At 71.6% G+C, this 57671-nt stretch carries 48 protein-coding genes (1 of these 48 running past the window's edge); 28 read left to right on the top strand and 20 right to left on the bottom strand.

All coding sequences use genetic code 11. The features are described 5' to 3' along the window. A protein-coding gene (locus ACH47X_RS00240; RefSeq protein WP_397400304.1) for an AAA domain-containing protein crosses the window boundary here: on the top strand, positions 1 to 629 show its 3' portion. It extends 2260 nt beyond the left edge of the window; the window shows 629 of its 2889 coding nt (coding positions 2261–2889); its start codon lies beyond the left edge, outside the window; its stop codon occupies positions 627 to 629. A gap of 464 nt (positions 630 to 1093) precedes the next feature. Beyond that, a complete protein-coding gene (locus ACH47X_RS00235) occupies positions 1094 to 2356 on the top strand; it encodes an aminotransferase class I/II-fold pyridoxal phosphate-dependent enzyme (RefSeq protein ID WP_397400302.1) in 1263 nt (420 codons plus the stop codon). A gap of 6 nt (positions 2357 to 2362) precedes the next feature. Here the strand turns inward: ACH47X_RS00235 and ACH47X_RS00230 are convergent, their stop codons facing one another. Then, on the bottom strand, positions 2363 to 2980 hold the full coding sequence (locus ACH47X_RS00230) for a LysE/ArgO family amino acid transporter (RefSeq protein WP_397400300.1): 618 nt from the start codon (positions 2978 to 2980) through the stop codon (positions 2363 to 2365). Between the two features lie 90 nt (positions 2981 to 3070). Between ACH47X_RS00230 and ACH47X_RS00225 the strand changes: the two genes are divergently transcribed. After that, positions 3071 to 3991 carry a LysR family transcriptional regulator ArgP gene (locus tag ACH47X_RS00225; RefSeq protein ID WP_397400298.1) on the top strand — a complete coding sequence of 307 codons (921 nt, stop codon included), beginning with the start codon at positions 3071 to 3073 and terminating at the stop codon, positions 3989 to 3991. A 97-nt stretch (positions 3992 to 4088) separates the two neighbouring features. Beyond that, the gene (locus tag ACH47X_RS00220; protein ID WP_397400296.1) at positions 4089 to 4694 is read left to right on the top strand and encodes a LysE/ArgO family amino acid transporter; all 606 of its coding nucleotides are present in this window, start codon (positions 4089 to 4091) and stop codon (positions 4692 to 4694) included. A 4-nt stretch (positions 4695 to 4698) separates the two neighbouring features. Here the strand turns inward: ACH47X_RS00220 and ACH47X_RS00215 are convergent, their stop codons facing one another. From ACH47X_RS00215 to ACH47X_RS00200, 4 genes are all read right to left on the bottom strand, one after another. Further along, complete coding sequence (locus ACH47X_RS00215) at positions 4699 to 6012, bottom strand: LCP family glycopolymer transferase (RefSeq protein ID WP_397400294.1); 1314 nt, start codon at positions 6010 to 6012, stop codon at positions 4699 to 4701. Positions 6013 to 6203: 191 nt separating this feature from the next. Next, positions 6204 to 7454: an LCP family protein gene (locus ACH47X_RS00210; RefSeq protein ID WP_397400292.1), complete on the bottom strand. Its 1251-nt coding sequence runs from the start codon at positions 7452 to 7454 to the stop codon at positions 6204 to 6206. Between the two features lie 53 nt (positions 7455 to 7507). Then, positions 7508 to 9754, bottom strand: a complete 2247-nt coding sequence (locus ACH47X_RS00205; RefSeq protein WP_397400290.1) for an esterase-like activity of phytase family protein — start codon at positions 9752 to 9754, stop codon at positions 7508 to 7510. A gap of 88 nt (positions 9755 to 9842) precedes the next feature. Continuing rightward, positions 9843 to 11099 carry a multidrug effflux MFS transporter gene (locus tag ACH47X_RS00200; protein WP_397400288.1) on the bottom strand — a complete coding sequence of 419 codons (1257 nt, stop codon included), beginning with the start codon at positions 11097 to 11099 and terminating at the stop codon, positions 9843 to 9845. 139 nt (positions 11100 to 11238) lie between these two features. Between ACH47X_RS00200 and ACH47X_RS00195 the strand changes: the two genes are divergently transcribed. Continuing rightward, on the top strand, positions 11239 to 11994 hold the full coding sequence (locus tag ACH47X_RS00195; RefSeq protein WP_397400286.1) for an SOS response-associated peptidase: 756 nt from the start codon (positions 11239 to 11241) through the stop codon (positions 11992 to 11994). A 139-nt stretch (positions 11995 to 12133) separates the two neighbouring features. Here the strand turns inward: ACH47X_RS00195 and ACH47X_RS00190 are convergent, their stop codons facing one another. Beyond that, the gene (locus ACH47X_RS00190) at positions 12134 to 12805 is read right to left on the bottom strand and encodes an HAD family hydrolase (RefSeq protein ID WP_397400284.1); all 672 of its coding nucleotides are present in this window, start codon (positions 12803 to 12805) and stop codon (positions 12134 to 12136) included. A gap of 140 nt (positions 12806 to 12945) precedes the next feature. Between ACH47X_RS00190 and ACH47X_RS00185 the strand changes: the two genes are divergently transcribed. Beyond that, positions 12946 to 14652 (top strand): lysyl oxidase family protein, encoded by a 1707-nt coding sequence (locus ACH47X_RS00185; RefSeq protein ID WP_397400282.1) that lies wholly within the window; start codon positions 12946 to 12948, stop codon positions 14650 to 14652. Between the two features lie 31 nt (positions 14653 to 14683). After that, positions 14684 to 15481, top strand: coding sequence for a crotonase/enoyl-CoA hydratase family protein (locus ACH47X_RS00180; protein WP_397400280.1), 798 nt, complete (start codon positions 14684 to 14686; stop codon positions 15479 to 15481). A 77-nt stretch (positions 15482 to 15558) separates the two neighbouring features. Here ACH47X_RS00180 and ACH47X_RS00175 read toward each other — a convergent pair whose 3' ends face one another. The 3 genes from ACH47X_RS00175 to ACH47X_RS00165 all read right to left on the bottom strand — a co-directional run bounded on the left by ACH47X_RS00175 (position 15559) and on the right by ACH47X_RS00165 (position 18005). Then, positions 15559 to 16626 (bottom strand): adenylate/guanylate cyclase domain-containing protein, encoded by a 1068-nt coding sequence (locus ACH47X_RS00175; protein WP_397400278.1) that lies wholly within the window; start codon positions 16624 to 16626, stop codon positions 15559 to 15561. Between the two features lie 77 nt (positions 16627 to 16703). Next, on the bottom strand, positions 16704 to 17000 hold the full coding sequence (locus ACH47X_RS00170; RefSeq protein ID WP_020013327.1) for a hypothetical protein: 297 nt from the start codon (positions 16998 to 17000) through the stop codon (positions 16704 to 16706). Between the two features lie 153 nt (positions 17001 to 17153). Then, positions 17154 to 18005: a biotin--[acetyl-CoA-carboxylase] ligase gene (locus ACH47X_RS00165; protein ID WP_397400276.1), complete on the bottom strand. Its 852-nt coding sequence runs from the start codon at positions 18003 to 18005 to the stop codon at positions 17154 to 17156. 120 nt (positions 18006 to 18125) lie between these two features. On the opposite strand from ACH47X_RS00165, the gene ACH47X_RS00160 reads away from it, so the two are divergent. From ACH47X_RS00160 to ACH47X_RS00140, 5 genes are all read left to right on the top strand, one after another. Beyond that, a complete protein-coding gene (locus tag ACH47X_RS00160) occupies positions 18126 to 19724 on the top strand; it encodes an acyl-CoA carboxylase subunit beta (RefSeq protein ID WP_397400274.1) in 1599 nt (532 codons plus the stop codon). Positions 19725 to 19752: 28 nt separating this feature from the next. After that, entirely contained in the window at positions 19753 to 20277 is a 525-nt protein-coding gene (locus ACH47X_RS00155) for a hypothetical protein (protein WP_121385542.1), read from the top strand. Continuing rightward, the gene (locus tag ACH47X_RS00150; protein WP_397400272.1) at positions 20274 to 20513 is read left to right on the top strand and encodes an acyl-CoA carboxylase epsilon subunit; all 240 of its coding nucleotides are present in this window, start codon (positions 20274 to 20276) and stop codon (positions 20511 to 20513) included. The genes ACH47X_RS00155 and ACH47X_RS00150 overlap by 4 nt, the downstream gene beginning before the upstream one ends. Before the next feature lie 53 nt (positions 20514 to 20566). After that, positions 20567 to 22264 (top strand): DUF885 domain-containing protein, encoded by a 1698-nt coding sequence (locus ACH47X_RS00145; protein ID WP_397400270.1) that lies wholly within the window; start codon positions 20567 to 20569, stop codon positions 22262 to 22264. Between the two features lie 145 nt (positions 22265 to 22409). Continuing rightward, a complete protein-coding gene (locus tag ACH47X_RS00140) occupies positions 22410 to 23078 on the top strand; it encodes a Maf family protein (RefSeq protein ID WP_397400268.1) in 669 nt (222 codons plus the stop codon). Between the two features lie 124 nt (positions 23079 to 23202). On the opposite strand, the gene ACH47X_RS00135 is transcribed toward ACH47X_RS00140, so the two are convergent. Beyond that, the gene (locus ACH47X_RS00135) at positions 23203 to 24201 is read right to left on the bottom strand and encodes a hypothetical protein (protein ID WP_397400266.1); all 999 of its coding nucleotides are present in this window, start codon (positions 24199 to 24201) and stop codon (positions 23203 to 23205) included. An 884-nt stretch (positions 24202 to 25085) separates the two neighbouring features. On the opposite strand from ACH47X_RS00135, the gene ACH47X_RS00130 reads away from it, so the two are divergent. The 4 genes from ACH47X_RS00130 (at position 25086) to ACH47X_RS00115 (ending at position 28569) form a co-directional block, all read left to right on the top strand. Then, the gene (locus ACH47X_RS00130; protein WP_449582141.1) at positions 25086 to 26891 is read left to right on the top strand and encodes an acetyl/propionyl/methylcrotonyl-CoA carboxylase subunit alpha; all 1806 of its coding nucleotides are present in this window, start codon (positions 25086 to 25088) and stop codon (positions 26889 to 26891) included. Between the two features lie 112 nt (positions 26892 to 27003). Further along, positions 27004 to 27474: a hypothetical protein gene (locus ACH47X_RS00125; RefSeq protein WP_142033303.1), complete on the top strand. Its 471-nt coding sequence runs from the start codon at positions 27004 to 27006 to the stop codon at positions 27472 to 27474. A gap of 120 nt (positions 27475 to 27594) precedes the next feature. Beyond that, positions 27595 to 28095: an NUDIX domain-containing protein gene (locus ACH47X_RS00120; protein ID WP_397400264.1), complete on the top strand. Its 501-nt coding sequence runs from the start codon at positions 27595 to 27597 to the stop codon at positions 28093 to 28095. Between the two features lie 9 nt (positions 28096 to 28104). After that, positions 28105 to 28569, top strand: a complete 465-nt coding sequence (locus ACH47X_RS00115; protein WP_397400262.1) for a hypothetical protein — start codon at positions 28105 to 28107, stop codon at positions 28567 to 28569. 329 nt (positions 28570 to 28898) lie between these two features. On the opposite strand, the gene ACH47X_RS00110 is transcribed toward ACH47X_RS00115, so the two are convergent. Continuing rightward, on the bottom strand, positions 28899 to 30446 hold the full coding sequence (locus ACH47X_RS00110) for an NAD(P)H-quinone dehydrogenase (protein WP_036965332.1): 1548 nt from the start codon (positions 30444 to 30446) through the stop codon (positions 28899 to 28901). A gap of 89 nt (positions 30447 to 30535) precedes the next feature. Between ACH47X_RS00110 and ACH47X_RS00105 the strand changes: the two genes are divergently transcribed. Both ACH47X_RS00105 and ACH47X_RS00100 read left to right on the top strand, forming a co-directional pair. After that, positions 30536 to 31375, top strand: coding sequence for a purine-nucleoside phosphorylase (locus ACH47X_RS00105; RefSeq protein ID WP_397400260.1), 840 nt, complete (start codon positions 30536 to 30538; stop codon positions 31373 to 31375). A gap of 77 nt (positions 31376 to 31452) precedes the next feature. Further along, complete coding sequence (locus ACH47X_RS00100; protein ID WP_397401490.1) at positions 31453 to 33162, top strand: phospho-sugar mutase; 1710 nt, start codon at positions 31453 to 31455, stop codon at positions 33160 to 33162. A 73-nt stretch (positions 33163 to 33235) separates the two neighbouring features. On the opposite strand, the gene ACH47X_RS00095 is transcribed toward ACH47X_RS00100, so the two are convergent. After that, positions 33236 to 34306, bottom strand: coding sequence for an LCP family protein (locus ACH47X_RS00095; RefSeq protein WP_397400258.1), 1071 nt, complete (start codon positions 34304 to 34306; stop codon positions 33236 to 33238). Between the two features lie 122 nt (positions 34307 to 34428). Here ACH47X_RS00095 and ACH47X_RS00090 point away from each other — a divergent pair, with 122 nt between their 5' ends. From ACH47X_RS00090 to ACH47X_RS00055, 8 genes are all read left to right on the top strand, one after another. Continuing rightward, positions 34429 to 35739, top strand: coding sequence for a glycosyltransferase family 4 protein (locus ACH47X_RS00090; RefSeq protein ID WP_397400256.1), 1311 nt, complete (start codon positions 34429 to 34431; stop codon positions 35737 to 35739). Next, positions 35739 to 37460 (top strand): glycosyltransferase, encoded by a 1722-nt coding sequence (locus tag ACH47X_RS00085; protein WP_397400254.1) that lies wholly within the window; start codon positions 35739 to 35741, stop codon positions 37458 to 37460. The genes ACH47X_RS00090 and ACH47X_RS00085 overlap by 1 nt, the downstream gene beginning before the upstream one ends. Continuing rightward, positions 37457 to 38356, top strand: a complete 900-nt coding sequence (locus ACH47X_RS00080; RefSeq protein ID WP_397400252.1) for an ABC transporter permease — start codon at positions 37457 to 37459, stop codon at positions 38354 to 38356. Before ACH47X_RS00085 ends, ACH47X_RS00080 begins: the two co-directional genes overlap by 4 nt. Next, positions 38346 to 39473, top strand: a complete 1128-nt coding sequence (locus ACH47X_RS00075) for an ABC transporter ATP-binding protein (RefSeq protein ID WP_397400250.1) — start codon at positions 38346 to 38348, stop codon at positions 39471 to 39473. The genes ACH47X_RS00080 and ACH47X_RS00075 overlap by 11 nt, the downstream gene beginning before the upstream one ends. A gap of 17 nt (positions 39474 to 39490) precedes the next feature. Beyond that, the gene (gene wecB, locus ACH47X_RS00070; protein WP_397401488.1) at positions 39491 to 40666 is read left to right on the top strand and encodes a non-hydrolyzing UDP-N-acetylglucosamine 2-epimerase; all 1176 of its coding nucleotides are present in this window, start codon (positions 39491 to 39493) and stop codon (positions 40664 to 40666) included. Further along, on the top strand, positions 40663 to 42048 hold the full coding sequence (locus ACH47X_RS00065) for a DUF6270 domain-containing protein (protein WP_397400248.1): 1386 nt from the start codon (positions 40663 to 40665) through the stop codon (positions 42046 to 42048). Before wecB ends, ACH47X_RS00065 begins: the two co-directional genes overlap by 4 nt. Positions 42049 to 42050: 2 nt before the next feature. Next, the gene (locus tag ACH47X_RS00060) at positions 42051 to 43370 is read left to right on the top strand and encodes a glycosyltransferase (protein ID WP_397400246.1); all 1320 of its coding nucleotides are present in this window, start codon (positions 42051 to 42053) and stop codon (positions 43368 to 43370) included. Positions 43371 to 43450: 80 nt separating this feature from the next. Then, complete coding sequence (locus ACH47X_RS00055; protein WP_397400244.1) at positions 43451 to 44626, top strand: hypothetical protein; 1176 nt, start codon at positions 43451 to 43453, stop codon at positions 44624 to 44626. A gap of 30 nt (positions 44627 to 44656) precedes the next feature. On the opposite strand, the gene ACH47X_RS00050 is transcribed toward ACH47X_RS00055, so the two are convergent. The 5 genes from ACH47X_RS00050 to ACH47X_RS00030 all read right to left on the bottom strand — a co-directional run bounded on the left by ACH47X_RS00050 (position 44657) and on the right by ACH47X_RS00030 (position 53427). Beyond that, positions 44657 to 46648: a glycosyltransferase gene (locus tag ACH47X_RS00050; protein WP_397400242.1), complete on the bottom strand. Its 1992-nt coding sequence runs from the start codon at positions 46646 to 46648 to the stop codon at positions 44657 to 44659. A gap of 6 nt (positions 46649 to 46654) precedes the next feature. Beyond that, complete coding sequence (locus ACH47X_RS00045; RefSeq protein ID WP_397400240.1) at positions 46655 to 48547, bottom strand: CgeB family protein; 1893 nt, start codon at positions 48545 to 48547, stop codon at positions 46655 to 46657. Positions 48548 to 48933: 386 nt separating this feature from the next. Beyond that, positions 48934 to 50184 (bottom strand): UDP-N-acetyl-D-mannosamine dehydrogenase, encoded by a 1251-nt coding sequence (gene wecC, locus ACH47X_RS00040; protein WP_397400238.1) that lies wholly within the window; start codon positions 50182 to 50184, stop codon positions 48934 to 48936. Positions 50185 to 50204: 20 nt separating this feature from the next. Beyond that, positions 50205 to 52028: a glycosyltransferase family protein gene (locus ACH47X_RS00035; protein ID WP_397401486.1), complete on the bottom strand. Its 1824-nt coding sequence runs from the start codon at positions 52026 to 52028 to the stop codon at positions 50205 to 50207. A gap of 325 nt (positions 52029 to 52353) precedes the next feature. Further along, the gene (locus ACH47X_RS00030; RefSeq protein WP_397400236.1) at positions 52354 to 53427 is read right to left on the bottom strand and encodes an LCP family protein; all 1074 of its coding nucleotides are present in this window, start codon (positions 53425 to 53427) and stop codon (positions 52354 to 52356) included. Between the two features lie 240 nt (positions 53428 to 53667). On the opposite strand from ACH47X_RS00030, the gene rfbA reads away from it, so the two are divergent. Next, positions 53668 to 54534, top strand: coding sequence for a glucose-1-phosphate thymidylyltransferase RfbA (gene rfbA, locus ACH47X_RS00025; RefSeq protein WP_397400234.1), 867 nt, complete (start codon positions 53668 to 53670; stop codon positions 54532 to 54534). Positions 54535 to 54559: 25 nt separating this feature from the next. Here the strand turns inward: rfbA and rfbD are convergent, their stop codons facing one another. Continuing rightward, on the bottom strand, positions 54560 to 55432 hold the full coding sequence (rfbD, locus tag ACH47X_RS00020) for a dTDP-4-dehydrorhamnose reductase (protein ID WP_397400232.1): 873 nt from the start codon (positions 55430 to 55432) through the stop codon (positions 54560 to 54562). 54 nt (positions 55433 to 55486) lie between these two features. Between rfbD and ACH47X_RS00015 the strand changes: the two genes are divergently transcribed. Continuing rightward, positions 55487 to 56122, top strand: a complete 636-nt coding sequence (locus ACH47X_RS00015) for a dTDP-4-dehydrorhamnose 3,5-epimerase family protein (RefSeq protein WP_397400230.1) — start codon at positions 55487 to 55489, stop codon at positions 56120 to 56122. 181 nt (positions 56123 to 56303) lie between these two features. Here ACH47X_RS00015 and rfbB read toward each other — a convergent pair whose 3' ends face one another. Both rfbB and ACH47X_RS00005 read right to left on the bottom strand, forming a co-directional pair. Continuing rightward, positions 56304 to 57299, bottom strand: coding sequence for a dTDP-glucose 4,6-dehydratase (gene rfbB, locus ACH47X_RS00010; RefSeq protein WP_397400228.1), 996 nt, complete (start codon positions 57297 to 57299; stop codon positions 56304 to 56306). Between the two features lie 3 nt (positions 57300 to 57302). Next, on the bottom strand, positions 57303 to 57671 hold a 369-nt coding region (locus ACH47X_RS00005), incomplete at its 5' end, for a UDP binding domain-containing protein (RefSeq protein WP_397400226.1).

The following is a 57671-nucleotide window of genomic DNA, read 5'->3' as shown; positions in this document are numbered from 1 at the left end:
ACAGTCCTGAACTGATCAATGTGGCAGTGTCGCGGGCGGAACGGCACCTCGCGCTGCTGATTGATGCCGACGGGCTCCCCTACACAAAGTATCTACGTGACCTGCAGCGATACATCGAGTACCGGGACCCCGACGCTGTCACTCAGAGCGGAATCGTCTCCGCGTTCGACCTGCTGTACCACGACTACTCCGATCGACTGCGCGAACTGGAAAGACGGCTCGTGCGGCGGTCGCGGTTCAAGTCCGAGAACATCATTTGGACCCTGCTTCAGGACATCCTGACGGAGGAGCCCTTCCGGCATCTCGCGTTCCATCACGAGGTTCTGGTAGCGGCGCTGCTGTCCGGCGACGAACCCCTGAACTCCGCGCAGCGAGAGTACGTGGAGCATCGCGCACGAGTCGACTTCGTGGTCTACAACCGCGTCTCGAACCGCAACATACTCGCGATCGAGGTGGACGGCTTCGAGTATCACGCGAACAATCCGAAGCAGCAGGCGCGGGACAAGCTCAAGAACGAGATTCTCGACATGACGCCATTGGGGAGGCCGGTTCGCCTGCTCACCCAGCAGGTGGTGACGACGGACACGCTGCGCGAGGTGCTCGTGCGGGCGCTGGAGCGCGCTGAGTAGCCCTTGAAACATGCAGATCCGCCCAATCGATGTCGCTGGCAACTTCACCCATACGTCGGATCGACCCGGTGCGACCGGTCGTGTTCGATGGGCTATTGCCGTCGACGTGCATTGGGAGTCCATCAACGAGGCGTGGGACGCCGACAACGTCGAGTTCCCTGTCGTGTTCTGCCCCACCGGCCAGCCCGTGGCCTGGCCTAGAACCGACGCCTGACGCGTCGAGGCTGGGCAGACCAGACCCGCGGCGTACTACGACTCGAGGATCCGCGCCCCCTCTTCGCCCATGACCGGCAACGCTAGGTCCAAACGTTCATCTCCGCAGGGCACCCTGTGGATAACCTTCCCCAGGAGCCCTGGTTATCCACCAAATCCACAGGCTTGTCCACAAAGGTGCAGGTAAAGCGGGTTGTCAGGGATGCCCGAGATGAACCCGGGGTGGACCGGCGGTGGCTATCGTCTAGCCCATGAACGCCCTTCATTCATCTGGCCGCGACTCGTCCGACCGGGGCCAGGACCGCTGGCAGGCCACCGCGAGCGCCGCCGGGCTGCTGGCCGAGGACGGCAGCGTCGCCGTCACGATCTTCGCCGAGATGTCCGCCCTGGCGGTCCGCACCGGCGCGATCAACCTCGGCCAGGGCTTCCCCGACGTCGACGGTCCGGAGTACGTCAAGCGGGCCGCGATCCAGGCGATCGAGGCGGGCCGCAACCAGTACGCGCCCGGGGACGGCGTTCCGGAGCTGCGCCACGCCGTGGCCGAGCACCAGAAGCGGCACTACGGCCTGGACGTCGACCCCGACACCGAGGTGCTGGTCACCACGGGCGCCACCGAGGCGCTGACGGCGTCGGTCCTGGCGCTGACCCGGCCCGGTGACGAGGTGCTCACGCTGGAGCCGTTCTACGACTCGCACGCGGCCGCGATCGGTATGTCGGGCGCCACGCACGTCACCGCCCCCCTGGTCCCGGGGCCGGACGGGTTCCGGCTCGACGTCGAGGCCCTGCGGGCGGCGGCCACCGACCGTCTGCGCATGATCCTGCTCAACTCGCCGCACAACCCGACCGGGACGGTGCTCACGCGGGACGAGCTGGCCGCCGTCGCCGCGGTCGCGCGGGAGCACGACGCGATCGTGGTCACGGACGAGGTGTACGAGCACCTCACGTTCGGCGCGGAGCACGTCCCGGTCGCCACGCTGCCGGGGATGGCGGAGCGGACGCTGACCATCTCGTCGTCGGGCAAGACGTTCTCGTTCACCGGCTGGAAGGTGGGGTGGCTGCACGGCCCGGCCGCCCTGGTCACGGCGGTGCGGACCGTCAAGCAGTACCTGACGTACACGTCGGGCGCGCCGTTCCAGCCGGCCATCGCGCAGGCCCTGGCCGACGACGACACGCCCCGCGCGCTGGCCGCGTCCCTGGCCGAGCGCCGCGACCTCCTGTGCGCCGGGCTGGAGACCGCCGGCTTCACGGTCACGCGGCCGGCCGGCACGTACTTCGTGATGGCCGACGCGTCGGCCGTGCTGGCCCGGCTCGGCCTGCGCGACGGCGTCGAGCTGTGCCGGCGGCTGCCGGAGCTGGCGGGCGTCGTGGCGATCCCGGCGTCGGCGTTCTGCCGCCCGGGCTCCCCGACGGCACAGGCCCTGGCGAACCACGTGAGATTTACCTTCGTGAAGAGCGAGAGCGTCCTGCGCGACGCCGCGACCCGGTTGGCCGGCCTGGGGGTCCCGCTGAGCTAGCCGCCCTCAGCCCGCCAGCAGCGAGACCGCGACGGCCAGCATGATCAGCGCGATCACGCCGTCGAGCACCCGCCACGCGTTCGGGCGCCGGAGCACGGGGGCGAGCAGCCGCGCGCCGTACCCGAGGGCGGCGAACCACGCGACGCTGGACACCATCGCGCCGGCGGTGAACCACCAGCGCGTGTCGCCGTACGTGGCCGCGACCGAGCCCTGCAGCACCACCGTGTCGAGGTACACGTGCGGGTTGAGCCAGGTCAGGGCGAGCGCCGTCAGCACGACGGGCTTGAGGCGGCGTCCGGGGCTGTCGCCCAGGGCGCCGTCGGCGGCCGCGGCGAGCGTCGTGTCCCCCTTGATCGCGCGCCACGCGGCCATCGCCCCGTACCCGATGACGACCGCGGCGCCGAGCCAGCGCACGACGACGACGGCGTCGGGCCAGCGCTCCACGAGCGGTCCGAACCCGGCGGCACCCGCCGCGTAGAGGGCGACGTCGGAGGCCGCGCAGATCGCCGCCACGACGCCCACGTGCTCGCGGCGCAGCCCCTGGCGCAGCACGAACGCGTTCTGGGCTCCGATGGCGACGATGAGCGAGAGGCCGAATCCGAGTCCGGCGAGCAGGGCGAGCATGCCGTCAACGCTAGGCAGCGCACTGCCTGAAGACCAGTTCATGTTTCTCACGCGGCATAAGCAGAACTGATGGTGCGCCACACTGGTGCCATGCGATGGGACTCCCGCCAGCTCGAGGCGCTGGCCGCCGTGGTCGCCGAGGGCTCGTTCGACGCCGCGGCACGCGCCCTGCACGTGACCCCCTCCGCGGTGAGCCAGCGCATCCGCGGGCTGGAGAACGCCGCGGGCAGCGTGCTGGTCCGGCGCGCCCGCCCCGTGGTCGCCACGCCGTCGGGCCAGGCGCTGCTGCGCCTCGCCCGGCAGACCGAGCTGCTCGGGGCGGAGGTCGCCGTCGAGCTCGGCGCCCAGGACACCCCCGCACAGAACGTGGAGAGCGGCGCGCCCGCCCGCCTCGTCACCGTGCCCCTGGCGGTGAGCGCCGACTCGCTGGCCACCTGGGTGCTGCCCGCCCTCGCCCAGGTCGAGGGCGTCACCTTCGACCTGCACCGCGCCGACGACAGCCGTACGGCCGACCTGCTTCGCGAGGGTGTGGTCATGGCGGCGGTCACCTCGCAGACCGCGCAGGTGCAGGGCTGCCGCAGCACCCCGCTCGGGATCATGCGCTACCGCCCGGCGTGCACGCGCGCCTTCGCGGAGCGCTGGTTCCCCGACGGCCCGACGCCGGACGCCCTGGCGGCCGCGCCCGTCGTCGTCTTCGACCGGACCGACGACCTGCAGGACGTGTACCTGCGCGCACGCGCGCCGCACGCCCGTCCGCCGCGGTACCACGTGCCGAGCACCGTCGAGTACGAGGACACCATCCGCCTGGGCCTGGGCTGGGGCATGCTCCTGGAGCAGCCCACGATCGGCGGTCTGCAGGCCGGTACCGGTGGCGGCATCACGCTGATGGAGCCCGGCTACGTCCTGGACGTCCCGCTCCACCTGCAGCAGTGGAAGCTGCGGTCGGCGGTGCTCGACCGGGTCACGGCAGCGCTGCGAAAAGAAGCAACACGCAAGTTGCTTCCGGCGTGAAATCTGGACGTACCCCCATCATTAACCCTGTAACAGTCCTTCCGCACTTCCGAATCATGAACCGGACATCCGCTGTCCGACTTCTTACGGTTCAGGAATGCTCTCAGCGCTTGCCGGGATGGCCTTCGGCCTCTCGCTCATCGTCGCCGTCGGTGCACAGAACATCTTCGTCCTCCGCCAGGGCCTGCGCAGAGAGCACGTGGGCCTCGTCGCCGGCATCTGCGCCGTCAGCGACTTCGTGCTCATCTCGCTGGGGGTCGGCGGGCTCGGTTCCCTGATCCAGAGCGCGCCCCTGGTGGTCGAGATCGCGCGGTGGGCGGGCGCCGTCGTCGTGCTGGTCTACGGCGGCATGGCCGCCCGCCGCGCCTGGAAGGGCCAGCAGGTGGTCATGGGGCGGCACAGCATGACCACGCGGACGGTGGGCGCCGCCGTCGCCACCACCCTCGCCCTGACCTGGCTGAACCCCCACGTCTACCTCGACACCGTGGTGCTCGTCGGCGGGCTCGCGGCGACGCACGGCGACGACCGCTGGTGGTTCGGGCTCGGCGCCTGCCTCGCCAGCACCGCCTGGTTCGTCGCCCTGGGCTACGGCGCGCGCTACCTGGCGCCGTTGCTGGAGAAGCCCGGCGCCTGGCGCGTCCTGGACAGCGTGGTCGCGGTCACGATGGTGGTCGTGGCGGGAACGCTGATCCTGGGCGCCTGACGCGTCAGGCGCAGACGCCGTCGAGCAGCACCTCGGGGCTCGGGCTGGGCTTCGGCTTGCTGCCGCCCTCGCTCCCACCCGTCTCGGTGTCCCCGCTGCCCTCCGCGTCGCCGGCGCCGCCCGCGTCACCGGAGCCGGAGTCTCCCCCGTCGGTCTCGCCCGTCCCTGCGTCGCCGCCGGCCTCGCCCGTGTCACCTCCGGCGTCGCCGGAACCCTCCTCGGCCGCGCCGCTCCCGCTCGGCGAGGCGGACGGCTCCGGGGTGTCCAGGACAACGTCCGCGGGCGGCTCGTCGGCCGCGACCCGCGCGAAGATCTCCGCGGCCTCCGGACCCCAGCCGAGCCCGCCCACGCCACCCTCCTCGGTGTCGTAGACCGGGATCTTGGTCATGATGATGTTGCGCTTCTCGATCTCGCGCAGCGACCACGCGAGACCGGCCACGCTACCCGGGTTGGCGATCGCGGGGTCGGCGCTCAGCGAGCCGAGGGCGGCGTTGATCAGGCGGAACGTCTTGGTCGGGTCGGCGAGCGTCTCGGCCGACAGGATCTGCCGGAACGTCGCGTTGATGAACGCCTGCTGACGCTCGATGCGCGTCAGGTCGCTGCCCATCTCGAGCCCCATGCCGGTGCCCTTGCGCACGCGCAGGAACTGGATCGCCGTCTTGCCGTCGAGCCGGTTCTCGCCCGCGGGCAGGTCGATGCGCGCCGACCTCGGGTCACCGTGCAGCGCCTCCGGCAGGCACATCTTCACGCCACCGATCGCGTCGACGACGTCGATCACGCCGTTCATCTTGACCACGGCGTGGTTGGTGATGGTCACACCGGTGATCGCGTTGACGGTGTTGATCGTGCACGCGGCGGCGTACTTCATGTCCGTGCCGCCGCTGCCGACGGTGAACGAGGCGTTGAACTTGTCCCGGTACGGCTGCGACTGGCTGCCGTCGGGCAGCTTGCAGGACGGGATGTCGACGAAGGTGTCGCGGGGCAGCGAGACGATCTCCATCCACTGCCGGTCCGCGGAGATATGCACCAGCATCGTGGTGTCCGAGCGCATGCCGGAGACCGTGCCGCCGATGTCGGCGTTGGAGCCGTCGCGGATGTCCGTGCCCATGAGGAGCAGGTTGACGGCCTGGTCCTTGAACGGGTCGGACGGGTCCTTGGGCTCGACGACCTCGGTCACCAGGCCGTCGAGGTCCTGGACCTCGATCTGCGAGATCGCGTTGTGGTACGCCGTCGCGGCCGCCGCGGACCCGAACGCCATCGCACCCACCACGCTCATGGTGACCGTGCGGACCACGAACTTCTTCCGCCAGCTGCGCACGTGCCGGGGCTGGCGCTCGCCCGTGCGCGCATGTCGGGGAACCCCGGGAATTATCTCGCCGACAGGTCGCACTGCCGTCCAGAAGTCACTCGCCACGCATCGGAGAGTAGGGCCTCATTGCGACAATCGTGTAACTAAGTCGAGCCGTTCCCAGGTTGCTTCCAGGCGACGCCAGGGGTCGGCGGCCCGGATCAGTCCGCGCAGACCCCCGGCAGCAGCGACGGCGACGGCGACGGGCTGGGGCTGCCCGACGGCGTCGCGCCGCCGTCGTCGCCGGCCGATCCTGAGCCGGTGGCGTCGTCCGGGGCGCCGTCGGACGAACCGTCCGAGGAGTCCGCGGTGGGCCTGCCGGACGGCTCGGAGCCCGGGGCGGGGGTCTCGTGCCCCGGCGGCGGCTCGTCGGCGGCGAGGCGCTGCCAGATCGCCGTGGCGTCCGCCGTCCAGACCACCCGGTTGGGGTCGGTCGGGGCGGCCACCACGGGCAGCTCGGTGAACACGATCTCGGACGGGTCGATGTCGCGGATGCTGAACGCCAGGCCTGCGAGCGCCGCGGGGTCGGCCAGGCCGGGGTCGGCCGAGATGGCGCGCAGCACCGCCTCGATGGTGCGGTAGAGGCGCGGCGAGTTGGTCACGACGTTCTGGTCCAGGACCTGGCGCACGAGGGCGTCGACGAACGCCTGCTGCCGGTCGATCCGGGTGAGGTCGCTACCCTGCTCCAGGCCCAGGCCGGTGCCGTGCCGGGCGCGCAGGAAGCCGATCGCCTGCCGGCCGTCGAGGGTCTGCTCGCCGGCCGGGAGCTCGAACCGGCCGTACGCCGGGTTCTGGACGAGCGGCTCGGGCAGGCACATGCGCACCCCGCCGAGCGCCTCGACGACCTCGACCACGCCGTCCATCTTGACGACCATGTGGTTGGTGATCGGCACTCCGGTGAGCGTCTGTACGGTCGAGATGGTGCAGGCCGCGGCGTAGGTGAGGTCCTCGGCCGCGCCGCCGCCTATCGTGAACGCGCTGTTGAACATGCCGTAGGTGGCCCCGGACTCGGAGCCGTCGGGCAGCTTGCACGCCGGGATGTCGACCAGCGAGTCGCGTGGGATCGACACCACCTCCATGCGGGAGCGGTCACCGGAGACGTGCACCAGCATCGTGGTGTCCGACCGCATGCCGCCGTCGCCCGCTCCGGCGATCTCGGTGTTCTCGCCGCCACGCAGGTCGGTGCCCAGCACGAGGATGTTGAGGCTGCGGCCGGTGAACGGGTCGTCGGGGTCAGCGGACGGCGTCGGCCCCTTGACGAGACCCGAGACGTCGCTGACGCCGATCTGCTGCTTCAGGTCGAGATAGGCGGCGGTGCCGCCCGCGGCGACGAGGACGAGCGCGCCGACGACGATGAGCGCCGCGACACGGGCGGCGCGATGACTTTGCTGGTGACGGAGGTGCCGGGGCACATAGGGAGCATAAGCATGTACCCCGGCACGGGGCCTGTTAAGTCACCCGGGGTTCACCTGACCGCGGCGGCCCCGAGGTCCGGGTTGTCCGAGAAGAACCCGTCCAGACCGGCGTCCAGGAAGACGCGGATCTCGCCGACGAGGTCACCGATCCCGTTCGGGTCGGTCGACGAGCGGAACTCGGCCGGAAGGAACTGGTTCTCGCGGCGGAAGGTCCAGGTGTGGACCTCGAGGCCCGCGCGGTGGGCGTCACGGATCACGCTGGTCGGCTCGGCGAGCGTGCCGTCCGCCTCGCGTGGGATCAGCACGTTCTTCTCGGCGCCGATCCCGTCGGCGTAGCGGGCGATCTCGCGCAGGCCCTGCCGGGTGACGAGGTCCGCGTAGGTGCGGGGGTCGCCGGCGGCCATGAGGTCGTAGGGTGCGCCGCTGCTGCTGACGAGCTGGCCCAGGGGCACGTCGGTGAGCTCGTCGAGCTCCTGGAGGTTGCCCACCTCGAAGGACTGCACGATCACCGGGGCGTCCCGGTGGTCGAACCCGTTGCGGCGCAGCTCGGCCACGAGCGGCTCCTCCAGGGACAGGCCCACCGAGTCGAAGTAGGTGGGGTGCTTGGTCTCGGGGTAGACGCCGACGGGCGCGCCGTCGCAGGTGCGGCTGTTGCGGGCCAGGTCGAGCACCTCGTCGAGCGTGGGGACCAGGTAGAGGCCGTCGAACGCCGTGTTCTGGGGCCGGACCTGCGGCAGGCGCTCCTTGGCACGCAGGGTGCGCAGCTCGGCGAGCGTGAAGTCCTCGGTGAACCAGCCGGTGATCCGGGTGCCGTCGATGGTCTTGGTGGTGCGGCGGCCCGCGAACTCGGCATGCGCGGCGACGTCGGTGGTGCCGCTGATCTCGTTCTCGTGCCGGGCGACCAGCACGCCGTCCTTGGTGGAGACCACGTCGGGCTCGATGTAGTCGGCGCACTGGTTGATGGCCGTCTCGTAGGCCGCGAGCGTGTGCTCCGGCCGGTAGCCGGAGGCCCCGCGGTGACCGACGACGGTGACGCCGTCGTCGGTCACGCGCTTGCGCTTCAGGTCGACGAGGGCCATCTCGGTGTCGTCCGGGGTGCCCGTGACGCGCGCGTCGTTGCCCGGGTAGTTGTTGTCGTTGCCGATCAGCAGCGTGTCGCGGTCCACGAACAGGACGGTCTCGAAGGACTGCACGGGCAGGGCGAACGTCTCGCCCAGTCCGTAACCCTCCCCCGCGTCGATGCCGCGCGGGTTGTCGATGCGCAGCGCGTCCACGACGAGCTCCTTGCGGACGAACCCGTCGCGGTCCCTCGTGCCCAGGTCGATCTCGTAGACGCGCTTGGTGACCGCCTGGTCGCCCTCGAAGTCGTCACGCTCGATGAGCAGCATCGTGTCGCGGCCCGTGGCGAAGGCGTCCCCGATGACGTCGGCCGGCTGGTCGGTCTGGTACGCCCAGCGCTTGCCGGTGTACTCGCCCCTGCGGGTGTCGAACTGGTAGATCCAACGGCGGCGCGGGTCGGCGTCGTCGGCCAGCGCGCCCTCGACCACCGGGTAGAGATAACGACCGACACCGGCCATGGCCTCGAAGCCGCGGCTGCTGCCGACGTTCGGCTGCTCGCCGGGCTCCAGGTACGGGTTGCCCGGCGACTTGCCGTCGGGGAACGCGTAGGGCGCCTCCAGCAGCGTGCCGTCGGCGGCGAAGTGCAGCAGGAACGGGCCGAACTCCTCACCCACCCAGAACGTGCCGTCGGCCGCGCGGACGAGGGACTCGATGTCGAAGTCGGCTCCCGTGAGCAGCCGGTCGGCGGTGTCCTCGTTGACGATGTCGAAGTCGAGCACGTGGTCGCGGTCGTTGTACTCGACGAGGTCGAGCACCTCGATCTGGCCGTCGCCCGAGCCGCGGCGGTTCGTGTCCCACTGCGGGCGCACCAGGTAGTTGCGCAGCAGGAAGTCGGCGGAGTTGCCCTTGGCGCCGAAGCCGTTGTCGGGCTGGGCCCAGAACGTGCCGTCGTGGTTGTCGACCATCGCGGAGAAGCCAGGGATCACCTGGCCGTCCCAGGGGCCCTGCCGGCCGTTGCCGGGACTGGCCGCGGCACCCGACGGCGGGCCCTCGGCCAGGTAGTCGGCGGACAGGGTGGCGCGGCCGGCGAGGGTCGCGGTGAGGTGGGTCCCGCCGTGGTGCTCGGTGGCGGGGCCGGGCCGGGGCCCGGCGGTGGCGACGGCCGCGGGCAGCAGCAACGACGTCGCCGCCGCGGCGGCCACCACGCGCGCGACGCGGGTACGCAGGGGTGTGCTCATGCGGCCGAGCCAAGTGGGCGCACCCCACATCCCGGTGAACCTGGCGCTACCTCTTGGTGAACTCTCCCGGCGACCTCTCGGGCGGCGCTCAGACGGGCATGTGCCAGCCGCCGCGCCGGAACGCCGGGGTCGCGATCGCCAGGACGCCGATCGCCAGCACCACCGCCGCGAGCATCACCAGGGCCATGGCCGCGGCGTCCCCGCCCAGGAACCCGCCGAGCGAGCTGACCGAGCCGGCGATCAGGGACTGGACGGCGCCGATCATCGCCGCCGCGGTACCGGCGATCTCGCCGTGCCGGGACAGCGCCAGCGCGGACGCGTTGGCCGGGACGAGCCCCTGGAACGCGAGCACGCACCACAGGGCCACCAGCAGGCCGATCAGCCCGCCCGCCCCCGTCAGGACCACCACGAGGAGCACGACGACGAGCACCGCCTGGGCGACCACGCCGAAGCGGAGCAGCCGGACCGGCGCGACCCTGCGGACCAGTGCGGCGTTGACCTGGGCGGACAGCACGAGTCCCACGCCGTTGACGGCGAACAGCAGGGCGAACTGCCCCTCGCTGAGCCCGTACTCCTGCTGGAAGATGATGGGCGAGCCCACCACGTAGCTCATGAGCACGCCGAAGCCCAGGCCGGGGATCACGGCGAGGGCCATGAAGTGCCGGTCCTTGAGCAGCTTGGCGTAGCCCCCGGCGACCGTGCGGACGCCGCCGGTGAGCCGCTTGACCGGCGGGTGGGTCTCCGGCATCACCCGGAGCACCACGAGGGCCAGCGCGGCGCCCATCACGGCCAGCACCACGAACACCCAGCGCCAGGGGCCGTGCGCCAGCACGAAGGTGCCCAGCGTGGGCGCGAACATCGGTGCGACGCCGATCACCAGCATGAGGCGCGACAGGATGCGGGCGGCCTCGGCGCCGACGAAGCGGTCACGCACGATGGCGACCGAGGCCACGCCGGCCGCGGCGTTGAAGAAGCCCTGCGCGAGGCGGAGGCCGATCAGCAGCGGCATGCTCGTGACGACGGCGCACAGCAGCGAGATGACGACGTGCAGCGCGAGGCCGATCAGCAGCGGGGCGCGGCGTCCGAACCGGTCCGAGAGCGGCCCGATGACGAGCTGGCCCACGCCGCCGCCGATCAGCATGCAGGACACGGTGAGCTGGGCCAGCGCCTCGGTGGAGCCGAGGTCCAGGGCGACCTGCGGCAGGGCCGGCAGGTACATGTCGACGGTGAAGGCGGGCAGGGCGGAGAGGGCCCCGAGCATGAGGACCCACTTGACGGTGGACCGGGAGGACACTCGGCGCGCGGGCACGACTGGGGAGACGCCCGACGGCGCGGAGGTTGGCATGACCCGATGCTATCGAATCGATACGACGATGAGAAGAGTGATCTCGCTCTCCGGTCAGGTGTTCGTCCGGAGTCCACCACGGGAAGGGGTGTGTTCGTGATGTGCCGCGAGTGTCAGTGGCTCGGGGCATGCTGGTCCCATGTGCGGACGCTTCGCCTCCTTCACCCAGACCCAGGACCTCGCCGACGAGCTCGCCATCGCCGAGATCGCCGAGGACGCACGCCTCCTGCCGCCGTCCTGGAACGTGGCGCCGACGGACCCGGTGCGTATCGTCGTCGAACGGGCGGCCAAGGGCTCCACGGAGGTGAGCCGGTCGATGCAGCTCGCCCGCTGGGGCCTCGTGCCGTCCTGGTCCAAGGACCCGAGCGGGGGTGCGCGCATGATCAACGCGCGCTCGGAGTCGCTGGTCGACAAGCCCGCGTTCGCCAAGCCCTTCAAGGCCCGGCGCTGCCTCGTGCTGGCCGACGGCTACTACGAGTGGCGCAAGCTGTCGCTGCCCGCCACCGGCTCCAAGAAGGTCCCCAAGCAGCCGTACTGGATCCACCCGGCCGAGCAGGGCGTGGCGGCGTTGGCGGGCCTCTACGAGTTCTGGCGCAACCCGGCCGCGAGCGAGTCCGACCCCGACCGCTGGCTGGTGTCGACCACCGTGGTGACCCGCCCGGCGTCCGAGAGCATGGCGGCGATCCACGACCGCATGCCGCTCGTGCTGCCGCCCAGCGCCTGGAACCAGTGGCTCGACCCGTCGGTGAGCGACGCGTCCGAGCTGCTGCAGATCGACAACCTGCCGCTGGCCACGCTGCCGGTAGGCGACGCCGTCGGCTCGGTGCAGAACGACGGGCCGTCCCTGATCGAGGCGGACCCGGACCCCCGGGACCCGGAGCCGGTCCGCGTCTGAGCCGCACGCTGAGGTCGGCACATTGCATCGAACTCGGCACAGGCCTGTGCCGAGTTCGATGCAATGTGCCGAACCGGCGGGCTGAGTGCCGAAACTTCGCGGGCTGAGTGCCGAATCTGGCAGCTGCCAGCCGTCGCCGCTAGCCCGCCAGCGGCACCTCGGTCAGGGTGCGGATCCGGTCCGCGACCTCCGGGTACCGGTCGTACCGGTCCAGCAGCACCGCGCCGAGCCCGGCGTCGAGCGGCCCCTGGAAGTCCTTCTCGACGTCGTTGCCCACCATGACCACATCGTCCGGCGTGACCCCGAGGATCTCGCAGGCGGAGCTGTACGCGCGCGGGTCGGGCTTGCCTGCGGGCAGGTCGTCCGAGGCGACGACGACGTCGACGTGCGCGGCGAGCCCGGTACGGTCGAGCTTGAACCGCTGGTGCACGGAGTCGCCGTTGGTGAGCAGGGCGGCGACGAGACCCGCGTCGCGCACCCGCCGCAGCGCCGGGACGGCGTCGTCGAACGCCACCCAGCCCCGCTCGTACCGGGAGAGGTAGCCGGTGAACAGCTCGTCGGCCTCGTCGTCGGTGGTGTCGGCCCCCAGGAACTCGCGCACGCGGACGCGGCGCTGCTCCAGGAAGGTGATCTCGCGACGCTGGTACCGGGCGTAGGCATCCTCGGAGATGCCGCCCCAGGCAGTGACCAGCTCCTCTGGGTCGTCGAGGTCCAGACCCAGCTCGGGGAGCCAGTCCAGGAGCGCCGCGCGAGAGGCGCCCTCCTGGTCCACGAGTGTGTCGTCGAGATCGAAGAGAACGACTTTCAGCACGCTCGCATCGTGTCACACACCGGTCCGTGACCGCCCTTGACAGGACTCGGGGGTGAATCGCGACCCGGACACAACGAACTGCCCGGGCCGCCCGTCCCTAGCGGTGACAGCTTCCTGTCCTCACTCCAGCTGGGGGATCCATGACCGTACTTAGCCTGACCCGTCCTACATCGCGCCTGCTCACCATGGGCGTGGCCGCTGTGCTGGCCCTCGGCCTGCTCGGCGAGGGCGGCGCCACGAACGCCGCGAGCGCGGCCACGACCGAGTCCGCCACGACAACGACGCCGGCCGCGACGGCCGCGGCGACGAAGCCCGGACTGCGCTTCGCCCCGGCGTCGAGCACCGTCCAGGCCTACACCTACGACGGCTTCGTGTACCTCGACTCGGCGGTCTGGCTGGCCGCGTACGGCGAGACCCACGAGTTCTGGGCCAAGCGGACGAAGGCCTCGGCCCCGGCCTCGCTCACCCGGACGGTGATCCGGGACGGCAGGCGCACGACCACGAAGGCGCCGGCGGCGATCGTCGACGGGCTCGACGGCTTCAAGAACGGGCTCACGGTCCAGGTGGCCACGACCAAGGGCAAGGTCCTGGCCAAGGACACGCGCAGCCTGTGCGTGGGCGGGTCGGACCGGCAGCGCGTCGAGCCGACCGGCCGGACCGAGCCGGTCTACCCCGCGTTCTGCGGCGGCGCCTGGTTCACGAGGTCGAGCGTGTCCGGGATCGAGCAGGGCTGGGCCTCGAAGCTCGACACCTATTTCGAGCTCGAGACCAAGCAGAAGAACCTCGTCATGACGGTCACCATCAGCGACCCGGTCGCGAACTTCCTGGGCCTGCCGGCCAAGGGCCGCACGGTGACGCAGCAGGTCGAGGTCGTGGACGAGTGCGAGATCTTCGACTGCGGCGAGGTCGCCGAGGAGCTCCTGGGTACGCCCGCCGAGGGATTCAGCTCCGCGCAGGACGGCGACGCCGCGTCCGCCCGGGCGGAGAGCCTGCGGGCGCGGAGCGGCCACACGGGTCACGAGAGCGGCAGCGCGGGCTCGGGGCACCGCACCAACCTGTTCACCCTCGCCGACGCCGCGCACGCGGGCGGTGACCACCCGGCGCTCGGCCAGCGCGGCACCACGCCGTCGAACCGCAAGCCGGCCAAGAACACGCTCCCCGACCTGGTCTCGGCACCTGCGTGGCAGATCGGCACCGAGGTGGACGAGGCCGGCACCGACCGGCTCACCTTCAACGCCAACGAGTGGAACGCCGGGCCCGCCCCGCTGGTCGTCGAGGGGTACCGCCGCGGCGCCGGCGAGCTGATGGACGCCTACCAGTTCTTCTACAAGGACGGCAAGGAGGTCGGCAGCACGAAGACCGGCACCATGGAGTACCACGAGGCGCCGGAGCACAACCACTGGCACTTCCTGGACTTCGCGAGCTATGAGCTCGTCACGACCAAGGGCAAGCCGGTGGCACCGTCGGGGAAGCAGTCGTGGTGCCTGGCGCCGACCGACCCGGTCGACCTCGCCGTGCCGGGTGCCGTGTGGCGGCCCGAGGCCACCGGCCTCGACAGCACCTGCGGCGACCGCTCCGCCATCTGGCTCCGCGAGGTGCTGCCCGCAGGCTGGGGCGACACCTACAACCAGACCCAGACGCAGGCGTTCGACCTGACGAAGGTCAGGAACGGCACCTACCGGATCAAGATCACCGTGAACCCGAACGGCGCGCTGCACGAGCGGACGAGGTCCAACAACGTCAGCTACCGGACCGTGGTGCTCGGCGGCAAGCCCGGCAAGCGCACGGTCACCGTCCCGCCCTACGAGGGCGTGGACACGGAGGTCGAGGTCGCACCCGAGCGGTGACGGACCGGGGCGCCTGCGTAGGCTGCGCCCCATGAACGCGAGCAGCACGACGGGCGTCCCGTCCGGGAGCGGCATCACCTGCACCCTCTCGGACGGGATCGCCGACGTCCGCCTCGACCGGCCGGACAAGCTCAACGCCCTCTCGCTCGGCATGCTCGCCGAGCTGCGGGCCACCGCACGCCGCCTGGGCCGCGAGCCCGGGCTGCGTGCGGTCGTGCTGTCGGGCAACGGCCGCTCGTTCTGCGCGGGGCTGGACCTGGGTTCCGCGGCCCGCAACCCCGCCGCGGTCGCGCGGGCCTTCGTGCCGACGCCGCGGGGCACCAACCTGTTCCAGGAGGCCTGCTGGGCCTGGCGGCGCCTGCCGGTCCCGGTGATCGCGGCCGTGCACGGGCACGTCATCGGCGCGGGGGTGCAGATCGCCCTCGCCGCCGACCTGCGCCTGACCACACCCGACGCCCGCTGGTCCGTCAAGGAGGTCGAGCGCGGCCTGGTCCCCGACATGTCCGGGATCCGCGCGCTGACGCAGCTCGTGGGCATCGAGACCGCCAAGCGCCTCACCTTCACCGCCGAGGAGTTCACCGGGGCCGACGCCGGACGACTCGGCCTGGCCGGCACCGTCACCGACACGCCCCTGGGCGAGGCGTTCGAGCTGGCCGGCCGCATCGCCGAGCGGCGGCCCGAGGCCGTGGCGGCGGCGAAACGGCTGTTCGACCGGCGGTGGTCGTCGGGCGACCGGCGCACGTTCGCGGCCGAGCGCCGCGAGCAGCTCCGGCTGCTGCCCGGCGCGATGCGGGCACTGCAGAAGATGCGGGGCGGCTCGGCGGGCTGAGACGGCGCTACCGGCTGAGCCGCCTCTACCGGCTGAGGCGGCGCCCCCGGCGCCGTCGGGCGCAGGCCGGCCCGCCGTCAGCCCTGGTAGGCGCGCTGCAGCCGCACCGGCGCCAGTGGCCCGATGCCCGGCACCTCGCGTACGGGCTGGGCGGTGAGCGCGTAGCTCGAGCTCATGGCGAGCAGCGCGGCGGTCTCCTTGTCGACCAGCACGGTCGAGGGGTCGGACTGCTCCGTGAGGCGCGAGGCCAGGTTGACCGTGGGCCCGAAGATGTCGCCGAACCGCGACAGCACCCGCCCCCAGACCAGTCCGACGCGCACCGGGATCTCGGGGTCGCCCGGCGCCGCCGTCCCGAGCTGCGCGCCGGAGGTCTCGGCCAGGCCCAGGGCCACCTCGGCGCCGGTCGCGACGTCGTCGGTCACGAACAGGACGGCGTCGCCGATGGTCTTGACCACGCGGCCGCCCGCGTTGACGATGACGTCGCGCGCGCCGGCCTCGAACCGCTGCACGAACTCGGCCAGCTCCTCCGAGCCGAGCCCCGCGGTCCGCTTGGTGAACGAGACGATGTCGGCGAACCCGACCGCCCGCAGCAGGGGCAGCTGGTGGCCGTCGTTGCTCTCGTCGCCCCGCGCGCCGGCGAACTCGATGGCGGTGCGACCCGTGAGCGCCGCGAGCTGACGTCGCCAGGCGTGCTCGAGCTGCCGGCTGAGCATCTCGGACATCTCCGGGAGCTTGTCCAGCGCGAGCAGCCGCGCCGAGGTCTCGTCGAGCTGGTAGCGCCGGGCCAGGTGCTCGACGAGTGCCTCGACCTGCCAGAGCGCCAGCCGCTCGGTGGTGTGGCCCACCGACCGGATGAAGGTCATCTGGGCGCGCTCGTCCATCTGCTCCGCCTCGAACAGCCCGGCGGCGTCCTTGAGCGCCTCGACGTCCGCGTCGGTGAACCAGGTCTCGGTCGGATGGGTCACGGGCAGGCCGATCCAGCGCCAGTACCGGGTCACGAACTGCTTGTCGAGCCCGGTGAGCTCCACGACCTGCGACAGGGTGTAGCGGCGCGCGCCGCCCAGCAGGGTCTCGTCCAGGCGGGCCGCGGTGTCGGCGCCCGGCGTCTCGTGGTTCGTGGGGGACGTCTCGGAGTTGTGGAGCACGTCACCACTGTAGGCGGGCGCACCTCATGCAACCGCATGCACCGGCCGCAGGGCCTGCGCCGAGGCAGGCCCCCAGGTCAGGCCACGAGCGTCAGCACGAGCGGGATCCCCATGAGCACCAGGAGCATCCCGACCACCGTCACGACGTTCCACAGGGTCAGCCGCACGCCGCGGACGCCGTCGTCCCGGTGGAGCAGCACCCAGACGACCAGGAGCCAGGCGACCCCGGCCGCGACGAGCCCCGCCGTCGGCGTCCCGTCCGTCTGGACGATGCCGCGGTCCAGCCGGACCGTGCTGATGAGGTACACCGTGACCACGGCCGCGGCACACACGATTCCCTTGGCCACACCGACCGTGGCTCGCCCTGCCTCCATGGCGTCTCCTGCCGTCGGCCACCCGTGCTGCGCGTCGTTGCGTGTGGCGGAGATTACCGCAGGTCAGGTGCCGTGCGGCAGGGTCTGCCGTCGAGTTCACCCCGGCCGGGGCACCACTTCACCCGCAGCGGCCGCAGCGCTGGGACCGCCCGGTCAGCGCAGGTGCCAGACGTCGCCCGCGGTCACCGTCCGCTCTTCGCCGGAGTCGTCGCGGATCCGCAGCGCCCCGGACTCGTCGAGGCCCACGGCCTCGCCCTCCAGCACGCCGGCGTCCCCGGCGAGCTCGGCCCGCACCCGGGTGCCGAGCGTCGCGGACACGGCCGCGTACTCGGCCAGCAGGCCGGCGGCCACGACGTCGCCGTCCGCGTCCTCCCAGCGCCGGACGACGGCGTGCACCTCGCCGAGCATCCGGACCAGCACGTCGGTACGTTCGGGACGCGGGTAGCCCGCGAGCGCCAGTGACGTCGCGGTCGGCACGGGAAGCTCCTCGGCCGACTGCGACACGTTGAGCCCGATCCCGAGCACGACGGCGGGGGCGGCGCCCTGGGTGCCGGCCGGGTGGGCGTCCGGCGCCTCCGGGACCACCTCGGCGAGGATGCCGGCGACCTTGCGGTACGGCCCCAGCCCGCCGACCGCGTCGTCGGCGGGCAGCAGCACGTCGTTGGGCCACTTCACGGCGGCGGTGACCCCGCCGTCGGCCACGGCGCGAACCACCGCGAGGCCGGCCAGGAGCGGGAGCCAGCCCAGGGCCTCCGCGGGGACGCGGGGCCGGAGCAGCACGGAGACGGTGAGGCCGGCGCGTGGCGGCGTCTGCCAGGAGCGCCCGGCGCGGCCACGGCCGGCGGTCTGCTCCTCCGCGATCAGGGCCGACGGCGCGGGCCACGCGGCCGGGTCGGAGCGGACGGCGGCGACCAGCTCGGCGTTGGTGGAGGGCGACGTCTCGACCACCTCGACCCGGGCGAACCCGGGGACGGTCAGGCGGTCGAGGGACAGGGAGGGACGCACCTCTTCATCCTCTCCCCTGGGGCGTGCGCCCGCCGTTGGAGGAAACCCACAAGTCGTCGGCGCGACCCGCTGGGGTCTCCCGCATCGAGCCAGAGGCATCCGACAACTACGCTCGGACTTGTGAACGACTCCACCACCACCCTCGCCGGTACGCGCGCCAAGCTGGACGACCTCGACGCCCGCCGGGCAGCCGCCATCGACACGCCAGAGGAGACGGCCAAGGAGAAGCAGCACAAGCGCGGCAAGAAGACCGCCCGCGAGCGCATCGAGGCGCTCCTGGACGAGGGCAGCTTCACCGAGCTGGACGCGCTGGCCAAGCACCGCAGCCGCAACTTCGGCCTGGACAAGAAGCGGATCGCGGGCGACGGCGTCGTGACCGGGTACGGCACGATCGACGGCCGCCAGGTCTGCGTCTACTCCCAGGACTTCACGGTGTTCGGCGGGAGCCTCGGTGAGGTGCACGGCCAGAAGATCACCAAGGTGCAGGACCTCGCGCTGCGTACCGGCGTGCCGCTGATCGGCATCAGCGACGGCGGTGGCGCGCGCATCCAGGAGGGCGTCGCGGCCCTGACGCAGTTCGCGGAGATGTTCCGCCGCAACGTGGCGGCGTCGGGCGTGATCCCGCAGATCTCCCTGATCCTCGGCCCGAGCGCGGGCGGTGCGGTCTACTCCCCCGCCCTGACCGACTTCATCGTCATGGCCGACCAGACGTCCAACATGTTCATCACCGGCCCGGACGTGATCCGCACCGTGACGGGCGAGGACGTCGACTTCGAGACCCTGGGCGGCGCCCGGACGCACAACTCGAAGTCGGGCGTGGCGCACTACATGGGCAGCGACGAGGACGACGCGCTCGACTACGTGCGCCACCTGGTGAGCTACCTGCCGCAGAACAACCTCTCGGACGCGCCGTCGTTCCCGCCCGAGGACGAGACCGTCCTGGAGGTCACGCCCGAGGACGAGGCACTCGACGAGCTGATCCCGGACAGCGACAACCAGCCGTACGACATGCGCGAGGCCGTCGAGGCGGTGCTGGACCCGGAGTCGTTCCTGGAGGTCCAGCCGATGTTCGCGACCAACGTGCTGATCGGGTTCGGGCACGTGGAAGGGCAGTCGGTCGGCATCATCGCCAACCAGCCGCAGTCCATGGCGGGCACGCTCGACATCGACGCCGCCGAGAAGGCGGCGCGGTTCGTGCGCACCTGCGACGCGTTCAACATCCCTGTGCTCACCTTCGTGGACGTGCCGGGCTTCCTGCCCGGTGTGGGCCAGGAGCACCAGGGCATCATCCGCCGCGGCGCCAAGCTGATCTACGCGTACGCCGAGGCCACGGTGCCGCTGGTCACGATCATCACCCGCAAGGCCTACGGCGGCGCGTACATCGTCATGGGCTCCAAGCAGCTCGGCGCCGACGTCAACCTGGCGTGGCCGACGGCGCAGATCGCCGTGATGGGCGCGAGCGGCGCGGTGAACATCCTGCAGCGCGGCGCGCTGAAGACGGTCCAGGAGGCGGGCGGCGACGTCGAGGCCGAGCGGGCCCGGCTGACCGCCGAGTACGAGGACGCCATCGTCAACCCGTGGGACGCCGCCGAGCGCGGCTACGTGGACGCGGTCATCCGCCCGTCCGAGACCCGGGTGCAGGTCGTGCGCGCCCTGCGCGCGCTGCGCACCAAGCGATCTACGCTTCCTCCGAAGAAGCACGGCAACATCCCGCTGTGAGCAGCGGGAAGATCCGGAGGGGAACCAGATGAGCCACGAAGACGCCACCCACGGCCCGGCGCCGATGGGCCGCGTCGACACGGAGCCGATGCACCGCGCCGTCGACGCCCTGGCGGCCGCGCTGCACGACTACGTGGGGACCGCCGTGGGCGTGCGCGCCGAGTTCGGCGCCGCCGAGGCCGACGAGGACCCGCGCGTGCTGGCCCTCGAGTCGAAGGTGGGGCACCTGAACGCCGCCCTGTTCGACACGCTGCACGGCGCGCTGGGCATGCACCCGGACCTCACGTCGTCCGTGTGGGAGCCGGAGCACGAGGGCGAGGAGGACGAGATCCTCGAGGACGAGACGCCCGAGGAGGGCGAGTCGTTCTACCTGGGCTTCGTGGTCGGCGCGCGCGGTGGTGACGCCTCCCTGGACGGCGTGATCGACCTGCTCGACGCCGCCGGCGAGTCCGTGGCCACGCAGCTCACCGAGGGCGGTTACGACATCGCCGAGTGGGCCGCCTCGCGCGGCGAGGCCCCCGGCTTCGGCTTCTACGAGGAGGACGACGAGTGAGCTCCGAGGTGCGGGTCGTCCGCGGCGAGCCCGACGACGTCGAGGTGGCGGCGCTGGTCGCGGGGCTCGCTGCTGTGGCTGCCGCCGGGACGGAACCCGAGGACGCGGCGCCGCTGGAGGAGTGGACCAACCGTTCCCGCGCGCTGCGCGGGAACGGGGCGGCCACGGCGAAGAACTTCGGCGGTAGGGCTGGGCGGCACAACGCTGATGCGTGGCGGTGGAGTCTGCGGTCCTGACCGCCCGGTATTGCGACTGCGTGCGAGGCGACGCGCCCCGTACGCTCCCCCTCATGACCTCTCCCACGCGGCCCCCCACCCCGATCGACGCCGTCGCCGACGCCTACGTCACCCGCCTCACCGAGCTCTCCCCGCTGTCCGCGACGGCCTGGGGCCTGCCCGGTCACGACCACGAGACCGACGACCTCTCCCCGGCCGGCCACGACGCCGTCGCCCAGGCCGGGCGTGAGGTGCTGGCGAAGCTCGACGGCCTGGAGCCCGCCGACGACGTCGACCGCGTGACGCTGTCCGCGATGCGCGAGCGGGTCGGGCTCGACCTGGAGCTGCACGACGCCGGCGAGAACCTGCGCAACCTGAACAACATCGAGTCCCCGGTGCAGGGCCTGCGCGACATCTTCGACATCATGGCCACCGACTCGGTGGAGGCCTGGGAGAACATCGCGTCCCGCCTCAACGGCCTGCCCGGCGCCGTCGACGGGTACATCGAGTCGCTGACGGCGGCGGCCGCCCAGGGGAACGTGGCGGCCATCCGCCAGGTGCGCGAGTGCGTGGACCAGGCCCGTGAGCTGGCCGGGGCGGACTCCTTCTTCACGTCGTTCACGCGCGGCGAGGCGGTCGACGCGGTGCTGGACGAGTCCGCGGCGTGCAGCCTGGTCCGTAAGGAGCTGGAGCACGGCGCCACGGCCGCCCGCGAGGCCTACGGGAAGCTCGCGGAGTTCCTGGAGCGCGACCTGGCGCCGCGGGCCCCCGAGGCCGACGCCGTGGGCCGCGAGCGGTACACCCTGTTCTCCCGCTACTTCCTGGGCGCGAAGGTGGACCTCGACGAGACCTACGAGTGGGGCCTCGAGGAGCTCGCCTCGATCGTCGCCGAGCAGGAGCAGGTCGCCGCGCAGATCGCCGGCCCCGGGGCCACCGTCGAGCAGGCGGTGGCGGCGCTCGACGCCGACCCCTCGCGCAAGCTCGTCGGCACCGCCGCCCTCAAGTCGTGGATGCAGGAGACGTCGGACGCCGCGATCACCGCGCTGAACGGCACGCACTTCGACGTCCCCGAGCCCGTGCTCGACCTGGAGTGCATGATCGCGCCGACGCAGTCGGGCGGCATCTACTACACCCCGCCGAGCGACGACTGGTCCCGCCCGGGCCGCATGTGGTGGTCCGTACCGACCGGCGTCACCGAGTTCAACACCTGGCGCGAGAAGACGACCGTCTACCACGAGGGCGTTCCCGGCCACCACCTGCAGTGCGGTCAGGCGGTGTTCGCGCGCGACACGCTGAACAGCTGGCGCCGGCTCGCCTGCTGGGTCTCCGGCCACGGAGAGGGCTGGGCGCTCTACGCGGAGCGACTCATGGCCGACCTCGGCTACATGGACGACCCGGGCGACCGCCTCGGCATGCTCGACGCGCAGCGCCTGCGCGCGGCCCGCGTGGTGTTCGACATCGGCGTGCACCTCGGCAAGCCCGCCCCCGAGCAGTGGGGCGGCGGCACCTGGACCGCCGAGAAGGGCTGGCCGTTCCTGCTGGCCAACGTGAACATGCCGGAGCAGTTCGTCCGCTTCGAGTTCAACCGGTACCTCGGCTGGCCGGGGCAGGCGCCGTCGTACAAGGTGGGGCAGCGGCTCTGGGAGCAGACGCGGGACGCCGCGAAGACGGCCGTTCCGGCGGGCCAGGAGTTCGACGCCAAGGCCTTCCATGCCCGGGCGCTCAACCTTGGTTCGGTAGGCCTGGACACCCTGCGCGAGGCGCTGGCCTGAGCCACTCGTGTCAGACGTACCGGTCACCCGGGTGACCGGTACGTCTGACACGCGCGTCGCGCTCCGTACGGAGTGACGGGGGTCACTCTCGGCAGATCGCAGAAATCCTGTTTGCCCCGGCCGCATTCTCGTTACTGTGTCGCGCGTGCCACGCCTGGTCCTCGCCTCTCAGTCCCCCGCCCGACTCGCGACGCTGAAGTCCGCCGGAGTCGCCCCGGACGTCGTCGTGTCCGGGGTGGACGAGGACAAGGTCCTCGCCGACGCCGCCGACCGGTTCGGCGACCTCGATCCCGCCGACGCCGTGCTCGTCCTGGCCCAGGCCAAGGCCGAGGAGGTGGCGGCCCGCCTCGAGGCGTCCTGGGACGATGCGGACGACGAGCCGCCCACCGACCTGATCGTCGTCGGCTGCGACTCCATGCTGGAGATCGACGGCACCATCGTCGGCAAGCCGGCCGACGCCGCCACCGCCCGCGAGCGCTGGCGCGCCATGCGCGGCGGCAAGGGCGTGCTGCACTCGGGCCACTGGGTGATCGACCTGCGCGACGACGCCGACGGCGGCACCGGCGGCACCCTCGGCTCGACCAGCTCCACCACGGTCTGGTTCGCGGACATCGACGACGACGAGATCGACGCCTACGTGGCGACCGACGAGCCGCTGCACGTGGCCGGCGCGTTCACGATCGACGGCCTCGGCGGCCCGTACGTCGAGCGCATCGAGGGCGACCACCACGGCGTGGTCGGCATCAGCCTGCCGTTGCTCCGCGAGCTCCTGGGCGAGCTGGACGTCCCGTGGCGATCGCTGCGGGACGCGTGACACCCGGCTGACCGGCAGGCGCGCGGGCGGCGCGCGGGCGGCGCGCGGGCCGCTGCGCGGCAGGCGCGCGGCAGGCGCGCGGCAGGCGCTCCGCCGAACGTAGGGTTCGTCGGCTTCTGAGCGCTCAGAGTGCGACGAACCCTACGTTCGCCAGCCCCGGTGCGGGGCGCCAGGCCAGCGCGCGCAGGCGATCCGCCATCTCCGCGCCCACCGTGGGCGTCTCATCGCTCAGGGCTCGGGTCGCCGGGAACCTGATGACAATCACCCTGCCGCCGGCGACGAGCCGGTTCTGCCGCTCCGCGTCGTCGGCGAGCATCGCCTCCCCGGAGTGGAATGCGCGGCCGTCGATCTCGGCGACGACGTACCGGCCGTCGGGCAGGCACCAGACGAAGTCGACCCGCGCCAGGAACACGCCGTCCAGCGTGAACATGACCTGCTGGCCGTCCGGGGGAACTCCCGAGTCGATGAAGGACAGGCGCGCGAACGACTCGGCGGCCGAACCGTCGAGCGCCCCGGCCAGGTCGAGCAGACCCTGCACCCGCCCGGCCCCTCGGCGCCCGCGCAGCATCGCGCGCACGTCGTCGAGGTCACGCCGGTCGATGCGCTCCTCCCGCAGGCCGCCGCTGAGCACCGCCACGACCTCGCCGCGCAAAAGGTACGGGAGCGCCTGCGCCAGCGCCGGGACGACCGACGCGATCCGGCGCCCCCGGTACTCCTCGTCGGCGAAGTCCCGGTAGCGCCGCAGCGTCACGCCGTCGACCGCCGAGTGCATCCCGCCTGATCGCGCGGCCTCCGGCACCACCTCCTCTACGAGCCCGTCGACGCCGAGCAGTGCGAGCGCGCAGGCTCCGGTCGCGATCCCGTTCCCCACCGCCAGCATCGCGGTCCACGCGGCCCGACGCCGGAGGTGGTCGTGGCGGCCGTCCCGCCGGCGCTGGCCGGACGGCGTCGGGTCGGTGTCGTAGACGCAACGCACGACCCGACGCCAGCGGCCGTGCGCGACGAGCAGGCCCACGGCGTCCTTGTCGAGCCCCGCGGCGGAGCACTGCGCCTTGGTCACCAGTCCCTCCTGCGCGGCGGCGACCGACAGCAGCGGCTGCGGGAGGATCCTCCGAGGTCTCATGCCGTCGATCCCATCCCGGCAGGGCCGCGCGACGGCGCGCCGGGTAGCACCGCTGTGGACGGACAGCCGGGGACGCCCCCTGTGGTCGCGCTCGCTGCCAGCAAGCGTCGTCCGTCGCGCAGGTCGCCCCTGCCGACAACTTTCCGCACCCCGCGCACCCCGCGCCCGGCAATCGGCGCCCGGCAATCGGCGCCCGGCAATCGGCGCCCGGCAGTCGAACGTAGGTTTCGTCGGCGCATGAGCGCTTATGAGCCGACGGAACCTACGTTCACCGCCACCGGCGGCACGGGCAGTCGCCTCACAGAGAACATCCGCGCCGTGCGAGCTGAGCCACGCGGGCCGCGCCACGCGCACCGCGCACCGCGCACCGCGCACCGCGCACCCCGCACCCCGCACCCCGCACCGAAGCCGAACGTAGGTTTCGTCGGCGCCCGAGCGCCCGTGAGCCGACGGAACCTACGTTCGCCACCGTCACCCGGCGTCTGAGCCCGCGGCAGCGGAACCTCGGCAACAAAGGTGCCGGCGCCCATCGGATCGCCACCGGCAGCTGGCAGCCGGCGCCCATCGGCCCACAGCCGGCAGCCCGCAGCCCGCAGCCGGTGCCCGTCGGCCCGCCGGCGCCCGGCACCCCGTCGGCGCCCGGCACCCCGCCGGCACCCCGGCGCCCGGCACCACCGGCACCCCCGGCACCCCGGCACCAGCACCAGCACCACCCCCCGTTTACCCGATACCGACAAGCCCGGGCGGCTCAGTGGACTGCACAGTGCCGACGCCATGTCTGATTCCCACAAACGGCCCGCTCCGGGGTTGGTCTGGCCTCCAGACTTTCCGCCGCCTGCCCGGAGCCGGTACATAGGTCCCGGATACCCGGGTTACGGTGAGCCGTGCCCAGTTCCAGCCTGCCCCGAACCATCTCGAAGGTGCTCATCGCCAACCGTGGTGAGATCGCCGTCCGCGTCGCCCGCGGATGCGCCGATGCGGGGCTGGCGTCCGTCGCCGTCTACGCCGACCAGGACCGCGAGGCCATGCACGTGCGGATCGCCGACGAGGCGTTCGCCCTCGGCGGTGCGCGCGCCGCCGACACGTACCTCGACCCGGCCAAGCTGCTCGACGTCGCCCGCCGCTCCGGCGCCGACGCCGTGCACCCGGGCTACGGGTTCCTGTCGGAGAACGCCGAGTTCGCCCAGGCGGTCATCGACGCGGGGCTCGTCTGGATCGGCCCGCCGCCGTCGGCCATCGACGCGCTCGGCGACAAGGTGAGCGCCCGGCACATCGCGCAGCGCGCCGGCGCGCCCCTGGTGCCCGGCACGCCCGACCCGGTCAAGGACAGCAGCGAGGTGCGGGCCTTCGCCGAGGAGCACGGCCTGCCCATCGCCATCAAGGCGGCGTTCGGCGGCGGCGGCCGCGGCCTCAAGGTCGCGCGCACGTTCGACGAGATCGACGAGCTGTTCGACTCCGCGGTCCGCGAGGCGACGGCCGCTTTCGGCCGCGGCGAGTGCTTCGTGGAGCGCTACCTGGACAAGCCGCGCCACGTGGAGACGCAGTGCCTCGCGGACACCCACGGCAACGTCGTCGTGGTGTCGACCCGCGACTGCTCCCTGCAGCGCCGCCACCAGAAGCTCGTCGAGGAGGCGCCCGCACCGTTCCTCACGCCCGAGCAGGAGAAGTCGCTGTACATGGCCTCGGAGGCCATCCTGCGCGAGGCCGGGTACGTCGGCGCCGGGACCTGCGAGTTCCTCGTGGGCCTGGACGGAACCATCTCGTTCCTCGAGGTGAACACCCGCCTCCAGGTCGAGCACCCGGTGACCGAGGAGGTCACGGGGATCGACCTGGTCCGCGAGCAGCTGCGCATCGCCGCCGGCGAACCGCTCGGCTACGACTCCCCCGCGATCCGCGGGCACTCCCTGGAGTTCCGCATCAACGGCGAGGACCCGGCCGCGGGCTTCCTGCCGGCGCCGGGCCGGCTGAACACGATCACCTGGCCGTCGGGCCCGGGCGTGCGCGTCGACACGGGTGTCGTCGCGGGCGACACCGTCTCGGGCGCGTTCGACTCCATGATCGCCAAGCTCATCGTCACGGGCGCCACGCGCACCCAGGCGGTCGAGCGGGCCCGCCGCGCGCTGCGCGAGCTCGTGGTCGAGGGCATCCCCACGGTGGTCCCGTTCCACAAGGCGGTGCTCGACGCCGAGGCGTTCGTCCCGACGGACGGCTCCCCGTTCCGGGTGCACACGCGCTGGATCGAGACCGAGTTCGCCGACGAGCTCAAGGCGCTGGCCCCCGCTCCCGCGCCGGCCGCCGACGACGAGGTCGAGGAGGTCACGGCCGAGCGCGTCGTCGTCGAGGTCGGCGGACGCCGCCTCGAGGTCGTGCTGCCCGCGGGCCTCGGCGTCGCGGCCGGCCGCGCGCGCACCGCCAACGCGGCGCGCCGCCCGGCCCGCCGCGCGGGTGGCGGCAAGACGTCGAGCGGCTCGACGGGCAACACGCTCGCCTCGCCCATGCAGGGCACCATCGTCAAGGTCGCGGTCGAGGACGGCGCGCAGGTCGCCGAGGGCGACCTCGTCGTCGTGCTGGAGGCCATGAAGATGGAACAGCCGATCCTGGCCCACCGCTCGGGCACCGTGCGCTCGCTGACGGCGGCGCCGGGTGCAGGCGTCTCGGCCGGCGCCGTGCTGTGCGAGATCGTCGACTGAGCCAAACTATCGGGTGATTTCCGACATCAACACGGGTGAAAAGGGCCCGATCGCACCTGATAGGAACCAGGTGCGCTCATCGGGCATCTTCTGATCCGCTAGGTTCTGCGACGTGACCAGCGTCGTAGTACTCAGCCCCGAAGAGGCCATCGCCCTCGTTCGCCCCCGCAAGACCCTTCCGTCGTTCGTCAGCGAGCTGACCTGCGACGACGGCGTCATCGCCGTGACCGCGGACCTGCGCCGCCTCACCTACGCCCCGCTCCCCGTCAAGATCGCGGCCAAGGCCGTCCCGGTCATGCACGCGTCGGCGCGGATCACGTCGGTGTGGCAGAACATCGCGGTGCTCCAGGTCGAGGCCGATGCGGCCGGCCTGCCCGCCACCAAGCTGCTCCCGCTCGCCGCGGGCACCATCGCCAAGATGGCGCGCAAGAGCGGCCTGCCCGAGAACGCCGTGCAGCTCCGCAAGGACGGCACCGTCTCCCTCGACCTCCGCGCGCTGATGCGCGGGGAGTTCACCGAGGTGACGGGCTTCCGCTTCGAGGGCGGCAAGGTTGTCGTCGAGGGCGTCCCCGCGCAGGGCTGAGCTGGACCGAGCAGGAATCACGTCCCGCCGCCCGCCGGGGTGGCGGGACGTCCGTCCCTGGCGGGCGGGACGTGCGCGCCGGCCGCTGACAGCCCGCGTGCGACCTGAGAGACTGACGCCGTGCCGAACCCGACAACGCCCCCGACCGACCTCCACCGGCACGACGGCGACGGCTGGGTGACCTGCGGGGACCACCGGCACTGGGGGCTGTTCGGCGCCGCGGGGCTGCTCCTCGTGCGGCGGGACGACGCCGGGGCGCCGGCGGCGATGGTGCTCCAGCACCGGGCGCTCTGGTCGCACATGGGCGGCACCTGGGGCATCCCCGGCGGGGCGCTGGCCCCGAACGAGAAGCCGGAGGACGGCGCCCTGCGCGAGGCCACGGAGGAGGCCGCGATCGACCCTGCCGCGGTGCACGTGGTGGGCACGCACGTCCTGGAGCACCCGGCCTGGACCTACACGACGGTCGTGGCCGACGTCGCGGCCGGGCACCGGGTCGAGCCGCGCGCGGCCGACCCCGAGAGCCTCGAGGTGCGCTGGGTGGGCCTCGACGAGATCGGCACCCTGACCCTGCTCCCCGCGTTCGGCCATGCGCTGCCTCGCCTGCTCAGCTTGCTGGGTTAGGGTCGAATCGTGCATATCCGGATCGCTCCCGAAGAGGTGCTCAGCCTGGCGCGGATCGCCAAGCAGGCGCCGCCAGTCATCAGCTCCGTCGTCGGCGACGGGGACGTGATCCGTGTGGTCGCGGACCTGCGCCGGGTCGAGGCCCTGCCCGGACCGCTCAAGCTGGCCGTGAAGATCGCACCGATCGTGCGGGCCGACGTGAAGCTGGCCTCGTTCGAGCGCGGCGTCGCGACCCTCGCCGTCGAGGTGAACGCCGCCGGCCTGCCGGCGCACCGGCTGCTGAGCCTGGCCGCCGCGCCCATCGAGCACGAGGTCGCCAAGCAGGGCCTGCCACCGGGCGTCGTCGACGTGCAGCCCGACGCGCGGATCGCCGTCGACGTCGAGCGCCTGCTGGAGGCCAAGTTCCCGGGCGTCACCGTCACGGGCGCCAAGGTCGCGGGCAGCCAGATCGTCCTGGACGCCTCCGTCGCCTGAGCCGGAGGCGTAGCGGAGGGTAGGGGCCGAGGTACGAGGCATCCTGCCCGCAGCGGAGCCGCAGGCTCAGGCGACCGACGAACAGAGCCTGAGCCCCACCCGGCTCCGCGGAGGGTAGAGGCCGAGGTACGAGGCATCCTGCCCGCAGCGGAGCCGCAGGCTCAGGCGACCGACGAACAGAGCCTGAGCCCCACCAGGCTCCCAGGTAGACACCACAAACTGGGGGTGGGTTGCTCTGCGTAGACGTTGTCTACAAGGAGCAACCCACCCCGAATTCGTACGTTCGCCCCGAGACTCTCAGCAGCCGACGTACGGCCGGCGCCCCGGCCCTACTTGCCGACGCGGGCGTCCAGCACCCGCGCGCCCTCCGCGATCGAGCCCGAGAGCGACGGGTAGATCGTGAACGCCGAGGCCACGTTGTCCACCGTCAGGCGGTGCTGCACCGCGAGCGTGATCGGGAAGATCAGCTCGGACGCCCGCGGAGCCACCACGACGCCGCCGAGCACCACACCGGCCTCGGGGTGCGCGAAGAGCTTCACGAACCCGTCCTTGACGCCGAGCATCTTGGCGCGCGGGTTGCGCGCCAGCGGCAGCGTGGTCGTGATGTAGCGGGAGTTCTGCGCGCGCAGCTTCTCCTCGCTGTAGCCGACGGTCGCGATCTCGGGCGCCGTGAAGATGTTGGACGCCACGGTGCGCAGCGCCAGCGGCTGGACGGCGTCGCCCAGGGCGTGCGCCATCGCGATGCGGCCCTGCATGGCGGCCACCGAGGCGAGCGGCAGCACGCCGGTGCAGTCACCGGAGGCGTAGACGCCGCGCACCGAGGTGCGCGAGACGCGGTCGACCACCACGTGCCCGCCGTCGGAGAGCCGCACGCCCGCCTCTTCGAGCCCGATGCCCGAGGTCGCCGGCACACCGCCGACCGCCACGAGCACGTGCGAGCCGTGCACCACGCGCCCGTCGGCCAGGGTGACCTCGACGCCGTCGTCCGTTCGCACGGCGCCCGCCGCGCGCGAGCGGGACAGTACCGTCATGCCGCGGGAGCGGAACACGCCCTCCAGCAGCTCGGCGGCGTCCTCGTCCTCGCCGGGCAGCACCCGGTCACGGCTGGAGACCAGCACCACGTCGGAGCCCAGCGCGTTGTACGCGCCGGCGAACTCGGCGCCCGTCACGCCCGAGCCGACCACGATCAGGCGCTCCGGCAGCTCGCGCAGGTTGTACATCTGCGTCCAGGTGAGGATGCGCTCGCCGTCGGGCACCGCGGTGGGCAGGGTGCGCGGGGTGGCGCCGAGCGCGAGAAGCACGGAGTCGGCCTCGAGCACCTCGGTCGAGCCGTCCGCGAGCTCCGCGACCACGCGCGCGGGGCCGTCCAGGCGGCCCTTGCCGGCGACGATCCGGATGCCCTCGCGCTCCAGGCGACCACGGATGTCGGAGCTCTGCGCCCGCGCCAGCGCGAGCACGCGCTTGTTCACGGCCTGCAGGTCCACGAAGTGCTTGCGTTTCTCCACGGTCCCCGCCGCGGACGCCGCCGCCTGGACACCCGCGCCGGACAGCCCCGGGGCGGCATAGGCGGAGACCACGGGGATGCCGCCGGTCGCCAGCGAGACGTCGACGTCGGACAGCGGGTCCACGACATCGTCGGGCATGCGGATGCCGAGCTCGGGGGCCCGGTCGGCGATCGTCATCCACTCGGCGGTGGCGATGAGCGTCTTGGAGGGGACGACGTCGGTCAGCACGGCGGCGCCGCCCAGCCCCTGCTGCTCCACGACGGTGACCTGTGCGCCCAGGCTGCGCGCCACGAGCGCAGCCTCGTAACCGCCGGGGCCGCCTCCCACGACGACGACACGGTGCGGGACAGCTGCGGGATCGAGGGGGGTCACGGGGTCCATTCTCGCATCGCCCGGGAGCGTCGGGGATCCGTCGCACCCGTGGGCGCGTGCCCGGGGGAAAGTGGCGATAACCTCGGACCATGAGTACGGAGCCAGATCTGGACGACCCGACGACCGACCCGTTCGACGTCGCTGCCGCCGCCGCGGAGTACATCGCGGCCAAGACCGGAGTGCCGAGCCACGACATCGCCCTCGTGCTCGGGTCCGGGTGGGGTGGCGCGGCCGAGCTGATCGGCGACGTCGTCGCGGAGATCCCCACCGCCGAGATCCCCGGCTTCGTGTCGCCCGCGGTCCAGGGGCACCGGTCCACCACGCGCTCGATCCGCGTCGAGCGGCCCGACGGCGCCGTCCGGCACGCGCTGGTCCTCGGCTCGCGCACCCACCTCTACGAGGGTCTCGGACCGCGTCGTGTGGTGCACGGCGTCCGCACCGCCGCGGCCGCCGGCTGCGAGACCGTGATCCTCACGAACGGCTGCGGCAGCGTGCACATCGGCTGGCGTCCCGGTCAGCCGGTCCTGATCAAGGACCACCTGAACCTCACGGGGCAGACCCCGCTGGAGGGTGCCAAGTTCGCCGACATGACCGACGTCTACACCCCGCGGCTGCGGGACATCGCCCGGACCGTCGACCCGGACCTGCCCGAGGGCGTGTACGCGCAGTTCCACGGCCCGCAGTACGAGACGCCGGCCGAGGTGAAGATGGCGTCCCTGATGGGCGCCGACCTGGTCGGCATGTCCACGGCGCTCGAGGCCATCGCCGCGCGGCACTGCCGCATGGACGTGCTCGGTATCTCCCTGGCCACCAACCTGGCCGCCGGGATCAGCCCCCACCCGCTCTCCCACGAGGAGGTGCTGGCGGCGGGCCAGGAGGCCGGGCCGCGGATCAGCGACCTGCTCGCGCGAGTGATCAAGCAGATCTGACGCCCGTGTCCACCGACCTGCCGACCGCTACCGGGGTGCCTTCGGCGCCCGATCTCGTCGCGCGCGCGGAAGCCTGGATGGCCGCCGACGTCGACGACTACGACATCGCGGACCTCCGCGACCTCGTGGCCCGCACCGGTGACGAGCACATGGGCCACCTGGCCGTCGCCGAGCTCGCCGACCGGTTCGCCGGCATGCTCCAGTTCGGCACCGCGGGCCTGCGCGGCGCGATGGCGGCCGGGCCCAACCGGATGAACCGCGCCGTGGTGATCGCGGCCGCGGCCGGGCTGGGCGCGTTCCTCCAGGCGGAGGCCGCCGGCGTCCGGCCGCGCGTCGTGATCGGCTACGACGCCCGCTACCGCTCCGCCGACTTCGCGCGGGACACCGCGGGGGTGCTGGTCGCGGCCGGGGCCGAGGTGCTGCTCATGCCGGCGGCCGGCCCCACCCCGGTGCTCGCCTTCGCCGTGCGCCACCTGGCCGCCGACGCCGGCGTCATGGTCACCGCGAGCCACAACCCGGCGTCGGACAACGGCTACAAGGTCTACCTGGGCGGTCGCGTCGTCGGCGGGCCCGGCCGGGGCGCGCAGATCGTCCCGCCGTACGACGCCCGGATCGCGGGCGAGATCACGCGCGTGGGGCCCGCCAAGGACGTCCCGCGCGCCGAGTCCGGCTGGACCGTCCTGGGCCCTGAGGTCGCCGACGAGTACTACCGGTCCGTGGCCTCGCTGCACGACGGCGAGCCACGGGGCAAGCTGCGCATCGTCACCACCTCGCTGCACGGGGTGGGCGGTGACGCGATCGCCCGCGTGCTGGCGGAGGCTGGCTTCACCGACGTCGTACCGGTGGAGGAGCAGGTCGAGCCCGACCCGGACTTCCCCACCGTGGCGTTCCCCAACCCGGAGGAGCCGGGCGCGATCGACATGGCGCTGGCCCTGGCCCAGGACGCGCACGCGAACCTGGTCATCGCCAACGACCCGGACGCCGACCGCTGCGCCGTGGCGGTCTTCGACCCGCAGTACGGCACCTACCAGGGCGCCGAGACGGCACTGTCGCAGGGCTGGCGCATGCTGCACGGCGACGAGGTCGGCATGCTGCTGGGCTGGGACGCGGCCCAGCGGGCCGTACGTGCCGGCACCGGCGGCACGCTGGCCTGCTCGATCGTGTCGTCACGGGCGCTGGCCGCCATCGCCGGCAGGCTCGGGCTGGAGCACGCCACGACGCTCACGGGCTTCAAGTGGATCTCCCGGACCCCGGGCCTGGTGTTCGGGTACGAGGAGGCGCTGGGCTACTGCGTGGACCCCGCGCACGTGCGGGACAAGGACGGGCTGTCGGCCGCGGTCGCCGTCGCGCAGCTGGCCAACCGGCTCGCGAACGAGGGCCGTACGCTCCTGGACCAGCTCGACGAGATCGCGCGGGCCTGCGGGCTGCACGTCACGGGCCAGGTCTCGGCCCGGTTCGAGGACCTCGCGCGCATCGAGACGACCATGACGTGGCTGCGCAACGCGCCGCCGTCGGAGCTGGCGGGCTCGCCCGTGAACTCCGTGCGCGACCTCGCGGAGGGCCTGAACGGCCTGCCGCCGACCGACGGCGTGGTGCTGCTCACCGCGGACGACACCCGGGTGATCGTGCGCCCCAGCGGCACCGAGCCCAAGATCAAGTGCTACATCGAGGTCGTCGCGGCCGTGGACCCGGACGCGACCGCGGAGGAGCTGTCCACGGCCCGTGTGGCCGCCCGGGAGCGCCTCGCCCTGGTGCAGGCGGACCTGCGCTCGATCCTGGGTCTCTGAGCTCTCCGCGCCACGAGAACGGGCCGTCGTCCCCGAGGGGACGACGGCCCGTTCTGTCTCCGCACGACGGCGGCTACTGCACGACCGCGGGCAGCAGGTCCATGTTCTCCGGGGCCTCGGCCAGGAAGCCCGGCAGGTCGTCCTTCGCGACGGCCTCCATCAGCGGGTCGAACGTGGCGCGGTCCAGCACGACGATCGACTGCCCGTCGGCGCTGCGCCCGGTGCCCGTGTAGGGCGCCGTCATGAACGTGATGTCGTTCGTGGAGATGTCCCCCGCGCTCTGGAAGAGCTCCTGCATCCGGTCGAAGGTGAAGTCCTCGTCCACGGCCACGGAGCTGGTGACGGCCTGCAGGAAGCCCGCCATCTTCAGGGGGTCGCTGCGGTTGTTGTTGGCCTTGGCCACGATGGCGCGCATCCAGGCCTGCTGCCGCTGCACGCGGCCGAAGTCGCCGTTCGCGAGGGCGTGCCGCTCGCGGGCGAAGGCAAGCGCCTCCTCGCCGTTCATCGCCTGGCGCACCGAGCCGCCGGCGCCGTCGGGCACGGTGATCTCGACGCCGTCCAGGGAGTCGGTGAGGGTGGTGAACGACTGGAAGTCGGTCACGGCGAAGTGGTCGACGCGCACGCCGGTGAGCTGCTCGACCGTCTGGATCATCAGCGCGGGGCCGCCGTAGGAGAACGCGGCGTTGATCTTGGCCTCGCCGACGCCGGGGATGTCCACCCAGGAGTCACGCGGGATGGAGATGGCGGCGGCGGTCTGCCGGTCGGCCGACAGGTGCACGAGCATGATCGCGTCGGTGCGCTGGGCGCCGGCCTCCCAGGCGTTCGGGTCGCCGGCGGAGATCCGGCTGTCGGAGCCGAGCACCAGGATGTTCACGGGAGTGTCCGGGCCTTCGGCGGGCGCGGCGCTGGGGCGGGTCGACTCGTCGACGCCCTCGAAGGCGTCGATCCGCTCCAGGTTGTCGTCGAGCGAGGCCCGGTAGCCGAACCAGGCAGCGGTGGCCCCGCCGCCCACGAGCAGGAGGGCACCGACGACGATTCCGGCGACGAACCCCTTGCCCCGCCGGCCGCGACGCGCGTGACGCAGCCCCCCGTCAACGGGGTTGGGTGCGGAGAGATAGTCGTTCATTCGATCGGGTGCGGCCATGGCCGGTGATCTTAGTATCGATTCCGACTACTACCCTTAAGCCTGCACCGCAACCGGAGAATGCCCGTGCGGGTGAATTCCGATAAAGGTCGGCAGGGCGCCGAACAGAGAGGGGATCCAGCGTGGTCGCACGCGTCAGACGGCAGCAGAACCGCGCAGTTCTCCTCGTCACGCACCACTACGCGCCCGAGACCGGAGCACCGCAGAGGCGGTGGGGAGCCCTGTCCGGGCACCTTGTACCAGCGGGTTATCCGGTAACCGTACTGACCCCTCCGCCGCACTACCCCTCGGGAAAGATCACCCATTATTCACCCGATTTCTCACCCGGTGCGGTAACCACGGGAAACCATGGCGAGAAGATCATCCGGGTGAATTTTCGCGAGCATTCTCATGGGCTCGGATCGCGGGTCGCGGACCAGCTCGTCGCGGCCGTGAGCTCGGTGCTGCGCGGGGTGCGCCCCACGGCCGGCCGGCCCGCCGTGGTCATCGCCACGGTGCCCGGGATCCCCAGTGTCGTCGCGGGGTGGGCGCTCGCCCGCTGGCACCGTGCCCGGCTGATCGTCGAGATGCGCGACGCCTGGCCCGACCTCATCGAACCCAGCGGCATCCTGCTGCGCCGGGGTCGCCGCACCGACCTGCGCCGGCTGGTCCGCGACCTCGCCGCGCGCGTGGTGCACCGGACCGTGACCCGGTTGCAGGCCCGGGCCGACCTCGTGGTCACCACCACCGCGGCGTTCGCCGAGGTGCTGCGCTCGCGCGGCGTCCGGAATGTCGCGGTGGTACGTAACGGCACGGCGTTCGAGGCGGTCCGGGAGCACGCCCCCGTGCCCCTGACGGGCCGCCCGCTGCGCGCCGTGTACGCGGGCACCGTGGGCCGTTCGCAGGGTCTGGACGTCGTGGTCCGCGCGGCGGCCCTGGTCCAGGAGCGCGGGTACGCGCTCGACGTGCGGATCGTGGGCCACGGCAACGAGCTGGAGCCGCTGCGCCTGCTGGCGGAGGAGCTCGGCGCGCCCGTCCGGGTCGAGCCGTCCGTGCCGTCGACCCAGGTGCGCGACCTGTACGCGTGGGCCGACACGGCGATCGTCTCGCTGCGCGACTGGGCGCCGTTCGAGTGGACCGTCCCGTCCAAGCTGTACGAGGTCATGGCCTCGGGCGTGGTCGCCTCCGCATGTCTCGCCGGCGAGGCCGCGAGCCTGGTCTCGGCGAACGGTGCGGGCGCCGTGGTGCACCCCGGCGACGTCGAGGGCCTCGCCGATCTGTGGTGCGGCTGGCTGTCGGACGGCGTCGTGCCCGCCGCCTCCCCCGACGCCGCCACGTGGGTGGCCGAGCACGCGAGCGACGAGGTGCTGGGGCACCGGTACACCGAGCTGCTCGACGAGCTGCTCCCCCACCCGCTGCGGCCCGAGCCCGTCGAACGAGGGGCCCGATTCTGATGGCAGGACCGTTCCGGCGTGCGGGCGAGCTCGCGCGCAACCTGCGCTACACCACGTCCTTCGTGGCTCGCACCGTGGTCGAGGACCCCCTGTGGCTCGCCGTGCAGGCGGCGCGCCGGGCGCCCGAGCGGGTGCGCCGGCCGCTGGTGGGCGCCCTGAACCTGGCGCCGGCGCCGTCGGCGCGGCACGCGCTGGGCCGGATGCTCGCGGGCGACGTCACCGGCGCCGCCGGCGAGGCGGAGCGGCTGCTGGGCCGCCCCGGAACCCGGGGGCGGCGTATCGCGGCCGAGGTGGCCGTGGCGGTGGGCCGCCCCGAGCTGGTCGACGGCGTCGCCGGGGCGGGACCCGCGCGGTACCGCGCGGCCTGGCTGCTGGGCGACGTCGAGGCGATCGGGCCGGACGCGCCCGCCGGGCTGCGCGCCCAGGTCGCCGAGCTCCAGCCCGGGTCCCGGGACGAGACCGCCGGTTCCGGCCGCGCCGGTGACCCGCCGTCCGGCGCCGTCACCGTGCTGCACCACCTGACCAACTCCCTGCCGCACACGCAGAGCGGCTACACGCTGCGCTCGCACGCGATCCTGGTGGCGCAGCGCGCCCACGGGCTCGACGCGTCGGCGACGACGCGGCCCGGCTACCCCCTGACCATCGGGTCCCTCGGGGCCCGCGGGACCGACGTCGTGGACGGCGTCGCCTACCGCCGCCTGGTCCCCGCGCGGGCGACGTCCGACGCCGCGCGCCGGGCCGCCCAGGAGACGGACCTGCTGGTCGAGGCTGCCCGCGCTGCGGGCGCTCACGTGCTGCACACGACCACCCCGGCCGCCGTCGGGTCGCTGGCCCGCGCGGCCGCCCGCCGGCTCGGCATCCCGTGGGTGTACGAGGTGCGCGGCCTGCCGGAGGAGACCTGGGTGGCGGCGCAGGGCACGTCCGAGGCCCGGGCGTGCGCGGCGGCGTCGCGCCGTCGCGCACTGATGCAGGCCAAGGAGACCGAGCTGGCACTGGCCGCCGACGCGGTGGTGACGCTCAGCGGGACGATGCGCGACGCGCTGGTGGCACGGGGTGTGCCCGCCGGGCACATCACCGTGGTGCCGAACGCCGTGCCGGACGCCCTGCTCGCCGGGCACCACCCGACGCCGGAGGCGGCGCGGGCGGCCCTGGGCCTGCCCGCCGGTCCCGCGATCGGCACGGTGAGCAGCCTGGTCGACTACGAGGGTCTGGAGACCGTGGTCCGCACCGTGGCGACGCTCCGTGCGCGCGGCCAGGAGGTGACGGGCGTCCTGGTGGGCGACGGCGTCTCCCGGCCGGGGCTGGCGCGGCTCGCGCGCGAGCTCGGCGTGGCGGAGCACGTGGTGCTGCCCGGGCGCGTACCGCCCGACGTGGCGCTGACCTGGCTGGCCGCGCTCGACGTGGTGCTGGTGCCGCGGCGCGACCACGAGGTGACGCGCCTGGTGACGCCGCTCAAGCCGGTCGAGGCGATGGCGGTGGGGCGGCCGGTGGTGGCGAGCGCGCTGCCCGCGCTCGCCGAGGCGGTGGGCGGTGCGGGACTGCACGTCGACGCGGACGACCTGGCGGGCTGGGCGGACGCCGTCGGCGGCCTGCTGGCCGACGCGGGACGACGGGCCGAGCTGGTGGAGCTGGGCCACGGGGTGGCTACCGAGAGGACATGGGTGCGTAACGCGGAGACCTACCTGGGCATCTACCGGAAGTGCCTGGGGGTGAGGGTGTGAGCGCGGGACCCGAGACCGGTTCGTACGCGGCGCTGTTCGACGCCTCGCCGACGACGACGAAGCTGGTGACGCTCGGCAACCTGTCGCGCGTGGGAGCGCGACCGCCGCTGGGGCAGTACGTGCGGCTGCTGTGGGCGCGCCGGCACTTCCTGTGGGCCGACGCCCGCGCGAAGGTGGCCAGCGGCACCCGGCAGAGCCTGCTGGGCAAGGCGTGGCTGGTGCTGAACCCGCTGATCGACGGAACGGTCTACTACCTGGTGTTCGGGCTGCTCATGAAGAGCTCGCACGGCATCGACAACTTCATCGGGTACCTGCTGATCGGCGTGTTCCTCTTCCAGTTCACGACGCAGTCGATCAACGGCGGCGCGCGGTCGGTGCAGTCCGGCAAGAACCTGATCCGGGCGTTCACGTTCCCGCGCGCGGCACTGCCGATCTCCGTGGTGCTGCGCAACCTGCTCAATCTGGGGCCCACGCTGGTCACCCTCGCCGCGCTGATCTACTTCACTGCGCCGGCCGAGGAGTACACCTGGCGCATTGCCCTGGTCCCTGCCGCCCTGGCGCTCCAGGTCATGTTCACCACGGGGCTGGCGCTACTGGTGGGTAGATGGGCGGCCGCGCTGCCCGACATCACCAACCTCATCGGCATGGCGATGCGGGTCTGGCTGTATGCCTCAGCGGTGTTCTTCTCGTTCGACAACCTCATCGACGACCCGGTCCAGCGAATGTGGCTGGAGGCGAACCCGATGTTCATCGTGCTGGACATCGTGCGCGACTGCGTGCTGTACGCCACGACGCCCGACCCGATGCGCTGGGTATGGCTCGGCGGCTGGAGCGTAGGGCTGCTCGTGGTCGGGTTCGTCGTCTTCTGGCGGGCGGAGGAGAGCTATGGCCGCTGATCTCGACTACCCGATGCCCCCGCCGCTCGGCCAGAACGGCCCCGCGTCGATGCCGCTGCCGGCCCAGGCGGCCCAGCGGCCGGCCACCGGTGCGATCCCGATGTCGGTGCAGGCCCCGCCGAACACCGGCCAGCTCGCCGCCGTCCGGCCGAAGTCAGGAAGCACCCCGGTGCTGTGGCCCACGGTGGCCGTGCAGGGGCTGCGGATGTTCTACCGGACACCGTCCACGGACACGAGCCACGGCCGCCGGGCCAAGGTGAAGCGGGCCGTGCTGAACGTCATGGGCCAGGAGCCCAAGGTGACCGTGCGCGCCCTGACGGACATCTCGTTCGTCGCCAACTCCGGCGAGCAGATCGGCCTCGTAGGGCAGAACGGCTCGGGCAAGAGCACGCTGCTGCGCATCATCGCCGGTCTGGAGAAGCCCACGAAAGGCCAGGTGCTGGCGGAGAGCACGCCCGTGCTCATCGGCGTGAACGCCGCCCTGGTCCCGGACCTGCCGGGCGAGGAGAACGTGCGCCTGGGCTGTCTGGCGATGGGCCTCTCCCCCGCCGAGGCGCAGGCCGCGATCCCCGACGTGATCGAGCTGGCCGGTCTGGGCAAGTCCATCTACCTGCCCATGCGCACCTACTCGTCGGGCATGGCGGCGCGCCTGCGCTTCGCCATCGCGACGGCGGCCCGCCCGCACATCCTGCTCATCGACGAGGCCCTGGCCACGGGCGACGCGGCGTTCAAGGAGCGCAGCGAGGCCCGGATGACGAAGCTCCGCGAGCAGGCGGGCACGGTGTTCCTCGTGAGCCACGCGGCGCAGACCATCGAGGAGTCCTGCACCCGCGCCATCTGGCTGCACCACGGCCGGCTGGTGCTCGACGGCGAGGCGCAGGACGTCGCCGTCCGCTACCGCAAGTGGGCGTGGGCCTTCGCGAAGGACAAGCCCGAGGAGGCCAGGCGGATCCTCGAGGAGGCGTTCGCCGAACGCCGCGAGACGCAGGTCCGGATCGACGCGCCGGAACCGCCCAAGGGGCGGGTGCGGGAACGGCACGCGCGGCCGACCGGCAAGGAACTGAAGGCTCTGGAACGAGCCGCACGCACGAGAAGCACAGCCCAGGAGGACATGTGACCACCCGCCCGCTCATCATGACGGTCTACGGCACGCGGCCGGAGGCGATCAAGGTCGCCCCTGTGATCAAGGCGCTCGAGACCAGCGAGGAGTTCAAGTCGGTCACGGTCGTGACCGGGCAGCACCGCGAGATGCTGGACCAGGTGAACGAGATCTTCGGCATCGTGCCGGACTACGACCTCGACATCATGAGCCACGGCCAGACGCTCGCCCAGATCTTCGCGCGCGTCATGGAGCAGCTCGACCCGATCCTCGCGGACCTGAAGCCGGACGCCGTGGTCGTGCAGGGCGACACGTCGACGTCGACGGCCGCGGCACTCGCGGCGTTCTACCGGCAGATTCCCGTGGTGCACCTGGAGGCGGGCCTGCGCAGCGGCGACATCATGTCGCCGTTCCCGGAGGAGGCGAACCGCAAGATCACGTCGCAGATCGCCTCGCTGCACCTCGCCCCGACCCTGCGCAGCCTGGCCAACCTGGTGGCGGGGGGCGTCCAGCTCGAGGACATCGCCGTGACCGGTAACACCGTCATCGACGCGCTGTACATGGCAGTCGAGCGCCGCACGGCCTTCACGGACCAGGCGGTCGAGCGCGTGGCGGCGTCAGGCCGCCGGATCGTCCTCGTGACCACCCACCGGCGGGAGAACTGGGGCGACGCGATGGAGGGTGTAGGCCGCGCCCTGGCGCGCGTCGCCCGCCGCTTCCCCGACACGGAGATCGTGCTGCCGGTGCACCGCAACCCGGTGGTGCGCGAGGCGGTGCTGCCGCACCTCGACGGGCTCGCGAACGTCACGGTGACCGAACCGCTCGCATACGGCGAGTTCACCCACCTGCTGTCACTGTCCACCCTGGTGCTCACCGACTCGGGCGGGCTCCAGGAGGAGGCGCCCAGTCTCGGCAAGCCGGTGCTCGTCATGCGCGACAACACGGAGCGACCGGAGGCGGTCGAGGCCGGCACCGCCCGGCTCATCGGCACCGACGAGGACCGTATCGTGGCCGAGGTAGCCCGGCTCCTGACCAGCGAGATCGCCTACGCCGCAATGGCCCAGTCGGTGAACCCGTACGGCGACGGCCAGAGCGCCGCCCGCACCATCGAGGCGACGGCGCGGATGCTCACGCCCGTGCTGCCCGACCTGCTGCCCGACTTCGACCTGGGCGGGGAGCTGACCGCAGCGAGCGCGAAGGGCGGGGCATGAGCGCCACCAGGGTCTTCGTCTACGGTTCGTGCGTGTCGCGGGACACGTTCAACGCCCTCCCGCAGGACGGGTACGAGCTGGTCGACTACGTCGCTCGCCAGTCGATGATCTCGGCTGCCCGGCCCCCGCTCGCCTACCCGCTGGACCTGTCCGTCATCTCCTCGCGGTTCCAGCAGCGCATGGTGCAGGGTGCCCTGAGCGGCAGCCTCTACGGAACTCTCGACCGCCATGCCACGGACACGGACCTGGTTCTCGTCGACCTGACGGACGAGCGTGCAGGCGTCTTCGAGATGCCGGACGGCTCGTACGTCACGCGATCGATCGAGCTGGACGGCGCCGGCCTCACGCAGCAGATCTCCGACGCGTCGACCCGCTACCTGCGGTTCGGTACGGACGAGCACTTCGAGGTGTTCGGCTGGGCCGCCCAGACCTTGCGCGCGGAGCTCGACCGCCTGCAGCTGACCGAGCGAACGCTCGTCCTGGCGCCGAACTGGGCCGAGCACTCCGTCGACGGTCAGTACAGTGGTGACAGCTACGGTTACGCCCCGGCCGATGCCAACTACTTTCAACAGCGCTACGTCGACCTGCTCGAGAACTATCTCGGCCTGCGGACTGTGCGACTGGCAGACACCAGGTCGGACACCGGCCATCAGTGGGGGCTCGCGCCCTTCCACTTCGCGGGGCCGGTCTACACGTACTTCGCTCAGGCGATCGCCCAGGTCGTTCCACCGCATGCGGGCCCGGCCTCCATCGGAGCACCACAGCAGGCCACGGCGTACCAGGGGCCTTCCAGCGCTGCCGCGCTCACGGCATCTCCAACCGTCGAGCTGGTCCGGAGTGCCTCTGCCGAAGCTCCGACGGTGGTGCTCGTGAAGACGACGAGCCAGCACGCCAGCCTCGCCGCCCTCCTCGACGACATGGTCGCCAATGTCGGTGGCGGGAACCTGAACATCGTCACCGTGACGGTTCAAGGACCCGCGCTCGATGTGGCCGGGGCGGAGTCGACCGCGGCACAGCTCGCGCAGATCACGGCGAGGACCGGGAAGGACCGCACCTACCTGACGGCCGGCGACGGCCTCGTCTGCGCGCTGCTCGTGGCGGCGGCCGACAAGGCTTCCGAGCTGGTCGTGGTCTACCCGGAGTTCCCCGAGTCGGTGACTGTGCCGGGCCTCAAGAAGGTCGACGTGCATGCTTTCGCCGAAGCGGAACATCTCATGGCCCGGCATACCGCGGGGCAGGTGGACCTGACCCTCAAGCTGCTCGGCACGGTCACCCGGACCGGCAGCTTCCTGCTGATGCACGACGGTGACGCGGTGCTCCGCCGAGCCATGGAGCGGATGCACACGACCCTGACCGACGCCCGACGGCACGCAAGGATCTGATGATGCGCATTCTGATGCCGGTGAGCTTGAACGGCGCCCACGGGGACATCCACGATCACTGCGAGGAGATCGCCGTCTCAGGCAGGAAACGCGATGCCGAGGTGGTCGTCGCCACCTCGTCGCGGCCATACCTGGAACGCCTCGCCGCGCGCGGGGTGGACGGGTTCCTCGTCGACTTCGCCGACCTCGAGGCCGCGAGCGAGGCCGCGGCACGGCGTGGCCCCTGGGACCTGGTGCACACCCATCCCTTTGCCGCGCGCAAGTTCGCCACCCGGTTCGCCGCCCAGAACGAGCTCCCCCTCGTCGCGACGTTCCACGGCCCCTACCTGGACGACATCGACACCTGGCAGAACCAGGCCAACGCTCTCGTCGCGGTCACCGGTTCGGTCGCCGACCGTCTGCGGGGTGTGAGCGGTCTCCCGGCCGACCGGGTGCACGTGGTCGAGAACCGACTGCGCGCGGACGCGATGCCGCAGCAGCAGGCGAAGCACGATCCTCGGGCGCTGGTCCTGGCCGTGCACGCGAACCTGACCAAGGACTTCGACCCCGCCCTCGAGCTCCTCAGCGAGTTCATCGAGCGCGCATCCGGTGAGCAGCGGTTTGGGTGGCGCATCGAGCTGGCTGGTTCGGGTGCCAACCGCCCCGACATCACGGCGCAGCTCGCCAAGGCCTGCCTGGCGCCAGGCGCCCCGGACGTCGTCGTCCACGGGCATCTGGACGCCGCCGCCACTCGTGAGCTCTACGGCCGGGCGTATGCAGTGGTCGCTGCGGGTCGCGACGCGATCGACGCCATAGCCGTCGGCCTGCCCGCCGTCGTGGCACAGGGCACAGGCACCTACGCGCTGTCTCCCACGGGCGACACATCAACCCTGCTCTACGGCACGGACGGCGCACGTGTCTCCGGGGCGGCCTTCCACGATCACTGCGTCGAGATCGCCGCCGACGCCGAGGCACGCCAACGGCACGCCGTGAGCGGGATGCGGCTGACCCGGTCACGTTTCAACCCTCAGGCACTGGACCTCGCGCTCGCCGCGATCCACGAGCTGGCGGTCGCGGAGGGCAGCCGGAGCACGCCGCAGTTCCGGGTCGAACGGGCCCAGAGCGCTGTCCGTGTGATCTTCGCCGGAGACCCTCGAGGGAGCGAGTTCGCCTTCTACGTGATGCAGGGCTCCGAGCGGCTGCGTGCCGACTGGTACGGGGCCAACTACTGGCTCGACCTGCGCCAGGAGGAAGCGGCCGCCGCCACGGGGGTGCGCTGTTTCGTCAAGGACAGCCACGGGTCGATCCAGCAGGTCATGGTCGACCTCACCCTCGGCTCGTGACCCGGCCTCGACCCACCACACCGTCCGGAGGCCTCGTGCACGCCCATTCCCCCGTCGATCTCGCCCAGTGGAAGCAGCCGGTGCGCCGCTGGGAGAGCCTGAGTGCGTTCCTGGCCACGCCGGGCCATGACACCGGGCTGCACTCCATCGCGTTCCCGGACGGGACGTTGGATGTCTCGTTCTACGGACGACCGCTGGGCGAGGACGGCCCGGCCACGGTGCCGGTGATCTTTTCCGGCGCGACGAAGGAGCGCAACGGCACACTCGGTCCATACTTCTCGGGCCAGGGCATCAGCACCGAGCTCGGCACCGCTTCCATCAGCGTCGCCGACCCGACCATCAGCGACCACGGTGACCTCAAGCTCGCGTGGTACGCGGGCTGTTCGAGGTTTCATGCCGAGCGTGCCCTCCATGCCCTGCTCGCCGGCATCGTCGAACGTTACGACGTCGACCTGCTGCTCATTGGCGGCAGCGGCGGCGGCTTCGCCGCGCTCAGCGCCGCCCGCGCGGTCGGTGAACGCGCGCGGGTACTCGCCTGGAACCCGCAGACCGACCTGTTGGCCTACGAGGTCACGGCGGTGGCCGACTACGTCCGTAGCGCCTTTCCGGAGGCACTGACGAGCCGGCTCGATCCGGGCGACCTCCAGGAGCGAGAGACGCTCCGCGCGTACTTCGAGGGGCGGGGCATCAGGACGCAGCTCGGAGGTGTGGGCGATCGATCGGCCACCCTGGTGCTGCAGAACACGGGCGACTGGCACCTGGAACAGCATGCGAAGCCGTACGCCACCCGGCGGGAGATGACGGTCCAACAGGGCGTCCTGACTGACGGGGCCGGCGTCGTGGCCATCGGTGACTGGGGCGGCGGGCACTCCGCGCCGCCACGCGAGGTGACGCTGCTCGCCACCCGGGCGCTGCTCGCGGGTGCGACGCCGCAGGCCGCCTACGAGTCGGTGTCCGACGCCTTTCCGCAGTTCTTCGGTGCAAGCATCGCGTCGTTGAGAAACATCACCGCCGAGAATTTTGCACTCTCGTCGACCCCCGACGGATACCGCATCGACTTCGTCCCGCCCGCGGCCGGCCTGACCTTCGCGTTCTACGTCAACAGCCCGGAGGGGGTGCTCGAGAAGATCTGGTATACGCCGGAACCCGGCATCGAGCTCACCGGGACGACGGCACAGCGAGCCACTTCGATCTCCTGCTTCGTGCGGAACGTGATCGTCGAGCAGGAGCGCTTCGAGGTGCCCGTGAACCGGTGACCTGCCGTCATCAGGTCACCGGGCCGGGCGTCACCGCGTGCTGCGCCGTGTCAGCAGGGCGTTGAGGTCGACAGTCAGCCGCTCGGCGAAGCGTTCGAGGTCGTAGTTCTCCACCACGAACTCTCGCCCCTCCGCCGCGCCCTCCGCGTAGGTATCCGCGTTGAGGTTCTTCTCGACGTACGACACCATCTCGTCGACCGAGGGAAAGACGAACCGGGGCGGATACACGTACTCCGCGCCCGGCCAGTCCAGGACGAGGCCCTGTCCACCCGCTGCGAAGCCCTCGGCCGGCGCGAGGTGGAAGCTCTCGTCCTCGCTGGTCGACAGGACCCAGCCCATTGTGGCGAGCTCGGAACGCATGTCCGCCCAACCGTGATAGGTGATGGCCGCGGTGAGTTCGTGCTGCTCGACGAAGCGATCACACCGCTCGAAGTACTCCCGCTCGGAGTCGTCCTTCCAGATCCAGTCGACCTCGTGCGCGGCCTTGCCGTACACGTGCAGGTGGAAACGCTCGTCCGATGTCCGGAGGTCAGCAAGAACCTGAAGCGCGCGAAGCATTCCCTTGCGCTCCGGAACCGCACCCACGATAGCCAGCCGGTAGACCCGTTCCGGGTCGTCAGCCACGGCGTAAGAGTCCACGTCGACCCAGTTGGGCAGCAGCCGAGCCCTGGACCGGGGGATAGGAAAGACCTGCAGGAAGTCCTCCAGCGTCTTCACGGACACCGAGTAGAACCGGTCCACCCGGTCAAGCACCGGATCGAAGCCGAAGTTCCGCTCGAGCTCGAACCGGTGGCCACGAACCACGAGCACCTGTTCGGGGCGCACCTGCCGCGCGTACCAGGTGGCGTTCCCGAGCAGCCAGTCGCAGAACACGATGTCCGCCCAGGCCAGCAGGCGCTCCGACCGCTTGGCGTCGTGCCGGTCGTGGCCCTCCCACTCGTCCACCATGGTGACGAAGTCGTCCCCGAGGCGGGGCAACGCTCCCATGATGAACTTCAGGTCGTAGCCGGCGACAAGCAGTCTCGGCGTGATCACGTCGCAGAACGCCTCGTAGGCACCGTCCCTCGCCGTCCGGTAGATCTCCTGGATGCGGGGCTTGAACGTGTCGGCGCCGAGCACCCCGTCGTACCTTCGCAGGAAGTCCTTCAGCCGCACGAACGTATCTCGCGCGATGCTCCCCGACCGCCGCGTGTAGAGCGCGACGAGTGCCTCGCGGACCCCGATCCGCCCACGCCCCGCCAAGTAGTCGATCCCGCGCTCGGCGAGCAGGCCCTGCACCGACGTCCAGACGTGCAGGTGGTTACGGAGGGCGGCGTCGTCATAGGCCTGCGTCGAGGAGCGTGCGTCCCGTAGCCGGCGGTCGTACACATAGAGCGGCGCGTCGGAGTAGTGGATCGAATCCGCCCGCAGCGCAACCTCGGCGAGAAAGAGCGTGTCCTCGCCCATACGGACGTCTGGGTCCCACCGAATCTGGTGGTTCACCAGAAGCTGGCGACGGATGATGGCCGGAGGCGTGGTGCTCTGCTCGGCGAAGATGCGCTCGATCAGCCGCTCCCGGTCGCCGTCCTCGACGGCGTCCGCAAGTCTGTTGCCGACGTAGGTCTCGCCCATGTCGTCACGCACCAGCAAGGGGCCTCTCACGAGATCTGACCCCTTCCGGACGGCGACGTCGAGCGCTGCGGCGACACCGGCTGCCAGCAGTTCGTCGTCCGCGTCGTGGAAGTAGACGAACTCCCCACGCGCTGCGTCGACTCCCCCATTGCGTGGCCCTGACGGCGAGCCTGTGTTCTTGGGAAGCCGCACCACCCGCCAGCTCGGACGTCCTGAGCTGAGGTGTTCGGCGACCTCCACCGTCGAGTCCGTCGAGCGGTCGTCGACCACGACGACCTCGTAGTCCACGCCATGCTCGTCCAGCTTCGACACAGATGACAGAGCGGACCGGAGTGTCGCCTCCGCGTTGTACGCCGGAATGATGATCGAGAGCCGGACGTCGCTCAGCCCTGCGGCAGTTCTTGCTTCCATGTCTCCTCAGATGCGGTAGAGCCGCTCGCGGACCGTGCCGTCAAGCACCGGTCGCACGGCAGCGCCCTGCGGCAGCAGCACCGAGACCTCGTCGCCGACACCGCCATAGTCGTAGTCACGTGTGCCGGCCAGCGCCACTCCGCCGTCGGCATACGTCAGGTGCAGCAGGGCGCGGTCCAGGTCGAGCAGAGACACCGGCCGGCTGCCAAGCACGAGCGCGTGCCGGCTCGCACCTCGCGCGAGCGCCGACTCGACGAACGGCTCAGCGACCACGTGGACGTTGTCTCCCGCGTAGGCGTAGAGCCCCTGGACCGTCGACGGGTCGACGGTGCGCGGCACGACAACCACCGTGCGAGCGACGTGATCGCCGAAGGTCCTACGGGTGTCGAGGATGCTCTCGACGGTCTTACGGTCGCTTGCTGTGGCGAGTAGGTCGACCGAACCGTCGTCAGGCTCGTACGAGATCCCCACCAGGTCAAGAACCTGTCGGAAGCGCCGGGCGTAGGTGTGGTCCTTGAGGACCAGGTCGAGGTTCGTCTCCCGCAGGCGGAGGCGGTCGGCAGCGTCCATGTCGCGAATCCGATCCGGCTCTCTGTCCGCGAAGATCGCGCCCTCGCCGAAGTACCGCTCCACGCCCGCGGAGTAGTTGGAGACGACCAGCGTTCCGGACATGGCGAGCTCGAACACCCGACGCGCGAACATGGTCCGCGAGCGAGTCTCGGTGTTGAAGTTCAGGCCGAACTCGTACTTCTTGTACACCCGCGCGAGGTCACTGTGTGGGACGGCCGCACGGGTCAGACCCTGGTAGCGCTCGGGGTAGAAGTGGTGCGGGTCGTCGCCCCCGTGGTACCGGTCGTAGATGTCGAGCCGGAGCCCCTGTTCGAGGATCTGGTCGAAGACCGACGCCATCGCTGCGCTCCGCGCGACGTGGTATGTGTACCAGCTGCCCGCGAAGACGATGCTGCCCGGCTCGCGCTCGGCCGCATCCGATGGGTTGTAGAGCCGCGGCTGGGCGGCGAAGGGAAGGCAACCGACGCTGCGAGCGCCCCACTCGACCCGGTAACGGTCCACGCACGCCTCGTCGGTCGTCAGTACGTGGTCGAACTGCGTCGCCGTCCGGACGAAGTCGTGCCTGCGGTCGTAGTAGTGGCTCGGGTCCTCCTTGTTCCAGAAGACCGTCGGAATCCCGTTCGCGCGACAGTACGCGACGATCTCGAGCAGCGTCGTGCGGTTCTCGTGCGCCCACGCGTTGGTCGCGTAGACCTTGCCGCGCCACTCGCGCTCCGGCGTCACGCCTGCCCAGGCAGACTCACAGAACAACAGCTCAGGAGTGTGCTCCTCGAACTGTTCCCGCCATCGGGCAGGGTCGAGGGCCACCGCGTCGCACTCCTCGCGGAAGGAGTTGAAGGTGAAGGTGTCGGCGATGAAAGCCACCCGGACGTCCCGGGCCCCGCGGCCGGCGGCTGCCAGCGACTCCTGGCGCACCTCGACACTGTTGACGAGCCGATACGGGATGTTCCCGCCCGCCTTGCGCACCGTGAACTGCACCGCCGCGGCCGAGTCGGGCACCACGAGGCTCGTCCTCCGCCGGAGTGCACCCGGTACGTAGGGCAGGGTGGTCCCGGACACCGGGTGGCCGACCGGCTCGCCGTCGGCGCTGATGTACTGCGTGTCCACCTGCAATGCGCGAGGGTTGGGGGCCGCCGACGGCGAGCGCAGGGCGAACTCCACCTCGAGACGTCCGCCACCCCGCACAGGGACGGTGAACTTCGTCGGTTCGTCCGGAGAGATGGTCACCAGGGCGGTGGTCGCCGCGTCGTCGTCCACCCGCACGTTCCAGCTCTCGACGGCCAGCGGAGAACCGCCTCGGCCCTTGCGGACCTGCCGGGTCGGGGCCACGAGTCCGGCGGGCGCGGCCGGATGCTTGGGCGGGACGGGAGTGACCGTACCCGCGGCTCGTGGCGTCGATGAGGCCGACTGCCGGGCGGTGACGCCGCGTCCACCGCTCTGACCGGGATGGCCGGCCTTCCGGCTCAGTGCACGGGTGGAGGCGTGGACGGCGGCCAGGTGCACGCGGACACTGCGATGCTGCACGTGGACCGCGGCTGCGAGCGCGAGCGAGACGACAGCTACGAGGGCTGTCAGTACCCAGGACCGCGTCAACGTCCCCACAACTGCGGTGGCCGCTGCCCCACAGAGCGCGGCGGCGACTGCGACCGGCTGGATCCTCGCCACCAAGGCGCGCCGGGCCCTGCCCAGGACACGCCTGATCCGTGATCGCACGGTCACCCCCACACGCCGCGCGTGTCGACCAGAGGCGTCGTGCCCAGCCCAAGGGCCTCCGTGTCCGCGTGCTTGAACGCCGAGTGGTCCACGAGCAGCACCACGACATCGGCCTTCGGCACCGCGTCCTCCAGCGTCGTCAGCATGACGTTCCGCCGGTTCGCGAGCTCCTTGGGCAGCTCCTCGACGTGCGGCTCGACGACGAGCACGTCCGACCCGGCGAACTCGTCGGCCAGCCGCCCGGCGATCCGACGGGCAGGCGACTCCCGCAGGTCGTCGATGTCAGGCTTGAACGCCAGCCCCAGCACCGCGATGGTCGGCTCAGCGACGCCCTGCGCGGCGGCCCGCACCTTGTCGAGCACCCACTCCGGCTTGGCGTCGTTGACCTCGCGCGCCGCCCGGATCAGGCGCGCCTCCTCCGGCGCCGCGTCGACGATGAACCACGGGTCGACGGCGATGCAGTGGCCACCCACGCCCGGCCCGGGCTGCAGGATGTTGACCCGCGGGTGGTGGTTGGCGAGCCGGATGAGCTCCCAGACGTCGATGTCGAGCCGGTCGGCGATCACCGAGAGCTCGTTGGCGAAGGCGATGTTCACGTCGCGGAACGAGTTCTCCACGAGCTTCGCGAGCTCCGCGGTCACCGCGTCCGTGAGCAGGATCTCGCCCTGGCAGAAGACCCGGTACAGGTCGCGGGCTCGCTGCGCGGCCTCGGTCGTCAGCCCTCCGACGATGCGGTCGTTGGTGACGAGCTCGACCATGACGCGACCGGGCAGCACGCGCTCCGGGCAGTGCGCCACGTGAATCATCGGCCGGTCGCCGGAACCGTCGAGGCTGAGGTCGGGGCGCACGTCCAGGATCCACTGCGCCATCTGCGCGGTGGCTCCGGGGGGCGAGGTCGACTCCAGGACCACGAGCTCACCGCCGCGCAGCCGCGGCGCGAGCGCCTCTGCCGCTGCCTTGATGTAGCTCAGGTCCGGCTCGTGGTCGCCCGTGAACGGCGTGGGCACCGCCACGACGAACGCGTCGGCCTCCTCGGGAGCGGTCACCGCCCGGAACCGTTCGGCGGTAACCGCCGCCGATACGTATCCGGCCAGGTCAGGCTCAACGAACGGCACCTGGCCCCGGTTGACGGCGTCGACCGTTGCCTGATTGACGTCCACACCGATGACGTCGACGCCGTTGGCGGCCAGGATCGCGGCCGTAGGCAGGCCGATGTACCCGAGGCCGACCACCGCGACGGTGCTGATACCCATGAACTCCCTCTTTCGTACGCTCAGAACATGACGTGCGTCGCCGCACGCCCGAAGTGCTGGACCTGGCCGCTCGCGAGCAGCTCGGCCTCGGTGACCGTCCAGGAGTGCCCACCCGGGGCCGATCGCACCTGGACGAAGTTGAACCGGTCCGCGGAGTAGACGATCCCGCCCGCCTCCACGACATCCGCGAGGAACGCGGTGTCCTCGCCGCGCTCCAGCGAGCGGAACCGGATCTTGGAAGCGATCTCACGCCCAGCGACGATCGTCGGCCCCATCACGCGGTCCGTGTACCGGTGCTCCCGGTCCGCGAACCGCAGGATCGTGGCGTCCGCGCCCTCCAGGTACATGTAGTGCGCCTGCTTGCCCACCACGTCCGCGCCGGAGTACGCCAGGGCGTAGAGCTGATCGGAGAGGTACTGCGGGCCGTACAGGTCGTCGTCGTCGATCTTGGCCACGACGTCGCCGTCGGCGGCCTCCAGCAGCAGGTTCAGGCAGGAACCGAGCGGCAGGTCTGCCGGAGCCGTCAGCAGCTCCAGCGAGCCGACGCCGGCCTCCTTCGCGCGGGCGCGCAGGTCGGCGTCGTCCGCGTCGAAGCCGTGGCTCAGGAGCGCGACCTGCAGGTCCACACTCTCCTGGGCACCCAGCACGGACAGCACGTGGTCGAGCTGGTGCGGGCGGTTCGTGGAGACCAGGGCGGTCACGCTCGGCCGCGGAGCGACGGGAGAGGCGACCAGCCTGGCGTCGTGCAGCACCCGCCGCGACCGCGCCGCGTAGGTGTGCTCGCGCCAGATACGGCGCTGGCCCTTGTGGACCGCGCGGTCGCGCAGCTCCGGCGAGCGGACGAGTGCCCGGATCGCGTGCGCGCCGGCCTCGCGGTTCTCGGCCACGAAGACCTCGTCCGGCGGGAAGAACTCTCCCACGGCCGCGCTCGGCGTGGACACGACCGGCGTGCCGCTGGCGGTGATCTCGAAGATTCGCCGCGCGCACATGGACGGCGAGCCGACCACCGAGTTCACGTTCAGGAAGACCTTGTACTCCCGGTATGCCGTGAGCATGCGGTCGTAGTCGAGCGAGCCGACGACGCGGCCGTCCAGCGGCGCCGGGAACTGGTACTTCTCGTCCTTGCCGCGGAACCGGCTGAAGATCTCGAGCCCGTGCTCCATCATCGGCGACACGTCGAGGGCGGCGCCGAGCAGCAGGTCCATCTGCTCACGCCGCTCCGGGTACTTGTGCGCGAAGTACATCCCGGCGAACGCGACGTCCCGCTCCGGGCCCCGGCCGTGCAGGCGCACGGGATTGTGGACCGAGGGCTGCGCGGCGAACTCCAGCACGCCCACCCGGTCGTGGCCGAGCGCCTCGGTGTAGGCGGGCAGCCGGTCGACGTCGGTGGTGTAGACCTGGTCGAACAGCCGGGCCGCGTCGAGGAAGTCCTCGAAGTGGACCGGGTCCTCCTTGTTCCAGAACACCGTGGGTACGCCCGCCGCACGGCAGGCCGCCACGAGCTCGACGAACGCGGGCCGCGGGGCCGACGTCCCCGTGAGGTGGTACTGCCACGCACCGCCGTTACCGTTCCAGGCGGACTCCACGAACAGGAGGTCCAGGCCGGCGGACAGCTCGTCCCGCCAGGTCGCGGGGGTGACGGCGACCTGGTCCCACTCGGGCGCGAACGCGAGCCGCGAGAAGTCGTCCAGGATCACGCCGACGCGCAGGTCACGCGGTCCGCCGACGACGGTGGGCCCAGCCGTGCCGCTGTCCGCCGCCAGACCGGACACCGGACGCGCGGGCCACGGGTCGAACGTCAGGCCGTTCCTGGTCTGCCGTGCCCCACCCACCTGCGCGGCCATCGGTACGCGCTGCCTGACCAGGTGCGTGCGCAGCTGCTCGACGCCGCCGTGCCGGAGGTGCCACAGCGCGCGGCGGAGCCTACGCACCCCGCCCGACGCGCGATCCTTCACGGCAAGAATGTCCTTGTCTGCCCGAGAGCAATGAGTGAGATGGGCACCCACCAGGCGCGAAAAGGAAGGTGCCGGAGTTCAGGATGCGCCATTGGTGACCTGATGCTACAAGCGGCCCATACCCACCCATTGCTGATAGTGGGTGAAAGGCATCGATGTTCACCCGGGCGATATTTCCGCACCGGAAGCCGGTGCAGAACGGCAACCAGCAGGCCTACTCCACGACGTCCGGGAGCATGTCGATCCCGCCCGGCGAACCGGCCAGGTAGTCGGGCAGGTCGTCCTTCGCGACGGCCTGCATGAGCGGGTCGAGCGCCTCCCGGTCGAGCAGCACGATCGACTGCCCGTCGGCGCTCCGGCCGGTGCCCGCGTAGGGCGCGGTCATGAAGGTGATGTCACCGGTGGAGAGGTCCTTGGCGCTGACTGCCAGCTCCAGCATCCGGTCGATCGTCAGGTCCTCGTCGACGGCGACCGCCCGGACGGCGGCCTCCAGGAACCGGGACATCTTGAGCAGGTCGCTCTTGTCCTGGGTGGCCTTGGTCGCGATCGCCCGCATCCAGGCCTGCTGCCGCTGCACGCGCCCGAAGTCGCCGTTCGCCAGCGCGTACCGCTCGCGCGTGAACTCCAGCGCCTCCTTGCCCGTCATCTCCTGCTCGACCGACCCGCCGGCGCCGTCGGGCACCTTGATCTCGACGCCACCGAGGGTGTCGGTGAGCGTCGTGAACGACTCGAAGTCGCTCACCGCGAAGTGGTCGATCCGCACGCCGGTGAGCTGCTCGACCGTCTGGATCATCAGTGCCGGGCCGCCGTAGGAGAACGCGGCGTTGATCTTGCCCTCGCCGACGCCGGGGATGTCCACCCAGGAGTCACGCGGGATCGAGATCGCGGCGGCCGACTTCCGGTCGGCGGACAGGTGGAGCAGCAGGATCGCGTCCGTGCGCTGGGCTCCTACCTTCCAGTCGGACGGGTTGCCCGCCGAGATCCGGCTGTCGGAGCCGAGCGCCAGGATGTTCACGGGCGCCGTGGTGCCCTCCAGGGGCGCCGGCTCGGGCCGGGAAGCGTCGTCGAGGTCGGCAAACGGGTCGTCGATGCGCTCGATCTTCTCGTCGAGCGCGATCCGGTAGCCGTAGTACGCCATGGCCCCGCTCCCGCCGACCAGCACCAGGGCGCCGATGACGATCGCCGCCACGAAGCCCTTGCTCCGGCGACGACGGCCGGTGGACTGCGATTCGGGTTCGGCGGGGTTCGGCGCGGTGAGCAGGTCACCGAGTCCTTCAGGTCCGTGCATAAGCAACTGACTACCGCCCTGGGTGTATCCGACGCATCACCCTCGGAAAGAGATCACCCGTGCTTCACCCCGCCCTGATCTGCGCAAGCGCCGCTCCTCCGGCAGTCGGATTTCATCCGGGTGAATCCTCGCGGGAGATTTCCCGATGAGAGATGCTCACGGGTGGAAGTCCGGAAGAACTCTCTCGTCGGGAGCGTCTTCGACGGCTCCGGCCACCCGAGGCGTGGGAGGATCCGCCTCATGCGCGGAATCATTCTCGCCGGCGGTTCGGGCACTCGCCTGCACCCGATCACCCAGGGCATCAGCAAGCAGCTCGTCCCGGTCTACGACAAGCCGATGATCTACTACCCGCTCTCCACGCTGATCCTGGCCGGGATCAACGACATCCTGGTCATCACGACCCCGCACGACGCCGAGCAGTTCCGGCGCCTCCTCGGCGACGGCTCCCAGTTCGGCATCTCGATCACCTATACGGCGCAGCCGTCGCCCGACGGGCTCGCCCAGGCCTTCGTGCTCGGCGAGGAGTTTCTCGGCAGCGAGTCCGCGGCGCTCGTGCTGGGCGACAACATCTTCTACGGCCCCGGCCTGGGCCATCAGCTCATGCGCTTCGCCGACCTCGACGGCGGCGCCGTCTTCGCCTACCGTGTCGCCGACCCCACCGCCTACGGCGTGGTCGAGTTCGACAACGACGGCAAGGCACTCTCGCTGGAGGAGAAGCCCGCTCGGCCGAGGTCCAGCTACGCGGTGCCCGGCCTGTACTTCTACGACAACGACGTCGTCGAGATCGCGAAGGGTCTCAAGCCCTCGGCGCGAGGCGAGTACGAGATCACCGACGTCAACGCCGAGTACCTGCGCCAGGGCCGGCTCCAGGTCGAGGTGCTCCCCCGCGGCACGGCCTGGCTCGACACCGGCACCTTCGACTCGCTGCTGGAGGCCTCCGACTACGTGCGCACCATCGAGCGACGCCAGGGCCTGAAGATCGGCGCCCCCGAGGAGGTCGCCTGGCGGCGCGGCTTCCTGTCGGACGACGACCTGCGCACCCGGGCGGAGAAGCTCACCAAGTCGGGCTACGGCACCTACCTCCTGGGCCTGCTGGAGCAGCAGTGACCGCAGGGCGCCTGGCGCGACGGGTTCAGTGCCCGCCCAGCACCGCCCCCGCCGCCGCCTTCCAGCGGTCGGCCCAGTCGCCGATCGGCTCCACGCCCGCCGCCCGGAGCCGGTCGTGCCCCAGCACCGAGTACGCCGGCCGGGGCGCCGGCGCCTGGTAGGCGTCGCTCGTCACCGGGTCCACCGGCGTCGTCAGACCGGCGGCCGCGACCACCTCGCGGGCGAACCCGTGCCACGTCACCTGGCCCGACGACGTGCCGTGGTACAGCCCGCCGGGCGCGCCGGCGGCGAGGAGCCGCACGACGAGGTCGGCCAGGTCTGCGGTCCAGGTGGGCTGCCCGGTCTGGTCGTCCACGACGGTGAGCCGGTCCCGCTCCCCCGCGACGCGCGCGATGGTCTTCGGGAAGCACTTGCCGCCCGCACCGTAGAGCCACGCGGTGCGCACCACCAGGGCGTCCGGCGCGAGGGCACGCACCGCCCACTCGCCCGCGGCCTTGGTGCGCCCGTACGCCGAGCGCGGGTCCACCGGCGCGTCCTCGGCGTACGGCTCCGTCGCGACGCCGTCGAACACGTAGTCCGTGGACACGTGGACCAGACGCGCCCCGGACGCCGCGGCCGCGCGCGCGAGGTGCGCGGGACCCGTCGCGTTCGCGGCGAAGGCCTCGGGCTCATGCGTCTCGGCGTCGTCGACGGCGGTCCAGCCCGCGCAGTTGACGACGACGTCGTGGCCGGCCACGGCGTCGAGCACCGCCGAGGCGGAGGTGATGTCGACGTCGGACCGGCGCAGCGCGGTCACGCGGTGTCCCGCGGCCTCCGCCGCGGCCACCATGTCCTGGCCGAGCATGCCCGCCGCGCCGAAGACCACCCAGCTCTGCTTCGTGCTCTGTCCGCTGGTCACCCTAGGATCCTAACCAGGGTCGCAGCGCCACCGACGAACCGATCGAGGAGCCTCATGGAGTACCGCGAGCTGGCAGTGCCCGGCGCGTTCGAGATCACGCCGAAGCAGCACGGGGACCCCCGCGGGCTCTTCCTCGAAGCCTTCAAGGCGGGCCCGTTCGCCGACGCCGTCGGGCACTCCTTCGACCTCCAGCAGGCCAACTGCTCGGTCTCCGCCGCCGGGGTGCTCCGCGGTATCCACTTCGCCGACGTGCCGCCCAGCCAGGCCAAGTACGTCATGTGCGTCAGCGGTGCGGTGCTCGACGTCGTCGTGGACATCCGCGTGGGCTCGCCCACCTTCGGCACCTGGGACGCCGTCCTCCTGGACGACGTCGACCGCCGCGCGATCTACCTGTCCGAGGGCCTGGGCCACGCGTTCATGTCCCTGGAGGACAGCTCGACGGTCCTGTACCTCTGCTCCGCGGGCTACGCCCCGGGCCGAGAGCACGGCATCCACCCCCTCGACAAGGACCTCGCCATCGCCTGGCCCACCACCGCGAGAGACGGCACCCCGATCACCCCCCTCCTCTCGGACAAGGACGAGGCAGCCCCCACCCTCAAGGAGGCCCAGACCCAGGGCCTCCTCCCGACCATGGAAGCGGTCAGCACCTACGTCTCCGGTCTTCGAGCCACCCCAGCCACCAGGCCCTGACGGAGGCCAGGTACGCGGCTTCGGGGCAGCCAACCGAAGGCGACCCGACGGCAGAGGTCCGGGCGAACGTGAGGGGTGCGCCGCCGTAAAACCGTAGCGGAGGGCCCCTGGGGCCCGTGAGCGAGGCGGCGCACCCCTCACGTTCGCCCGGACCGGACCCAGCCAGGAAGACCAGAAAAACCTACTGCCCCGAAGCCGCGTACCTGGCCTCCGTCAGCGCCTTCGCACCCCTCCACCAGGCCTCATGCCCCCGGTACCACTCCACGGTCGCCGCCAGCCCCGCCCGGAAGTCCGTGTACCGCGGCGCCCATCCCAGCTCCGTGCGCAGCCGGCTCGCGTCGATCGCGTACCGCAGGTCGTGCCCCGGCCGGTCGGTCACGTGGTCGTAGTCGTCGGCGTCGCGCCCGAAGATCTCCAGCAGGGTGCGCACCACGTCGAGGTTGCTGGTCTCGCCGTCGGCCCCGATCAGGTACGTCTCGCCGATGACGCCCTTCTCGATGATGGCCCATACCGCGCTGTTGTGGTCCTCGACATGGATCCAGTCGCGCACGTTCAGGCCGGCGCCGTACAGGCGAGGGCGGACGCCGTCGATCAGGTTGGTGACCTGCCGCGGGATGAACTTCTCGATGTGCTGGTACGGGCCGTAGTTGTTGGAGCAGTTCGAGATGGTCGCCCGGACGCCGAACGACCGCACCCAGGCCCGGACCAGCAGGTCCGAGCCCGCCTTGGTCGAGGAGTACGGCGACGACGGGTTGTACGGGGTGTCCGGTGTGAACCGCTCCGGGGTGTCGAGCGGCAGGTCGCCGTAGACCTCGTCGGTCGAGATGTGGTGGAACCGCACCCCGTGCCTGCGCACCGCCTCCAGCAGCGTGAACGTGCCCACCAGGTTGGTCTGCACGAACGGCGAGGGGTCGTTCAGCGAGTTGTCGTTGTGCGACTCGGCGGCGAAGTGGACCACCAGGTCCGACTCCCCCACGAGGCGGTCGACGAGCGGCGCGTCGGTGATCGAGCCCTCGACCAGCTCGACCTGGTCCGCGACCGGGTCCAACGAGGTGCGGTCGCCCGCGTAGGTCAGGGCGTCGAGCACGGTGACCCGCGCGCCGGGGCGCTCGCGCACCGTCTGGTGCACGAAGTTGGCGCCGATGAAGCCGGCGCCGCCGGTGACCAGCACGCGCATCGCTCAGTCCCGTCCGTAGATGTCGCGGGTGTAGACCTTGTCGGCGACGTCGTCGAGGGCCTCGGTACGGCGGTTGGCGATGATGACGTCCGCACGGGCCTTGAAGTGGTCGAGGTCGCGGACGACCTCGGAACTGTAGAACTCGTCGTCCTCCAGGCTGGGCTCGTACACGATGACCTCGACGCCCTTGGCCTTGATGCGCTTCATGATGCCCTGGATCGAGGAGGCCCGGAAGTTGTCCGACCCGGACTTCATGACCAGGCGGTAGACGCCCACGGTCTTCGGCTCGCGGCGCAGGATGTCCGCGGCGACGAAGTCCTTGCGGGTGGTGTTGGCGTCCACGACCGCGTTGATCAGGTTCTGCGGCACGTC

The organism is Promicromonospora kroppenstedtii, assembly GCF_044389675.1.
In the GTDB taxonomy this organism is placed as follows: domain Bacteria; phylum Actinomycetota; class Actinomycetes; order Actinomycetales; family Cellulomonadaceae; genus Promicromonospora; species Promicromonospora kroppenstedtii.
This window is presented reverse-complemented; position numbering and strand designations above follow the sequence as displayed.

What these genes read in the sequence shown, in the direction of transcription:
- ACH47X_RS00235 (WP_397400302.1), top strand. Translation starts at nt 1,094, where the DNA reads ATGAACGCCCTTCATTCATCTGGCCGCGACTCGTCCGACCGGGGCCAG.
- ACH47X_RS00230 (WP_397400300.1), bottom strand. Translation starts at nt 2,980, where the DNA reads ATGCTCGCCCTGCTCGCCGGACTCGGATTCGGCCTCTCGCTCATCGTC.
- ACH47X_RS00225 (WP_397400298.1), top strand. Translation starts at nt 3,071, where the DNA reads ATGCGATGGGACTCCCGCCAGCTCGAGGCGCTGGCCGCCGTGGTCGCC.
- ACH47X_RS00220 (WP_397400296.1), top strand. Translation starts at nt 4,089, where the DNA reads ATGCTCTCAGCGCTTGCCGGGATGGCCTTCGGCCTCTCGCTCATCGTC.
- ACH47X_RS00205 (WP_397400290.1), bottom strand. Translation starts at nt 9,754, where the DNA reads ATGAGCACACCCCTGCGTACCCGCGTCGCGCGCGTGGTGGCCGCCGCG.
- ACH47X_RS00200 (WP_397400288.1), bottom strand. Translation starts at nt 11,099, where the DNA reads ATGCCAACCTCCGCGCCGTCGGGCGTCTCCCCAGTCGTGCCCGCGCGC.
- ACH47X_RS00195 (WP_397400286.1), top strand. Translation starts at nt 11,239, where the DNA reads ATGTGCGGACGCTTCGCCTCCTTCACCCAGACCCAGGACCTCGCCGAC.
- ACH47X_RS00185 (WP_397400282.1), top strand. Translation starts at nt 12,946, where the DNA reads ATGACCGTACTTAGCCTGACCCGTCCTACATCGCGCCTGCTCACCATG.
- ACH47X_RS00180 (WP_397400280.1), top strand. Translation starts at nt 14,684, where the DNA reads ATGAACGCGAGCAGCACGACGGGCGTCCCGTCCGGGAGCGGCATCACC.
- ACH47X_RS00170 (WP_020013327.1), bottom strand. Translation starts at nt 17,000, where the DNA reads ATGGAGGCAGGGCGAGCCACGGTCGGTGTGGCCAAGGGAATCGTGTGT.
- ACH47X_RS00155 (WP_121385542.1), top strand. Translation starts at nt 19,753, where the DNA reads ATGAGCCACGAAGACGCCACCCACGGCCCGGCGCCGATGGGCCGCGTC.
- ACH47X_RS00145 (WP_397400270.1), top strand. Translation starts at nt 20,567, where the DNA reads ATGACCTCTCCCACGCGGCCCCCCACCCCGATCGACGCCGTCGCCGAC.
- ACH47X_RS00135 (WP_397400266.1), bottom strand. Translation starts at nt 24,201, where the DNA reads ATGAGACCTCGGAGGATCCTCCCGCAGCCGCTGCTGTCGGTCGCCGCC.
- ACH47X_RS00105 (WP_397400260.1), top strand. Translation starts at nt 30,536, where the DNA reads ATGAGTACGGAGCCAGATCTGGACGACCCGACGACCGACCCGTTCGAC.
- ACH47X_RS00100 (WP_397401490.1), top strand. Translation starts at nt 31,453, where the DNA reads ATGGCCGCCGACGTCGACGACTACGACATCGCGGACCTCCGCGACCTC.
- ACH47X_RS00095 (WP_397400258.1), bottom strand. Translation starts at nt 34,306, where the DNA reads ATGGCCGCACCCGATCGAATGAACGACTATCTCTCCGCACCCAACCCC.
- ACH47X_RS00085 (WP_397400254.1), top strand. Translation starts at nt 35,739, where the DNA reads ATGGCAGGACCGTTCCGGCGTGCGGGCGAGCTCGCGCGCAACCTGCGC.
- ACH47X_RS00075 (WP_397400250.1), top strand. Translation starts at nt 38,346, where the DNA reads ATGGCCGCTGATCTCGACTACCCGATGCCCCCGCCGCTCGGCCAGAAC.
- wecB (WP_397401488.1), top strand. Translation starts at nt 39,491, where the DNA reads ATGACGGTCTACGGCACGCGGCCGGAGGCGATCAAGGTCGCCCCTGTG.
- ACH47X_RS00065 (WP_397400248.1), top strand. Translation starts at nt 40,663, where the DNA reads ATGAGCGCCACCAGGGTCTTCGTCTACGGTTCGTGCGTGTCGCGGGAC.
- ACH47X_RS00060 (WP_397400246.1), top strand. Translation starts at nt 42,051, where the DNA reads ATGCGCATTCTGATGCCGGTGAGCTTGAACGGCGCCCACGGGGACATC.
- ACH47X_RS00050 (WP_397400242.1), bottom strand. Translation starts at nt 46,648, where the DNA reads ATGGAAGCAAGAACTGCCGCAGGGCTGAGCGACGTCCGGCTCTCGATC.
- wecC (WP_397400238.1), bottom strand. Translation starts at nt 50,184, where the DNA reads ATGGGTATCAGCACCGTCGCGGTGGTCGGCCTCGGGTACATCGGCCTG.
- ACH47X_RS00035 (WP_397401486.1), bottom strand. Translation starts at nt 52,028, where the DNA reads ATGGCCGCGCAGGTGGGTGGGGCACGGCAGACCAGGAACGGCCTGACG.
- ACH47X_RS00030 (WP_397400236.1), bottom strand. Translation starts at nt 53,427, where the DNA reads ATGCACGGACCTGAAGGACTCGGTGACCTGCTCACCGCGCCGAACCCC.
- rfbA (WP_397400234.1), top strand. Translation starts at nt 53,668, where the DNA reads ATGCGCGGAATCATTCTCGCCGGCGGTTCGGGCACTCGCCTGCACCCG.
- ACH47X_RS00015 (WP_397400230.1), top strand. Translation starts at nt 55,487, where the DNA reads ATGGAGTACCGCGAGCTGGCAGTGCCCGGCGCGTTCGAGATCACGCCG.
- rfbB (WP_397400228.1), bottom strand. Translation starts at nt 57,299, where the DNA reads ATGCGCGTGCTGGTCACCGGCGGCGCCGGCTTCATCGGCGCCAACTTC.